This window comes from Streptomyces sp. NPDC127100 (assembly GCF_042724095.1).
Classification (GTDB): Bacteria; Actinomycetota; Actinomycetes; order Streptomycetales; family Streptomycetaceae; genus Streptomyces.
In genome coordinates this window covers 1-55310 of record NZ_JBHXFL010000005.1, presented here as the reverse complement: position 1 = coordinate 55310, position 55310 = coordinate 1, and the positions used below count along the sequence as shown (strand labels likewise).

Genomic DNA, 55310 nt, shown 5'->3' with positions numbered 1-55310 from the left:
TGTGACACGCCGACGGGACCGCAGGCCACCGCGCACGCCGGTGGCGCGGCCAGGGGCCCGGAAGAAACGGGACGGAGACGGCAATGAACAGGAAGGTACTGGTCGCCTACGGGACGACCAACGGATCGACCGCACGGATCGCGGAGACCGTGGCCGCCGTCCTCCGCAAGGAGGGCACGACCGTGGACACCGCGCCCGCCGCATCGGTCGACGACGTGACTCCCTACGACGCTGTCGTCATCGGCGGCGCCCTGTACGCGGGGCGCTGGCACAAGGACGCCCGTCGATTCGTCCGGCGGCACCGGCGCGCGCTGTCGGAGCGTCCGGTGTGGCTGTTCAGCAGCGGGCCGCTGGATCCGTCGGCCTCGGAACGGGACATCCCCCCGGTGCCGGGGGTACGGCGCGTCATGGCGTGGATCGACGCTCAGGAGCACGTCACCTTCGGTGGCTGCCTGGAGGAGGGGGCCGACGGGTTCGTCGCCCGGATGATCCTGCGGAACGGGAAGGGAGGCGACTTCCGTGACTTCCCCGCGATCGAGCGGTGGGCGGCGCGGGTCGCCCGGGAGATCGGGACCCCGGTGAAGACCTGACCCACCCCCGGCGAACGGCCTCCGCGCCGCGGCCCGCCCCCGCCGTCGGCGCGGCCCCGCCGGACACAGGGCCGAACGTCCCTGGCGCGGGCCCGGCGGCCCATGGTGAGGCGCCGTCGTGGCGCACGAGACTGGAAACCGGGCCGCACCGACGATCCCGCGGCCCGCCATGCGCGTTGCCGCACGGGCGTCGCCTCCGACGAGCGAGGGCCGATCGCATGACCACTCCCACGAAGTACGTGTACACCTTCGCCGAGGGCAGCCGGGACATGGCCGCGCTGCTCGGCGGCAAGGGAGCCGGACTGGCCGAGATGACCCGCCTGGGACTTCCCGTGCCGCCCGGCTTCACCGTGACCGCCGATGCCTGCCGCGTCTATCTGGCCACCGGTCAGGAGCCTGCCGACATGGGCGTGCAGGCCGCGCACGCCCTGGCCGAGCTGGAGAGGGCCATGGGACGGTCCCTGGGCAGCCCCGACGACCCCCTGCTGGTGTCCGTTCGTTCCGGCGCCCGGTTCAGCATGCCCGGGATGATGGAGACGATCCTCGACATCGGCCTCGGCGACCGCTCGGTCACCGGGCTCGCCAAGGTGTCCGGCGACGAGCGGTTCGCCTGGGACTCCTACCGGCGGCTCGTGCAGATGTTCGGTCACACGGTGATGGGCGTGGACGGCGAGTTGTTCGACCGGGCCCTGGCGGCACACAAGGCACGCAGGGGAGTGTCCGACGACCCGGACCTCGACGCCGGCGAACTGATGCTGCTCACCGACGAGTACAAGGACATCGTCCGCGCGCGGACCGGCCAGGAGTTCCCGCAGGACCCTGCCGAGCAGCTGGCCCGGGCGGTCCGCGCCGTCTTCGACTCCTGGAACGTCGAGCGGGCCCGGATCTACCGTCGGCGCGAACACATCCCGGACGATCTCGGCACCGCCGTCACCGTCCAGGCCATGGTGTTCGGCAACCTGGGCCACGACTCCGGTACCGGCGTGGCGTTCACCCGCGATCCCGCCACCGGCGAACGGGGTGTGTACGGCGACTACCTGCCCGACGCGCAGGGCGAGGACGTCGTCGCCGGCGTCCGCGACGCCCTGCCGCTCACCGAGCTCGGGCGGCTCGCCCCCCGCGTGTACACCGAACTCGGTGATCACATGCGCACCCTCGAGGATCATTACCGCGACCTCTGCGACATCGAGTTCACCGTGGAGCGCGGGAAACTGTGGATCCTGCAGACCAGGGTCGGCAAGCGCACCGCCGAGGCGGCCTTCCGCATCGCCCACGACCTGCGCCGGGAGGGCGCCATCACCGCGGACGACGCCCTGCACCGGGTCGGCGGCACCGCACTGACCCGGTTGATGTTCCCCCGCTTCGACACCGGTCCCACCGACATCCCGCTCGCCCGCGGTGTGCCCGCCTCCCCGGGAGCGGCGGTCGGCGTGGCCGTGTTCGACTCCGCGGAGGCGGTACGCCGTGCCGCGGCGGGCGACCGGACGGTGCTGGTGCGCCGGGAGACCACCCCCGACGACCTGCCCGGAATGATCGCCGCGCAGGCGGTGCTCACCAGCCGGGGAGGCAAGACCAGCCACGCGGCCGTCGTGGCCCGCGGCATGGGCAAGGTGTGCGTCTGCGGTGCCGAGGAACTCACCGTGGACACCGAGGCGCGGCTCTTCACCACCTCCTCCGGCGTCACCGTCCACGAGGGCGACACCGTCTCCGTCGACGGCACCGCCGGCACGGTGCACCGCGGCGCCCTGCCGCTCACGGCCTCGGACGTCGGCCGTGCCCTGCACTCCGGCATCGCGACCGACCCGCTCACCGAAGCGGTCCTGACGACGCTGACCCACGCCGACGGAGTGCGCCGCCTCCAGGTGCGCGCCAACGCCGACACCCCCGAGGACGCCGCCCGGGCGCGGGCGTTCGGCGCCCAGGGCATCGGTCTGTGCCGCACCGAGCACATGTTCCTCGGCGAACGCCGGGCACTGGTCGAAAGCATGATCCTTGCACCCGACGACACCGCGCAGGACGCCGCCCTGGCCGCCCTGCTGCCCCTGCAGCGGGCCGACTTCACCGGCATCCTCGCGGCGATGGACGGCCTGCCGGTCACCATCCGGCTGATCGACCCGCCGCTCCACGAGTTCCTGCCGGACCGCGTCGACCTCGCCGTCCGCCTCGCCCGTGCCGCGCACCCGGACCCACGCGACCGGGCCCTGCTCGACGCCGTCGAGCGCATGCACGAAGAGAACCCGATGCTGGGCCTGCGCGGGGTGCGGCTCGCCCTGACCGTGCCGGGACTGATGGCCATGCAGGTGCGGGCGATCGCAGAGGCGGTGGTGGACCGGCTGCGCGACGGCGGACGGCCGTACGCCGAGATCATGATCCCGCTCGTCGGAGCCGTCGAGGAACTGCGCCTGGCGCGGACCGAGACCGAGCGGGTGCTCGCCGAGGTGGCCACGGAGACCGGGACACCGCTCACCTGCCCGATCGGCACGATGATCGAGCTGCCCCGCGCCGCCCTCACCGCCGGGCGGATCGCCGAGGCGGCCGACTTCTTCTCCTTCGGGACCAACGACCTCACGCAGACCACCTGGGGACTGTCCCGCGACGACGCCGAGGCGTCCTTCTTCCCGCGCTACCTGGAGAAGGGCGTCTTCCCTGTGTCGCCGTTCGAGACGATCGACCGGGACGGCGTCGGCCGGCTCGTGGAACTGGCCGTGACCGAGGGGCGTGCGGCCCGCCCCGGCCTGGGGACGGGGATCTGTGGCGAGCACGGGGGAGACCCGGACTCGATCCACTTCTTCCACCGCGCCGGCCTGGACTACGTCTCCTGCTCGCCCTTCCGCATCCCGGCGGCCCGACTGGAGGCCGGGCGGGCCGCTCTGCCGGATTCCGCGGACTCGAGCGACACCCGGTGACCGGCGAGGTACCGGGGCGGGCACCGGCACCGGCCCGTGACATCGGCGACGGCTCCGCGCTGGCGGAACGGCGGACCGTCTGCTCCCCTGAGAACAAGCCGGACGAAGTGGGGTGAACCGTCGTGCAGGGCGATCGGGACCGGACCGGACCTGCGGCCGCCGCCTCCTCCCGGGGCGACGGGGGCGACAGCATCGCCACCCGCATCGCGCTGCGGCGGGAACAGCTGGGGATGTCCCGCGAGGAGGTGGCCGTGCGGGCCGGGATGTCGACGGCGTATCTGCGCCAGGTCGAGGAGCTGGCGACCGGCTTCGACCCGGGCGCGCTGAGGAGGCTCGCCGCCGTGCTGGACATGCCGTACGAGGAGCTGACGACCGGCCGCCGCGACGCACCGCACGGGCGGGGCGGGCCGACAGCCCACCCGGTCCTGATGCGGCTTTCCGAGCAGGAGTGCTGGCAGCGGCTGGGCACGCACGGCATCGGCCGCATCGCCCGCACGACCGACACGGCCGGCGGGGCCCCGCTGGTCATGCCGGTCAACTTCCTGGTGGACGCACGAAGTGTCGTCTACCGCACGGACCCGGCCGGTGCGGCGGCGGTCCGGGCCGGGACGCAGGTCGCCTTCGAGGCCGACCACGTCGACGAGGCGACCGGCCTGGGCTGGAGTGTCCTGGTGACGGGCACCGCGGAGCACCCCGCCGATCCCGACGCCCTCGAAGCCCTGTCCCGGCGTCACAGGTCGACGCCGTGGGCCGGGGGCCGGCGCGACCTGTGGATCCGCGTCCTGCCGCACAAGGTGAGCGGCCGCGTCATCCGGCCGCTGGAGGAGCGCTAGGGCCTGTCGTTTGGATCATGCCGGCGTCGCGGGGTGTGGCACGCACATCTGCCGCGTTGTCGTCGGTTGCCAGGGCTCCGCCCTGGCGCCCTCCTCCGCCTTGCAGCTGCACGCACCACACCCCGCTCGGGCCGGCCGGGACGCGCCGTCCGTCACAGCCGGCCTGATCCAAACGACAGACCCTAGGGCCGCCGGTCCGGAAGGCGTAGAACACGGTCCGCCGAACACCCGCACGACCGGTGACACTCCGGAACGAACGCGCCGGTGAGACCGCCCTCGGTGGGTATAGGGAAGGCCTGCGGACCCGACCCGTCTCCCTGTGAGGAACCGAGAATGACCGACGACGCCTACCTCGTCCTGCTGAACGGCCCGGCCCAGGCCCTTGGGACACCGCCCACGGCTCTGGGGGAGCTGGCCTGCATGCAGACTCCCGCCGTACGCGCCTGGCTCGACGCGCAGGGCGTCACCGCCACGTCCCCCGCTCTGCGGCTGCTGCCGCCGGAGGAGACGCAGTCCATCCCCGAGGGCGCCGAGCGGCTGCCCGTTCCCCTCGGTGAGGAGGAGCTGAGCCTTCTGCGCCACCATGCCGCTCCGGAGAGCGTCGCCCGGCTGGAGGAGGAACTGCTGGCCTACCGGTCGCAGACGGACGGCCGCGAAGCGCTGCTCACCCGGGCGCTGGCAGCAGGCGTGCCGGCGCACCGCATCGCGGAACTGACCGGCGAGGACCTGGCCGCCGTCAAGGCGGTCGCCCACTGACGCCGCCGCGACACCGGCGACTCCCCGGCCCATGGAATGGCACGTTGTGGCGAATTGTCCGTTTCGGTGCTGCCCGGGGTTGACTGCTGTGGGAGGATGGCGGGACGAGAGTCTGACCGGTGCCCTGCTGGACCTGCGGGAGCCGACTCACGGACCCGGGCGTTGCCCCCTTCACGGGCAGCCGGGCCCGCCATTTCCGCCGAACGGCCCGACAGGCCACCCTCGGCGTTTGCGGACTCGTCCGACCCCCGAAGGGGGGCGCACGATGCTCGTTACCGTCGCGATCGACGACACCGCCGCTGTTCTCACTCCTCCTGGGGACATCGACGCCGATGCCCTGCCCGGCCTGCTCGCCGCCGCCCGCGAACTCCCGGCGTCCGTCACCACGGTGACCTGGGACCTGCGGCACGTCGGCTTCATGGACGCCGCCGGGCTGCGTCTGCTCACCGGTCAGCGCCAGGACTGCCGCACCGCGGGCCGCGCTCTGACCGTCACCGGCCTGGGATGGCAGCCCCGGCGCCTGCTGGATCTGGCGGCCCAGTGCGTCCCGGACGGGTTGTGGGAGGACTTCCTGCGGCCCGCCGCGCCGACGAACGCCGCCTGAGGGTCCCGCGCCGCCCTGCGACGCCACCGCGACCGGTCCCGGCGCCCCGACGGGCGCCGGGACCGGTCGTCCTCCCACCGTCCCCGCCCCTGCCTTGCGGCACGGCGATCCCGGGCCGGTCCGAAAATCACGGCGGTCCCCGGACCCTGCCGCGTACCCTCGGCCCTGTGCCCCGCCATCCGAAGAAGCCCCGCCGGCTCGTCGCCGACGGCCGGACCTACCTGTGGACCCTGCGCCACAGCCACCGTGCCCTGGACGACAGCGGTCGCCCCCGATGCCGGCAGATCCTCACGCTGTACCGGGACGACGCGGACGCCGGCGGCGCGCTGCGCATCGTGTTCGCCGAGGGGCCGAGCCGGTACGTGCCGGGCGGTTACCCCCTGGGGTCCGGGGACGTGGGGTTCACCAGGGGCGGCTCGATGAACCTCCATGAACCCGGAGCCGTCCGGGCCCTGCTCGACGCGGCGGTCGCACAAGGCCGGCAGCCGGAGGGCCGACGGACGCTGGAGATCGACGGTTGGTCCCTGCTGGAGGCGGCGGTAGCAGCGCAGGCTGCCGCGAGGACCGGCCCCGCGGACGGGTGAGGCGCGCGACGAGGGCTCACGGGCCGCGTCGACGGACTCGATGCCGACGTGGAAGCGTCGGGGATAGCCTCTGGCCATGCCGAGCTTCGAGATCACACCCATAGGTACGGTCCGGAACGAACGGACGGACGTCCAGCACACGGACAACTGGGGTGCCGTCCGCAGCACCATCACCGTCGACGAGCGCTTCGGCGACGCCTGCCTCCAGGGCCTGGAGGGCTTCTCGCACGTGGACGTCCTCTTCGTCTTCGACCAGTTCCCGGACCGCGACGACCACCGTGAACCCCGGCCCTCCCGCGGCCGCCCCGACCTCCCTCCCGTCGGCATCTTCGCGGGCCGCGGTCCCCGCAGGCCGAACCGCATCGGGGTGACGTCCTGCGCCATCGAATCCGTCCGAGGCCGCGAACTCACGGTGGTGGGCCTCGACGCCGTCTCGGGCACCCCGGTCATCGACCTGAAGCCGACGATGGAGGAGTTCCTTCCGGTGAATGTCAGACAGCCGGAATGGGTCGGCCGCCTCATGTCGGAGTACTTCCGGCCGTAGGACGCCGAACCGGTCGCCCCGTTCCTCCGCACCGAGCGACCGGGCCCGGCGGGAGAATACTGGTAGTGAGCGGCGCGGGAGCGGGCGTTGTCCGACGCTCTTGCGGGGGGCGCGCCGGACAGGCGTTCTCGCGAGGAGGTCGAGGTGGAGCAACGCACCGCTGACCTGGCAGATACCCGGACGGGCCGGGAGACGGGCGGAGTGCCGGCGCTCCTGCTCAAGGCGTACGACGCCCTGCGCGAAGCGACTCGCCTCGTCACCGTGCCGGAAGGCGCCGAGACCGAGACCCGGGTGACGTCGTACGCCAGGAGCCTGTCCGCCCTGTGGAGAGATGCCGAGGACATCACGTCCCTGGCGCTGGGGGGCCCGTCCCGCGAGGCGGACCGACGCTCCGTCCTGGCCGCGCTGTACGTGCGGGGCGACACGGGACGCATGGCCCTCCTGATCGAGCAGGTCGGCGACATCGCCGTGGGGCGAAGGGCACAGCCGCTCGCCGAGCCCGTCAGGGCGCCGGTGCGAGAACTCGGCGATGCCTGTCTGCACCTCATGGCCCAGGCCCACGACGTCCTTCGGCTGTCCGGCCCCCCGGCTGTGCTGGACCAGGGCCTGGCAGACATCACCGCACGTCAACGTCGCCTGAGCCGAGCGCTGCTGACGGACGACCTGGCCTGCTCCGTGCGGGATGCCGCGGATGCGGCGGTTCTGGGCCGATGCCACGAGGAGTGCGCCTGGCGGACCGTGGCCCTGGCCCGCACCGACCTGCAGGTGCGCGAGGCCGTCGCCCGCCGCTGATCCGACGACGAGCCCGGTCCGCGCATGATCATCTGGCGTCCCGGGGTGAATCGCTCATGCTGGGACGCAGGGAACGCGATGGCACCGGCGGCTCGGGAGGAGGACGCGGACATGCCCACCAGCGGTGCCCTTTCCGGCTGGCGGTTCTGGATCGACAGAGGCGGCACCTTCACCGACGTCGTGGCCCAGGCGCCCGACGGCCGCATCCGGGCGCTCAAGCTGCTGTCCGAGGATCCCGGCCGCTATCGCGACGCAGCCGTCGAGGGCGTCCGGCGCCTGCTCGGGCTGGCCCCGGGCGCACCGATTCCGGGCGATGCCGTCCACAGCGTCCGCATGGGCACGACCGTGGCGACCAACGCCCTGCTGGAACGCGCCGGGGAACGCACGGCACTGGTGATCACGCGCGGTTTCCGCGACGCCCTGCGCATCGGCTACCAGAACCGCCCCCATCTCTTCGCAAGGGAGATCCAGCAGCCGGAAGCCCTCTACGAACGCGTCATCGAGGTCGACGAGCGCGTCACGGCCGAGGGGGAGGTGCTGCGGCCGCCCGACGTGGACGCTCTCGCGGGCGAACTCGAGCGTGCGCACGCGGACGGGATCCGCGCGGTGGCCGTCGTCTGTCTGCACAGCGCGCTGCACCCCGCGCACGAGCGCGCCATCGGCCGGCTGGCCGCCTCCGTCGGCTTCGACCAGGTCTCCCTCTCCTCCTCGGTGGGGCCGCTCACCCGTCTCGTCCTGCGCGGCGACACCGCCGTCGTCGACGCCTACCTATCCCCGGGGCTGCGCAGGTACGTGCACGACGTCTCCCGTGAGCTGGCCGGTGTCCGGCTCATGTTCATGCAGTCGAACGGCGGTCTCGCGGCGGCGGACCACTTCCGCGGCACCAACGCGGTGCTCTCCGGCCCGGCCGGCGGCATCGTCGGCATGGCCGGCCTGTCGCGGCAGGCCGGACACGACCGCGTCGTCGGCTTCGACATGGGCGGCACCTCGACCGACGTGTCCCACTTCGCCGGTGAGTTCGACCGGGTACCCGTCACCCGTATCGCCGGGGTCCGTCTGCAGGTACCGATGCTGGACATCCACACGGTCGCCGCGGGGGGCGGTTCGGTCGTGCGCTTCGACCACGGACGCTACCAAGTGGGCCCGGACTCCGCCGGGGCGCGCCCGGGCCCGGCCTGTTACCGCGCGGGCGGGCCCCTGACGGTGACCGACGCCAACGTGATGCTCGGACGCATCCCGCCCGCCCACTTCCCGCACGTCTTCGGCCCAGACGGCGACCAGCCGCTCGACGAGAGCGTCGTGCGGCGGCGGTTCACCGAGCTCGCGGCCCGGATACGCGGGGCCACCGGTGACCGGAGGACCCCCGAGCAGGTGGCCGAGGGCTTCCTCCGGGTGGCGGTCGCCAACGTCGCCGCCGCCGTCAAGCGCATCTCCGTGCACCGCGGCCACGACGTGCGCGCATACGCTCTGACGTCCTTCGGCGGGGCCGGCGGCCAGCACGCGTGCGCCGTCGCCGACGCGCTCGGTATCCGCACCGTTCTCGTGCCGCCGCTCGCCGGCGTGCTGTCCGCCCTCGGCATCGGGCTGGCCGACGTCACGACCGTGCGCGAGCAGTCGTCGGAACTGGTCCTGGACGACGCCCACATGGACGAGATCCGCGCGGCCGCGGACCGGCTCGAGGCCGGCGCCCGGAGGGAGCTGGCCGACCAGGGCACGCCGGACGAGCAGGTGCGCATCACCCGGACGGCGCGCCTGCGCTACGACGGGACCGACACGTCCGTCACCGTACCGTTCGGTGGGGCCGGCGAGATGGCGCGGACGTTCACCGAACGCCACCGTGCGCTCTACTCGTTCCTGCTGGACCGGCCGGTCGTGGTCGAGGCCCTCTCCGTCGAGGCCCGGGGACTGACCTCCCGGCCCGACCTCGGCCGCCTCGGCGGCGAGGGTACGCCGTACGACGAGGCGACCGCACCCACGACCCGCCTCCACTTCGCGGGCGAGTGGCGGACCGTGCCGCTCAGGGAGCGTGAGCGGCTGCGCCCCGGAACGGTGGTGCGAGGGCCCGCCGTGATCGCCGAGGACAACGCGACCACCGTCGTCGACCCCGGCTGGCAGGCCGCTGTCACGGAAGGCGGCCACCTCCGCCTGACCCGGACGGCCGCCGTGACCCGGGACAGGGTCCGGACCGGAGCCGACCCGGTCCTGCTCGAGATCTTCAACAGCCAGTTCGTCTCCGTAGCCGAGCAGATGGGCGCCAGGCTCGCGGCCACGGCCCAGTCCGTCAACATCAAGGAACGGCTGGACTTCTCCTGCGCCCTCTTCGACCCCGAGGGCCGCCTCGTCGCCAACGCACCGCACATCCCGGTCCATCTGGGTTCCATGGGGACCGCCGTCCGTGAGATCGTCCGACGCCGCGCCGGAACCATGCGGCCGGGAGACGCGTACGCCGTGAACGACCCGTACCACGGGGGAACCCACCTGCCGGACGTCACCGTGATCACGCCCGTCTTCGGGGAGGCCGGCACTCCGCACGCCGACCGGGTCCTGTTCCACGTCGCCTCCCGCGGGCACCACGCGGAGATCGGCGGTCTGACCCCCGGCTCGATGCCGGCCGGCAGCCGGCGCATCGAGGAGGAGGGCGTCCTGTTCGACAACTGGCTGCTGGTCCAGGACGGCCGTCTGCGTGAGGCCGAGACCCTGGACCTGCTCACCGGTGCGCCGTATCCCTCGCGCAGTCCGGCGACCAACCTGGCCGACCTGCGCGCCCAGGTGGCCGCCAACGCCAAGGGCGTCGACGAGGTCGGCCGGATGATCCGGCACTTCGGCCTCGACGTGGTGCAGGCGTACATGCGGCACGTGCAGGACAACGCCGAGGAGGCCGTCCGGCAGGCTCTCGGTGCTCTCACCGGCGGGGCGTACCGGTACGAGACCGACTCCGGGGCCGTGATCGCCGTACGCGTCACCGTGGACCACGAGCGGCGCGACGCGACCGTCGACTTCACCGGGACCTCCCCGCAGCTCGACTCCAATTTCAACGCGCCGACGTCCGTGGTCACGGCCGCCGTGCTGTACGTCTTCCGCACCCTCATCGCCCAGGACATCCCGCTGAACGACGGTTGTCTGCGGCCACTGAGCATCGTCGTCCCGCGGGGGTCGATGCTCGCTCCCGTTCCGCCGGCCGCCATCGTGGCCGGCAACGTCGAGACCTCACAGGCCGTGACCGGGGCGCTCTACGCCGCGCTGGGCGCCCAGGCGGAGGGCAGCGGCACCATGAACAACGTCACCTTCGGCAACGAACGCCACCAGTACTACGAGACGGTCGCCTCGGGTGCCGGTGCCGGCCCGGGATTCCACGGTGCCTCCGCGGTCCAGACGCACATGACCAACTCCTCCCTGACCGACCCGGAGATCCTGGAGATGCGCCTGCCGGTGCTCGTCGAGGAGTTCTCCGTGCGCGGCGGCAGCGGGGGCGCGGGCCGTTGGCACGGGGGCGACGGTGTGGTGCGCAGGATCCGCTTCCGCGAGGCGATGACCATCAGCGTGCTGTCGGGGCACCGGCGGATCCCTCCCTACGGCATGGCCGGAGGGGAGCCGGGGGACCTCGGGCGTCACCACGTGGAGCGGCGGGGTGCCGTCCTGCCCATGACGGGCTGCGGCTCCATGGCCGTACGGCAGGGTGACGTGTTCGTGCTGCTCACTCCCGGTGGCGGTGGCTACGGGCGCCCGGACCCGTCCGGCTCGTAACGTGCCCGTGGGCCGATCCCGGCTCGATCACGGCGCGCGCAGGACACCGGTGTCCGAGGTGCTGAGACCCGTGGGTGGTGCCCCGGCCGGGCATCACCCACGGTCGGCGGCGGACACGTCGGCCGTTCGTCAGGCGTCCACCGGACCCGTCAGCATGACGATGTCCTCGGTGGCCACGTCGTGCAGACGGACGGCCAGGTCCTCCAGAGCCCGGCAGGTGGCCAGCTCGTCGCCTATCTCCGGCACGGACCTGTCCAGGGGGTTGCGTCGTGCGACACCGTGACCGGTCAGCCGCGCCGTGTCCCGGGTGGCGAGCACCGCGCGAGCCCGTGTGTCGTCTCCGTCCTCGGTGATGTAGACCTGCACGGTCCACTGCTTCGCGTCCACGACCATCACTCCTCGCAGAATCGCTTCCTGCGTCCATCCTCCGCGCGATCCGGCCGCCGTCCCAGTGCCGGAAGGCCCCGTTCCGGGCACCGGAGGTCCCGGCACGGGCGTACCGGACACCGTGAGGTCGGTCCCAGGTGCGTTCGCGCATTCGCCGCCCTCTCCCCAGAATGGTGCTGTGCCCAACGGCGGCCACGACCCGGACGGGAGAGCTGACATGCAGCACCGAACGGTGGCGGAACTCATGACCCGGAACGTCGTCAAGGCGCGGCGCGACCTGCCGTTCAAGGAGGTCGTCAGGCTGCTGGCGGAGAACGACGTCACCGCCGTGCCCGTGGTCGACGACATGGACCGCCCCATGGGTGTGGTGTCCGAGGCGGACCTGTTGCGCAAGAGCGCCGACCAGGCCGACCCGTCGGGCAGGGTCCCCCTTCCTCATCTGGAGGCATGGGAGCGGGCCAAGGCCGAAGGCTCCCGCGCCGAGGAACTGATGTCGGCTCCCGCCGTGTGCGCGCGTCCGGAGTGGACCGTGGTGGAGGCCGCGCGCCTGATGGAGGCGCAGCAGGTCAAGCGGCTGCCCGTCGTGGACGAGACTGACCGGCTCCTCGGCATCGTCAGCCGGGGCGACCTGCTACGGGTCTTCCTGCGCCGTGACGACGCCATCCGCGACGAGATCACCGGGGACGTGCTGCGGCGCACGATGCGGCTCGCTCCCTCCGAGGTGACCGCCGAGGTGCGGGACGGGCGGGTCGACCTCAGGGGCTCGGTCGAGCGGAGAAGCCTGATCCCCGTCATCGAGCGGCTGTGCCGGAGCGTCGACGGCGTGGTCTCGGTCGCCGAGCACCTCGAGTACCGGACGGACGACGCGCGACCGTCCCCCAGCACCGCCTGAGCCCAGGGGTGAGCCCTACGACTCGGACGTCGCCTCCGCGGAGGACTCCGTCGCCGAGGACCCCGTCGCCGACTCGTCCGGGTACGAAGTCGTCAGGTGCTCGTAGGTCCCGGTGATGTCGAGCAGGCGCCTCAGCGCCGGGCCGATGTTGTCCAGGTGGAAGCCGATGCGGTCATGGCACGCCAGGCGGTGTATCAGCAGCAGGATGGACAGCCCCGTGGAGTCGATCGCCCCCAGTTCCCCGCAGTCCAGCCGCAGTTCCCGCGCGTCCGGGTGCTCACTTATGGCCTGCTGGGCAATGTGGAGCGCCCAGTCGCCGTTGTCGTAGTCGAGGTCGCCGAGCAGGGCGAGGCGCACGGTGTGCGGGTGCGTGGTCGGCTGAACCACAACGGGCGTGTCGGGCGAGGCGGTCACGGTGTTCTTCCAGCGTTTCGAGGGTCAGTGGCGGGTGGTGAGGGCGGTCCGTCCGGCGTCGAGGAGGCGTCGGGTGCGGGGGAAGTCGTGCAGTTGCTCCTCAAGAAGGTCCAGCACCGGCACCAGGGTGTGCGCCGGTACACCGCGGGCGGCGAGGATGTCGCCGGTCCAGGTGAGGAAGCTGGTGAAGAGGTCGGGGTCGTCCACGTACAGGGCGGCGGTGAGGAAGTCGACGATGTGGGAGATGTCCTCGGCGGTGCGTTCGCGCTGCTCGTCGTCGTAGTCGGCCATGGCGGGGACGCGCTCTTCGAGGCGACGGAAGGTCTCGCGCACCAGGTTGCGGGCGGACTGGGTGACCAAGGTGTATTCCTGGTCGGCCAGGTGCGGCAGGTCGTCGAGCGCCTGGTGGGGCGGTCGAGGCCGGGGCAGGGGGCCGGCGGCCAGCCGGTCGGCGGCGGCGCGCGCCTCGGGTTCCCAGGCGTCGGCGCCCAGCAGGCGGGCGTAACGCCCGTCGGGTCCGAAGGCGAGACCGCCGACCATGACCGGTATGCCGACCGCCTGTACGGCGGTGATCGCGGCGTGGGCCAGAGGCAGCCGGGTGGACAGGGCGGCGGACAGGCAGACGGCGTCCGCTCCGGTGCGGTGGATCTGGCTGATCAGGTGGGCGGTGGGGACCTGGGCACCGAGGTAGCCGACCCGCCATCCGCGCAGCCGCAGCGTCTCGGCGAGCAGGCGTGCGGGCAGGGCGTGCCACTCCTTGTCCACGCAGGCGACCGTCACCTTGCCGAGGAACGTCTGGGGGCGCTGCACGGGCAGGGCGGCGACGACACGGTCGCTGATGGCCGTCGCGGCGTGTTCCTCGGCGACGCTCATGCGGTTGGCGGCCCACTCGATGCCCACCTTGTGCTGGACGGCGCCGATCACCTCCAGCAGGACCGTCTCCGCTTCCAGCCCGGCGTCCAGGGCCCCGGTGACGACGTCGAGCGCCGCGTACTCGTCCGCCGTCCGGACGGCCGTCCAGAGTTTGTCAGCCCAGGCCCCGGCACGCTCGTCGCCGAGGGCGGGAGCGAACCGGACGCCGACGCGATGCCTGGGGGGCCCGTTGCCGAGTCCGGGAGCAGGGATGTCCGTCATGCTGTGTATCTGCCCGGAGTCGTCCCGTTCACGGCACTGAGATGCGCGCCGCGGGGGGCGGTGATGGCCAGCACGGCGATGTCGTCGTGGCGTCCGTCCCCGATCCACTCGTCGACGAGCATCTGCACACGCTCGACGACGGCCTGGGCGGGCATCCCGGCGCACTCCAGCAGGGCACGCCGCAGGCGTCCCTCCCCGAACATGGTGTCGCCCAAGGGGCCGCCCTTGGCCTCGGTGACGCCGTCGGTGTAGAGCAGACACGTTTCGCCCGGCGCGAGCCGCACCTCGGCGGTGCGGGTGGTGATGCGCGGCAGGACACCGATCAGGGAGCCACCGGTGTCGGCCGCCTCCACGGTGCCGCCCTGCCGCACGATCAGGGGCGGGAAATGACCGGCGGAGGTCAGGCGCAGCACCACGTCGCGGTCCTCGCGGCGGGCGGAAGCCAGGACGAGGGTCACGAAGCGCGTGGAGTGACTGCTGCGCAGGGCGTTGTTCAGCAGTCGCAGCATCTGGCCGTGGTCGCCGGCCATGGGCAGCAGGGCCTGCAGGGTGTTGCGGATCTTGCCGGTGAGGACCGCCGCCTCCAGGCCCTTGCCGGCCACGTCGCCCAGCACGGTCAGGGACTCCGGGCAGTCCTCGCTCGCGGGGTGGACGTCGTAGAAGTCACCGCCGATGCGCTCGGCGTCGACACTGGCCCGGTAACCGCCCGCGAACTCGACTCCTTCGACCTGCTGCAGAGTCGGCGGCAGCAGGTCGCGCATCAGGGTGTCGGTGATCGTGTTCTGCTCCGCGTACAGCCGTGCGGCGGACATCGCCGCGCCGGCCCGGGCGGCGAACAGACCGGCGAACGCCTCGTCCGACTTGCTGAACGCGGCCTGCTGCGCCCGGCGCAGCAGGATCAGGGCTCCGGCCGGCACGCCGTGGCCGGGAAGAGGCGTGATCGCCAGTGAGCCGACCTCACCGAAGCCTTCGGGGACCAGCCAGTCGGGAGCGGTGGCGGGGTCGATCCAGCGCGAGGGCACCGGCGGGAAGCCCCGCAGTGCCTCCGGCAGCCCCGGCAGCTCCTGCACGGCACCGGAGACAGTGCTGTGGACCAGACGTCCGTGCTGGTCGCAGAGGACCATCGGCAGCTTCCTGGCGGAGGTCGGGGAGATGACCAGGGCCGCGTCGGCCAGGTGGTCGGCCGCCAGGCGGGCGGTGACCTCCATGCACCGCTCCAGGTTCAGCGACGCCAGCAGGGCGCTGGAGGCCTCGGCCAGGAAGCCCGTACGTTCGCGTTCCGCCGCAAGTTCCTCGACGGCCGTCCGGTGGGCGGTCTCCTCGACCAGCCACCACGCGGTGCCCCCGCCGGACAGGACGGACGGGTGGGCCGAGAAGAACGCCTCTCCCACCGTGCCGCTGACCGGGCCGGTGCCCGGGGCGCGGTGCGCGGCGGCGAGCCAGTCCGGTGACGGCAGGGCCTCGCCGACGCGGGCGTGGGGCAGCAGGGCGCCCGCGGCGCCGTTGAGCTCCGCCACGTGCCCGGCCGCGTCCATGACGACCACCGGAAACGGGGAGGGGACGGCACCGACCACACCAGTGGTGCCGGTATGGGAACTTTCCGGGGACGCTGACATCTGAGGGACACCTCCGAGGAGAACCCTCAAATTTCCTTAAGGGCGACACGGTCGACACGATTGCTATCCGACAACCGTCTCTCATCGGGTGCCACGAATGCAACCCACGGCCCGTGGACTTGTTCCGCCACCCGGGGAGGGGTTCCCGCAGCGCACCGTGCCATGCCCCCCTCTTTCCGGAGCCCCGCCGGCCGCTGAATCTTCACGGTGCGTCCATACGAGCACGCGGTAGCGGAATCGGCGCGTCCGTGTCGGCCGTGCCATCCGCGCGGCTCAGCCGGCCGGCTGAGCGTCCTCGGTGTACACGACCAGCGTCCGCGCGGCCCTCCGTCACGCGCGTGCGGGCCGCCTGCGGGTCAGCGCAGACGGCGCGTTGCGCCGGGCGCGGGCACCTCGCGGCAACGACCCATTCGTCACGCCGCGCGCCCTGCCGGGGCCCGCCGACCGCGGAAATGATGTGCGGACCGCATGTGAGCCAGGCGAATCCGCGCATCTGCTGTCGGCAGGTGGGCCTGCTGGGGAAGGATTCCACCTTGTTGCTTCTCATCTCTCCGGACGGTGTCGACGAAGCCCTCGAATGCGCCAAGGCGGCCGAGTACCTCGACATCGTCGACGTCAAGAAGCCCGACGAGGGCTCGCTCGGCGCCAACTTCCCGTGGGTCATCCGGGAGATCCGCGACGCGGTCCCGGCGGACAAGCCCGTCTCCGCCACCGTGGGAGACGTCCCGTACAAGCCCGGCACGGTGGCCCAGGCGGCGCTCGGCGCGGTCGTGTCCGGCGCCACCTACATCAAGGTCGGCCTCTACGGCTGCACGACACCCGAACAGGCCGTCGAGGTCATGCGCGGGGTCGTCCGGGCCGTGAAGGACCACCGGGCGGACGCCCTCGTCGTCGCGTCCGGCTATGCCGACGCCCACCGCATCGGCTGCGTCAACCCGCTCGCGCTGCCCGACATCGCCGCGCGCTCCGGCGCCGACGCCGCCATGCTCGACACGGCGGTCAAGGACGGGACGCGGCTCTTCGACCACGTTCCGCCCGACGTGTGCGCCCAGTTCGTACGGCGGGCCCACGAGTCCGGCCTCCTCGCAGCCCTGGCGGGCAGTGTGAAGGCCGGCGACCTGGGCGAGCTGGCCCGCATCGGGACGGACATCGTCGGGGTGCGCGGGGCCGTGTGCGAAGGAGGGGACCGCAACGCGGGCCGGATCCGGCCGCACCTGGTGGCCGCCTTCCGGGCGGAGATGGACCGGCACGTCCGGGACCACGCGGACGCCGCCGCGGCGAGCTGACCGGCACCGTGACGACCGGACATCCCCGTCCCGGGCCAGGACGACGGGGCGGGCACCTAGCCGTCGTCGATCCGGCGACGGGCGAGAGCTTCGACGAGGCTCCCGACCAGCGCCCGGAGGAACTGGACGCGGCCGTCGAACGGGCCCACGAGGCCTGGCGCGGCTGGCGTGCCGACCCGGACGCCCGCCGGGACGCGCTGCTCGCGGCGGCGGACGCCGTCGAGGAGGCCGCCCCCGGTCTCGCCCCGCTGCTCACCCGGGAGCAGGGCAAGCCGGTGACCGAGGCGTACGCGGAGGTGGCCCGTACGGCCGCCCGGCTGCGCTACTTCGCCGAACTGGACGCCGGGACCCAGCCGATCACGGACGGCCGCCCCGTGCGCAGTGAGCTCCGATGGCGACCGCTCGGGCCCGTCGCCGCGATCGTCCCGTGGAACTTCCCGCTGCAACTCGCGTCGGCGAAGTTCGCGCCGGCCCTCGCCGCGGGCAACACGATGGTGCTCAAGCCCTCTCCGCACACGCCCCTCGCCACCCGGTTACTGGGGTCCGTCCTGTCCGGAGCGCTGCCCGAGGGCGTACTGACGATCGTCACCGGTCGGGAGCCGCTCGGCGCCCGTCTCGTGTCGCATCCGGGGATCCGCCACGTGACCTTCACCGGTTCGGTGGCCACGGGACGGGAGGTCGCCGCGGGCGCGGCGGCCTCGCTCGCGCGGGTCACCCTGGAGCTGGGCGGCAACGACGCCGCCGTCCTGCTGGACGACGCCGACGTGGAGGAGATCGCGGACCGGCTGTACTGGGCGGCGTTCCGCAACTGCGGGCAGGTCTGCATGGCGGTCAAACGCGTCTACGCCCCGGTCCGTCACTACACACGGGTGGTGGAGGCGCTCGCGGACCGGGCGAGGACGACCGTCGTCGGACCCGGGCTCGCCCCGGACACCCGGCTGGGACCGGTCGGCAACGCCTCTCAGCTGGCCCGCGTCGAGCGGTACACGGCCCGGGCCCTGGCGGACGGTGCCCGAGCCGTCGCCGGCGGGCACCGCCTGGACCGGCCGGGGTACTTCTTCGCGCCGACGGTCCTGGCCGACGTGCCTCCCGACAGCCCGGTGGTCACGGAGGAGCAGTTCGGCCCCGTCCTGCCGGTGCTGCCGTACAGGACCCTCGACGAAGCCGTAGGGGCGGCCAACGGGACCGGCTTCGGCCTGGGCGGCTCGGTCTGGGGTACCGACGTCGACCGGGCCGCCGCCGTGGCCGACCGCCTGGAGTGCGGAACCGCCTGGATCAACCACCACGCCGAACTGTCCCTCGCCCAGCCCTTCACGGGTGTCAAGGACAGCGGCGTGGGCGTCGCGGGCGGACCGTGGGGGCTCTACGGGAACCTCGCACCGTTCGTCGTGCACCGACCCGAGGAGGCCTGACGTGCGGTTCGGCGCGGCGGTACTGCGCTCGTACGGGGACCCCTTCACGATCGAGGAGGTGACGCTGACCGACGGGCCGGCCGAGGGCGAGATCCTGGTCCGGATCGCGGGATGCGGCATGTGCCGGACCGATCTCGCGGTCCGGCGATCGGCGGGCCGCTCGCCCCTGCCGGCCGTCCTCGGGCACGAGGGGTCCGGAGTCGTGGTGGAGACGGGCGGCGCGGGCACAGGCATGGACACCGGCGACCACGTCGTACTGAGCTTCGACTCCTGCGGACACTGCCAAAGCTGCCGGGCCGCGGCCCCCGCCTACTGCGACTCCTTCGCCTCGCTGAACCTCTTCGGCGGGCGCACGGAGCACGCCGCACGCCTCACCGACACGACCGGTGCCGCCCTGGCTCCTCGCTGGTTCGGCCAGTCCTCCTTCGCCGAGTACGCGGTGGTCCCGGCCCGCAACGCCGTCCGGGTCGACCCCTCACTGCCGCTGCACCTGCTCGGACCGCTCGGCTGCGGCTTCCTCACGGGTGCCGGAGCGGTCCTCAACTCCTTCGGCGCAGGCCCCGGTGACACCCTCGCCGTCTTCGGCGCGGGAGCGGTGGGACTGGCCGCGGTGATGGCCGCACACGCCGCCGGGGCGGTGACCGTGGCCGTCGACCGGCATCCCGGACGGCTGGCCCTCGCCGAGAGGCTCGGCGCCCTTCCGCTCCCCGTCGCGCCGGCCGGCCTGCCCGACCGGATCCGGCGGCTGACCGGAGGCGGAGTGATGTACGCGCTGGACACCACCGGGTCCGCCGGGCTGATCAACGACGCGCTCCGGTCGCTGCGGCCGACCGGCCACCTCGGTCTCGTGGCCCGGCTCCGCGCCGCCCTGCCGCTGGAGGCGGGAACGCTGGACCGCGGGCGCAGGATCTCCCACATCTGCGAGGGCGACGCCGTCCCCGGACTGCTGGTCCCGCGGCTGATCTCGCTGTGGCGGGCCGGGCGGTTCCCCTTCGACCAGCTGATCCGTACCTATCCGCTCGCCGACATCAACAAGGCCGAACACGACTGCGACACGGGCCGCGTCGTCAAACCCGTCCTGATCCCGGACCCCACGCGGCGGTGACCGCGGCGCTCCACGACACCACCCACCCGAGCCGCCGTCGCCGAGCGACGCCGGCCTCCGAACCAGGGAGAACGCATGGTCGACACGGCACCGCGCGGCACCGGTGCGAACGGCGTGGAGGGAGGAGTCGGCCTGACCGCCCTCCTGGTCGCCGCGGCACGGGCGATCGAGACCCACCGCCCCGACAGCCTCGCCCAGGACGTCTACGCGGAGCACTTCGTGCGCTCCGCCCCGGCGTCCGCGCACTGGCCGGTCCACCTGGACCAGGCCCCGGACGGGGACGCGAGCCCGCTGTGGGGACGCTTCGCCCGCTACTTCGGTCTGCGCACCCGCGTCCTCGACGACTTCCTGCTCCGGTCGGTCCGGAGCGGCGGTGCCCGCCAGGTGGTGCTGCTCGGGGCGGGCCTGGACGCGCGGGCGTTCCGGCTCGACTGGCCGCCCGACTGCGTGATCTTCGAGATCGACAGGGACGGTGTCCTCGCGTTCAAGCACGAAGTGCTCGGGGCGCTGTCGGCAGCGCCGAGGGCGACCCGTGTGCCTGTCGCGGCCGACCTGCGCACCGACTGGGCCGGGGCGCTGAGAGCGGCCGGTTTCGACCCGGCGGTCCCCACCGCCTGGCTGGCCGAGGGGCTGTTGTTCTACCTGCCCGGCGCGGCCGAGACCGACCTGATCGGCACGGTGGACCGGCTGAGCGCGGCGGGCAGCGCCCTGGCGTACGAGGTCAAGCTAGAGAAGGACCTGATGGAATACCGCGCCAGCCCGCTCTACACGTCGACGCGCGAGCAGCTGGGCATCGACCTGCTGAGCCTGTTCAGCAGGGAGCAGCGGCCCGACTCCGCGGCTCGGCTGGCGAGCAGCGGCTGGTCCGCCTCGGTCCACACCCCCTTCGAGTTCACACACCGGCACGGACGCGGTCCGCTGCCCGACAACAGGAACGACGCACTGGCGGGCAACCGCTGGGTGTTCGCGTCCAGGCCGGGCCCGGAGCGGCAGCGGCCCCGTCGTCCTGGTCCGTGGTGCTAGTCGCCGGTTCCGGGCGGTCCGTCGAGGACGGTGGGCACGTACTCGAGCAACTGGAGCCGCCCGTCGAAGGTGCGGCTCTCGACCAGATCGAGAGCGACATCGGGGTACTCGTCGAAGATGCGCTCCTTGCCGGTGGCACCGGTGATGACCGGGAAGACGACCACGCGGAAACGGTCGGCCAGACCGGCGGCCAGCAGCGACCGGCAGAGGGTCAGGCTGCCCAGGGTGCGCAGGTGTCCCGCGTCCCGCCGCTTCATGTCCCGCACGGCCCGGACGGGGTCCTCGCGGACCAGTTCGCTGTTCTTCCAGGACAGCGGTGAATCCAGCGTCGAGGAGAACACCACCTTGGGCATCGCGGTCAGCCCGGCGAAACCGGGATCGTCGGGCATCTCCTCGGCGAACCCGGACATCAGCCGGTACGTCGTGGCGCCCATGAGGGTGGTGTGCCGCTTCTCGCCCTCCTGGTCGAGCCAGGCGAGGTACTCCGGTCCCCCCATGCCCCAGAGACCGGGCCAGCCGTCCGCGGACGCGTAACCGTCGAGCGAGATGATGAAGTCCACCATGAGGTTTGACATCGAGCCGTCCCTCCTGTGCGCAAGGCGTGTCTACCCGATATGACCGGGGCCGCACCGGAAAGTCATCGCGGCCGGGCCCGAACGGGCGTGACCTGCCCGCGACGCGTGACCGTGACCGCGACGCGTGAGCGGTCCGCGCCGGGGGAGCGGCATCGCGTTCGGGTACGGGCCGCCGGCTCGCCCGACCCGCGTGGCGTCGCGTCCGCGGACGAGGCGCGGGTGAGCATAGGGCGACCCCGTTCTCCTCCCGCACCGAGGCGATGAGATGCCCGACCGCGCCCACAACATCCGCCCCGGGGGCCACGCGCCGAGGGGAGGCCTTCGGCCCGAGCTGGCGGACCGGTGGCTGTTCCGTGGCATCTACGGCCTGGTGCTGGCCAGCGCCATGGTGTCCGCGCTGGACGTACCGGGCGAGGCCGCCGACCCCGGTCAGGACGCGCTGTGGGTGCTTCTCACGGCGCTGGCCTCGGGCGCCGCCCACGGGTACGCGCACGTCGTCGCCCGGCGTGCGGCCGCCGAAGGGGCGGCCGGCCCCGGCAGACTGCGGGCGGTGGCCGCCGAGTGGCCGTTGCCCGTCGCCGTGCTGCCCACCGTGCTGCTCCTGGTCGTGGCGGTCGCCGGGTGGTGGTCGGAGGACACCGCGGTCGAGGTGGCTCTGGTGTTCAACACCGCTGCCCTGTTCTGCCTGGGAGCCTCGGCAGCCCGCACCGCGGGCCTCGGCTGGCTGTCCTCCTGCCGGGCAGGAGTGGTGGACATGCTCATCGGACTCGTCGTCGTCGCCGCGGACTCACTGATCCAGTAGCGCGGCCGCCGGGTGTGAATGTCCCAGGAGCGGCAAGGCGGCTGGAATGAGCAGCTTTACCGGAAGCACCACGGCGAGCGAGGGCGGTTTCCCCGCCGTGGCCCCTGGACGTGAGCCGTCGGCTCGCACGGTGCCGGCGGTGAGCGCGGCCCCCATGCAACCCCGCCGGGACGGCGAGGGCAGCCTCGCGCACGTGGTGGAGACCCTGCTGGACAAGGGCCTGGTGCTGAACGCCGACATCATGGTCTCGGTCGCCGGGGTCGAGCTGTTGGGCATCCGGCTGCGGGCGGCGCTCGCCTCCTTCGAGACGGCGGCCCGATACGGCCTGGAGTTCCCCTCCGGAACGGACACCGAGACCGCCGCGTGGCGCGAGGCCCGCGAGGAGAAGGAGACCTGCCCGGCCTGCGGCAAGCGCGCTGCCGTCGAGCAACTGCTGAACCAGTGGTGCCCGTGGTGCGGGTGGCGCAGTGCCCAGGCGCAGATGCGGGACGGCGCCGGGCAGGCCGCGCTGACGGGTGGTCAGGAAGAGGACGGCCGCGGGGACGACGAGGCCGACGGAGCACGCGACCGGGCCGAGGCCGGACGGAAGGCCGGCAGCGGTGACTGAACGACCCCCGATGCGGCCCACCCGGGAACCGCGAGTCACCCTGGACGACCTCGTCGAAGTCCTGCTCAACAAGGGCGCGGTCCTGCACCTGGACCTCATCGTCGCCGTCGCCGACGTCCCGTTGATCGGCGTCTCGGTGCGGGCGGCCATCGCCGGCATGGAGACGATGCTGGAGTACGGCATGATGCGCCACTGGGACGAGGCCACCCGCGCATGGGCCGAGCGCTCCGTCGCCCGCCGCGCCCTCGACCTGCGCGAGGGCGAGAACGTCGTCCGCCGGATGAGCGGCGGCCACCTGCTGACCGAGGGCGTGTACCACGGCTGGCGGCCGGGCACGGTGTACCTCACCGACCAGCGCCTCGTCGTCCTGCGCGAGGAGCCCCGGGAAGTGCTCTGGCAGACGGGCCTGGACGCCGTACGCGGTGTGCGGCTGAAGCCGGAGCGGACGGTCGGCGGGGAGGAACGACTGCGCCTGGAGGTGTCGCTGGCCGACGGGCGGCGGGAACTGCTCTCCGCCAGGGAGCCGGAGTCACTGCACGACCTCCTCGTCCGCTCCCGCGCCGGAAGCCTCGCGCCCGTCCTGCCGTCCGGGGCCGCCGCCGAGGAGGAGCCGCCGATCGCCGAGGGGCATCTGTGGTACGAGGAACCGCGCAGGTCCGGCCCGTTGTGGCGCGGTGGCCGGGCACGGCTCACGGCTGGCCGGCTCACCTGGAAGTCGCCCGTCGACGCACGGCCCGCGCTGGTGCTGCCCACGAGCGAACTGGCCGGGGTGAGGCGGGTGCCCGGATACGGGCCCGGCGGCGAGGGGAGCGTCCTGCTGCTCCTCACCACCGGGGGCGACGAGATCCGGCTCGCCGCCGACGACCCGGACCGCTGGGCGCGGTGGCTCGCGTCCGCCGGCCCGGTGGCGGCCGCCGCGTGAGCGGCGTGGACGGAGGACGAGCGGTGCTGTGGACAGAGGGGAAGACGACATGCCGTTGACCGTCGACGAGAAGAGCCTCAAGCACGGGGTGCTGTCCCTCGTCGTGACGCTGGTCGAGGTGATCCAGGAGGCGCTGGACCGCCAGGCCATGCGCCGCATCGACGGCGGCGACCTCGACCCGGAGGAGGCCGAACGCCTGGCCGACGCCCTGCTGGAACTGGACGAGGCGATGGAACAGATCAAGGAGGACCACGGCATCGTCACCTCGGTCGCCGACCTGCACCGCGGGCTGGACGACGTGGTGGACGACGTCGTGGACAAGCTGATCAACCCGCAGCGCTGGGCGGAGGAGGCCGGACGATGACGGAGAACACCGCCCTGTACGTGTACGCCCTGCTCCCGGACCGGCAGGGCGTCGCCGGCGGCGTCACCGGACTCGACGGGCGTCCGTTGCGACTGGTGGCAGTCGAGGGCACCGGCGTCGCCGCGCTGGTGCACGACGCCGATCCGGCCCCCTTCCAGGGCGCCGACGACCAGGTGCGGCGATGGGTGGCGGAACAGAGCGAAGCGGTCACCACGGTCTGGGAGCGCGCCGGCAGCCTGCTGCCGATGACCTTCAACGTCCTGGTCGACGGCGACGCCGCGTCCGGCCGGAGCGCCGAGCAGCGGCTGGGGGACTGGATCAGGGAACAGCGGGAGGACGTCACCGGTCAGCTGAGGGCGCTCTCCGGCCGGTGCGAACTCCGCGTGGAGATCACCCTGGACAGGGCGGCCGCCGCCACGGCCGACGGCCCGGCCGCCGACCCGGGCGGGACGGAGGGCGACACCCGGTCGCCCGGCCTGCGCCGGCTGCTCGCCAAACAGCGGGAGCAGCGCGAGAAGAACGCGGCCGGACAGCTCGCGGACACCTTGCACGCGGGCATCCGGCGCCGCCTGCTGGCGGTCGCCGAGGACCTCCGCGACCGCGCACCGGCCCACCGGACCCCGGGCGAGACGGACGTGCTGTGCGCGGCTCTGCTCGTCCGGCACGAGGACATCGACGCCGTCGGCGCCGTCCTCGGCGACGCGCAGGCCGACCGGCCCGGGCTGCGCATCCGATTCCTCGGTCCCTGGCCGCCGTACTCGTTCACCGAGACGCGGCCGCACGAGCCGGCGGAGCACGCGGCGCACTGACTCCGGGCGCGCCCGCCGGTCCCGCCGACGGCCCCCTCCGCAGGACCGGGAATGCCGGCGCGGCCGGCCGTGTTGTGGCCACCGTGAGCGTGGAGGGGACAGTGTCCCCGGGCCTCACTTCAAGCCTGCGGGGACGATCGTCCGGCTGAAGCCCCGCGGAGCCTGCCGCCGCGAAGGCGACCGCCCTCCACGCCACCCCTCGTCGGGAATGCGGAACCCGATGCGGGCGTTGCACCGCATGTATGACATGTCCGAGTCAAATCGACTCGGTGGCGACAGGAGCACCCCATGGCACGCAGCACCACGCGTCCGGTCGTCCGGCTCACCTCCACGGCCGGCACCGGCGTCACCTACGTGACCCGCAAAAACCGTCTCAACGACCCCGACCGACTGGTCCTGCGCAAGTACGACCCGGTCGTCGGCGGGCACGTGCTCTTCCGCGAGTCGCGCTAACCGGGCGACCGCGGTTCCCGCTCGACCCGCCCGCCGCCCCGCGGTGGGCGGCCTCCAGGAAGGACAGCACCCATGAGGCACGGAATCCACCCTGTCTCCCGTCCGGTCGTCTTCCGCGACCGCGCGGCGGGCTTCCGCATGCTCACCCGCTCCACACTCGACGCGCGTCGGACGGTCGAGTGGGAGGACGGCGTGACCTACCCGGTCGTCGACGTGGAGATCTCGTCGGCGAGCCACCCGTTCTACACCGGCACCTCGCGCGTGGTCGACACCGCGGGCCGTGTGGAGCGCTTCGAGCGGCGCTACGGCACCGCCGCCCCCGCCCGCCGCTGACGGCGGGTCCCGCCCGGCTCCCCGGAGGTGCACCACGATGAAGGTACGCAAGTCCCTGCGCTCGATGAAGACCAAGCCCGGCGCCCAGGTGGTGCGCCGGCGCGGGGTGACCTACGTGATCAACAAGAACGACCCGCGTTTCAAGGCCCGGCAGGGCTGACGGGGCGACACGACGGACCGACGGCCCGGCACCGCACACCCGCGGTGCCGGGCCGTCCGCGTCGGGGCGGTCGCCCGGCCGGGCGGAGCGGCGCCGACGGCGGGCCCCGCGGTGACCGCGTGACCGCCCGTCAGGCGGTGCGGAAGTGCTGCCGCAGCGCCGCGGCGACGGTGTCGGCGGCGGCCGTGGGGCCACGGCGCCGATGCCGGGCGAGGAGGACCGGGACGTCCGGGAGGGCGGGGCCCGCCACGGCGGCGAGCGTGCCGTCGCGGAGCGAAGGGGCCGCGTTGGCCAGGGGGAGCACGGTCAGTCCCAGCCCGGCCGCGACGCAGGACCGGACCGCCTCGATGCTGCCGAACCGGGTCAGGCGGGGCTGTGCTCCCGCGACGGCCCGCAGCCGGCCGGCGAGCCGGTCGCTGTAGGAGCAGCCCTGCTCGTGCAGGAAGAAGTCCGCCCCGGCGAGCTCCGGCCAGCCCACCGGGGCCTCACGTCCGGCGAGGGGGTGCTGGGGCGCGGCCAGCAGCACCAGGGGTTGGTCCGAGATCCGCTCCTCGACGACGTCCGGGTGGTCGACGCGGTCCTCCAGCAGGAGCGCGCAGTCGATCACGCCCGCCCTCAGCCCGTCCACCGCGGTGTCCGTACCGCAGGCCCGCAGGTGCACCTCGATCCCCGGATGCGAGCGGCGCAGCGAGGCGATGACCTGGGGGAGGTGGGCGGAACACAGGGTCTCACCGGCGCCCACCGTCACGCCGCCCGTGACCGGGCCCTCGCCGCCGGCCGCGGTGAGCAGGCGCGACTCGGCCTCCAGGACGTCCTCGGCCAGCGGCACGAGACGGCGTCCCGCTTCGGTGAGCAGCGCGCCGCGCGGCATGCGGTCGAACAGCCGGGCGCCCAGCGCCTTTTCCAGCGACTTGATCTGCACGGTGACCGTGGACTGGGAGAGGCGCAGCTCGACGGCGGCGCCGGTGAAGCTGCCCGTCCGGGCGAGCGTCGCGAAGGTCTGGAGCAGTCGGGTGTCCATCACGGCACCCTACCCGTGCCATCGAAACACCTAATGGCAGTGATGAAAAACCATCGTTGGATTTCATGAGCGCGGAGCGGAATGATGGGGGCATGACCACTTCATCGCCTGTCGTCGACGTGCTGCGCTACACGGCCTTCACCTCCCGCCCCGACGGGGGCAACCCGGCCGGTGTCGTCCTGGACGCCGAGCTGCTCGGCCCCGACCGCATGGGGGCCATCGCCGCCGAGGTCGGATACTCCGAGACGGCGTTCGTCACCTCCCGGGACGAGGAGCGGCGCCGGTTCACGCTCCGGTACTTCAGCCCGCTCGCCGAGGTCGCCTTCTGCGGCCACGTCACCGTGGCGACGGCGGTGGCGCTCGCCGAACGTCTGGGTGTCGGGGACTTCGTCTTCGACACCCCTGCCGGGGAGATCCCGGTGACGACGGAGGCGGACGCCGACGGCGCGGTGCGGGCGACGCTCACCAGCGTGCCCACCCGGTCGCGGCCGGCGCGGACCGACGAGGTCGAGGAGGCCCTGTCGGCCCTGCACTGGGACAGTGCCGACCTCGACCCCGAACTGCCGCCGCACGTGGCCTTCGGGGGCAACGAGCACCTGGTGCTCGCCGCCGGCTCCCGGGACCGGCTGGCCGATCTCGACTACGACTTCGAGGCGCTCGCCGCCCTCATGCGGAAGAACGGCTGGACGACGGTGCACCTGGTCCGGCGCGAGGACGAGCACCTGTACCACGCGCGCGACCCGTTCCCGGTAGGCGGTGTGGTGGAGGACCCGGCCACCGGAGCGGCCGCGGCCGCGTTCGGCGGCTACCTGCGCACGATCGGCGCGCTGCCCGCCTCCGGCGTGTTCACCGTCCGGCAGGGTGAGGACATGGGCCGGCCCAGCGAGCTCACCGTTCGTGCGGACCTGCACGATCACCGCGTCCGCGTCACCGGTCACGCCGTGCCGATCGCCGGATGACGGACGCCGCGGGCGGCGTGGCGAGCTCCGCGCCGTGGGCGGGCGTCCGGCAGGGACGTCGCCCGCGGCGTCCGTGGAGCGGGGTGCTGTCCCGTCGGACCCCGCTTCATGCACGGACGGACCGATTCCCTCCGATCGTGTGTGAAGTACCGGGCTTCCCCGTCGCGGTGGTCGGAACGTCTTGATAGTGGGGCAACCGCCGGGCACCGTCCCCGGCGCGTTCCGACGGTGACGTTCCACCAGGAAGGCAGGGATGCCGCATGACGCCCACCACCGAGGCGACCGACCGCGTCGAGTTGGTCTTCTCCCTCTTCGACGCGGACGGGAACGGATACCTGGAGCAGTCCGACTTCGACCTGATGAGCGCCCGCGTCGTGGCCGCCGTACCAGCAGCCGGCGAGGCCGCGAAGACGAGGCTGTCCGGTGCCTTCCGCCGCTACGGTGAGACCCTCCTGACCGAACTGGACGCCAACGGCGACGGCCGCGTCAGCCCCGCGGAGTTCACTTCCGTCGTCCTGAATCCGCAGCGCTTCGACGCCACCGTGGACGAGTTCGCCGACGCGCTGGCCGAGATGGGCGATCCGGACGGCGACGGTTTCGTCGCCCGCCCCGAGTTCGTCGCGCTGATGCTCGCGATCGGCTTCGCGCGGCCCAACATCGAGGCGCTGTTCCAGGCCTTCGGCCCGGACGCGGAGGACCGCATCCGCGTGTCCACCTGGGCGGACGGGATCAGGGACTACTACCGCCCCGAGAAGTCCGGTATCCCCGGCGATCACCTGGTCCCGGCCGGGACCGGCTGACGGCCACCCGGCCGCGGTACGGGCGCAGGAGCCCCGAGGCGCGGGGGGACCGGAGAGCCGGACGACTGTGACCACTCATGCCGCCCGGCGCACGGTGACGACAGGGCAGTGGGCGTGCGTCATCAGGGCCTGGCTCACCGAGCCCAGGAGCAGCCCGGCGATGCCGCCGCGTCCGCGGGAGCCGACGACCAGCAGCTGGGCCGTCGTGCTCGCTTCGAGCAGCACGTCACGCGCCTTGCCCTGCACCAGGTCGCGCCGGACGGTGATGTCCGGGCGGCCGTCCGGGCGGCCGTCCAGGGCCCGGGTCAGCCTCCGCGCCGCGGGCCCGGGGTCCGCGCCGGCCGCCCCGTCCGGCTGCCATGCGTGCACCACCACCAGCCCGGTCCGGCGCTGCGCGGCTTCGGCGAGGGCGACGTCGACGGCCCTGTCGCTGTCCGGGGAGCCGTCGACCCCCAGTACGACGGGCCCCGCGTCGGCGGTGGGGCGGTGCTCTTCGCGGACCGTCATCACCGGGCAGTGGCTGTGGGCGGCCAAGGCCGTCGGGGTGGAGCCCAGCAGCAGGCCCGTGACGCCCCCCTTGCCCCGGGAGCCGACGACGATCAGGTCGGCGGACCGTGACTCGGCTTCCAGTACGTGCACCGGATCACCCGTGACCACGGCCTTGGTCACCACGACCTCGGACGCCACGCGATAGGCGTGGGCCGCCGCTTCGTGGACGAGAACCCCGAGAGCCGGGTCCGGCACCATGTATCTGGGCTTGACCGGTCTGTCGGCATGCACCACACGCAGCTGCGCACCGCGCCGTACCGCCGCCGCGGCCGCTGCTTCCACGGCGGTGAGACTCGTCGCCGAGCCGTCCACCCCGACCACGACCGGATTGCCCATAGCTGGCTGCTCCACTTCGGGCTGTGCCTTCCCAGCGTCGCCCCATCGGCAGGCCGCTGCAATTCTTGGAGTGGGCGGTGCTCACGTGATCCGACGGACGGCGTGAGCGTTGTCCGTCACCATGGGGCATACGGACAAGCAGACCGGCAGGCGCCGCCGGACAGCCGCGCAGCAGGAGCGGAACCGAGGCGGCGCGGCCACGAGGAGGACCGGACATGGCAGGCGCGAAAGAAGCGGACACCGGCAACGAGCAGTTCCGGGAAGCGCCTCATGCGCAGGTCGTCGAGGCCCTCGAAGTCATCAGGGCCGGAGCGTACGTGGTCGACGAGCAGGGCCGGATCGTCGCCGTCAACAAACGCACCGAAGAGCTGCTGGGCCGCCGGGCCGCGGACATGGCCGGCCACGACGCCCACGAACTGCTGCACCGGGGACCTCGCGGCGAGGAACTGCCGGCCACCCGGTGCGCCATGCGGCTGGCCTTTCACGCCGGACATCCGGCACAGGGCGAGAGCGACTACTTCGCCCGTTCCGACGGCTCCGTCCTGCCCATCTCCTGGTTCATCGCCCCCTACGTCGTGGACGGCCACGACACCTGCACGCTCGTCATCTTTCATGTGCGTGAGGAGGCGCACTCCACCGGGCCGCGCCCGGAGCCCTCCGCGGAGCCCATGAGCGAACTCGAACGCCTGGCCCTGCTGGCCGAGACCACCACGCAGGTGGCCTCCACCCTCAACGTCGACGAGACCCTGCGCCGACTGGTGGCCCTGGTCCTGCCCCGGCTGGCGGACTGGGCCGTGATCGACCTGATCACCGAACACGAGGAAGTGTGGCGGACCGCCGTGGTCCACGTCGACGGGGACCGCCTGGTGCACCGGGAGGAGCTCGAAGGACCCATGCCGCCCGTGCCCGAGGAATCACCCATGCCCCTGTCCCGCGCCCTGCGCGGCGTCGCCTCCGCCCTGGCCGGACCCGACACCTATCAGCGAGCCCCGGACTCCGGCATCGCCGTCGAACAGCGTCACCTGTTCGACGCCACCGGCATCCGCTCCGCCGCCATCGTTCCCCTCCGGGGGACCCGGGAGGTCCTGGGAGCTCTCACCCTGGGCCGAGCCGACAAGCCGGGTGACTTCTCCACCTTCGACCTGCCCCTGATCGAGGACATCGCTCGCCGCGCCAGCCTGGCCCTCGAGAACGCGCGCCTCTACCAGCGCCAGCGAGCGGTCGCCGAGACCATGCAGAACCACCTGCTGCCCCAGATGCCGCGTGTACCGGGACTGCAGATGGCCGTCCGCTACCTGCCCGCTCCCGACGCCTCGCAGGTCGGAGGGGACTGGTACGACGCCTTCTCCCTGTCCGACGGTGCGACCGCGCTGGCCGTGGGGGACGTCGTCGGCCACGACCTGGAGGCCGCGGCCGGAATGGCCCAGCTGCGCAACATGCTCCGTGCCTACGCCTGGTCCCAGCAGGAGCCCGCCAGCCGCATCGTGGAGCGCCTCGACGAGGCGATCATGCCCATCACGGACGTCTCCATGGCCACGCTCGTCTTCGCCCGCGTCGTCAAGACGGACGACGGGACCTGGAAACTGTCCTGGACCAACGCAGGCCACCCCCCGCCCCTGCTCGTCAGCCGCGACGGCCTGACCGAGTACCTCACCGACGGGCACAGCCTCCTGCTCGGCACCGGGCTCAGGACGTCCCGTCCCGACGCTTCGGTCCTGCTGCCGCCGGGCAGCACCCTCCTGCTGTACACCGACGGGCTCATCGAAGTCCCCGGCCGTACCCTCGACCAGGGCCTGGACCGGCTGCGCCAGCACGCCGCGGCACTCGCCCACCGGCCGCTGCCGTCCTTCGCCGACCAACTCCTGCGCCGGGTCCAGCCGCCGGGCCTGGACGACGTCGCCCTCCTCGCGCTGCGCACACCGACGCGGGCGAACGGCCGCATCGCGAAAGCCGCCGACCCCGTTCCAGGAGCCCGGTGAGGCAGGCCGGGCATCGGCGACGCCGTTGCGGGAACTCGTCTGCCGTTCTGTCCCGACGCGCGGAAGAGATCATGACGAAGACACCAGAGGACCGGAGCCACAACCGCTTCTGCAAGGCCTGCGGCACTCCCGCCGGAGACGGGAAGCTGTGCGAGCACTGCGGAGCCGTCCTGGAACTCCCGGACGACGCCGGACTGACGGAGGACCAGGGGGCCGCGGTCCGCCGGGACTTCGAGGGACGCGCGTAGCGGTACGTGACGGCGGCGGGGGCTCCCGTCCCCGCCGCGTCCCGCGTCGCACCCGCTGACTCGGCCCGGCCCCGGCAACACGAGCCGCCCCGTCCGCGCCCGCCGCGTGGACGGGGCTTCGCATGCCGCGAGCAGCCTTGCACGCAATTACATAATTACGTAATCTCATCATCATGGATCTCGAGGAGCGCGTTGCCGCGCTCGAACGACGCGTGACGGAACTGGAGAGCACGGGCCCGGCCGCGCCCCCGGTCGAAGAGGGCGACTTCTGGGCTCTCGACGCCCTGAAGGCGCGGCACCCGGTGACGCAGGAGGCGGACGGCGCGGTGCTGTTCACCGGGGCGGTGCGCGTGCCGACGGGACACCGGTACGAGTGGCAGTACGGCCTCCTCACGGAGACGCTGTTCGCGGACGACTGGCCGCAGGCAGCCGAGTCGTTCGCCGCCCTCGGCAACCCCGTACGGCTGCGGTTGCTGCGGGAGATCCTGGGCGGTCTGCGCACCGCGGCGGAGCTGGCCGCGCTCGAGGACGTCGGCACGACCGGCCAGATCTACCACCACCTGCGCCAGCTGACCGGCGCGGGCTGGCTGCACACGCCGGAGCGCGGCCGGTACGAGGTCCCCGCGGGGCGAGTGGTTCCGCTGCTCGTCGTGCTCACGGCCGCGCGCCCCGTCACCTGACCATTGTCCGCATCAAGGGGGGAAGTATGTCCGAGGGTCGACGCAAGCTCGCTGCGAGGTTCCGGTACGGGCTGTGGCTGATCTTCTTCGTCCAGATCGTCGTCAGATCGTTCGTGGACCTGCCGTACGGCTACTGGGTGAGCTGGTTGCCCGCGCTCGGCGCGATCGCCGTCGGGCTGGTGGTCTCCCGCTCCGCCCATCGGCGGGCCGTGACACGGCCTCCGGCGCCGGTCGAGGTCGCGCCCCCGGTCACCGGCCGCTGGTCCGCCCTCAACAGTCCCGCCGACAAGGTGCCGAGCCACGGAACGCACCACCTCGGGCAGACCTACGCCATCGACATCGTCGCCGAGCCGGAGGGCGGGCCCGTCCGCCCGGCCCCCGTCTGGTTCTGGCCCGTCGCCCAACGCAACCAGGCATACCCCGCATTCGGGGCGCCCCTGCACGCGGTGGCCGACGCCATAGTCGCCCACGCCGAGGACGGCCAACGCGACCACCTCAGCCGCAGCTCGCTCGTCGGCGTCCTGTACTTCTGGCTGATCGAGGGCGCCTGCAGGATGATCGGCGGACCCCGCCGTGTCGTGGGCAACCACATCGTCCTCGACCTGGGTGAAGGGACGTACGCCCTCTACGCGCACGTCCAGCGCGGCTCGCTCGGGGTCCGGGCGGGCGACCGGGTGGTCGCCGGACAGGTGCTCGGCCGCTGCGGCAACTCCGGCAACTCCACCCAGCCGCATGTGCACTTCCAGCTGATGGACGGGCCGGACCTGGACACGGCGCGCGGTGTGCCGTTCCGCTGGCGCGGCGTCGGGGTGCCCTCCGGTGGCGAGGTGTTCACGGCCGGCGAGGACGCCGGGGCGCCCGCACCGTCACGCGGGGCGTGACCCCGGACGGCGTCCGTCACCCGGCGCCGTCCCGTCGCCCTCGCCCGGGCTGTGCAACAGCAGCAGGGCGATGTCGTCGGTGTACGTGTGCCGGGGAACGGCGTGGTGCACCAGGTCGTCGGCCAGTTCGTCGACCGGCCGGTCACCCGCCGCGGTGAGGTGCTGGGCGAGGGCGGTGATCGACTCCGTGATGTCGCAGTCGGGAGTCTCCACGAGGCCGTCGGTGTACAGGGCGAGGGTCGCCCCGGCCGGCAGCGGGGCGGTGGTGACCGGGTAGTCGGCCGCCGCGCCGATGCCGAGCAGAGGGCCGGGCTCCACGTCGAGCACGGCGGTCGACGCTGCTGGCACCGAGGTGCGCAGGAGCGGAGGGAGGTGCCCCGCGCTGGCCAGGTGCAGGCGTCGCTCGGCGAGGTCGATGTGGATGTACAGGCAGGACACGAAAAGGTCCGTCTCCAGGTCCGCCAGGACACGATCGGTGCGGGACAGCACGTCGCCGGGGCGCGCGCCCGCGGTGGCGTGGACGGCGGTGCGGACCTGCCCCATCAGGGCGGCGGCGTTGATGTTGTGCCCCTGCACGTCCCCGATGACCGCTGCGGCAGTCGTGTCGCCGAGCCGGATGAGGTCGTAGAAGTCACCGCCGATGTCCATGCCGTGGGCACTCGGCAGGTAGCGGGCGGCGACGTCGAGCCCGGGGACGTGCGGCAGCGTCGTCGGCAGCAGGGCCTGTTGCAGGCCGTGGGCCAGATCGTGCTTGGCGTCGTACAGCAGGGCGCGGTCCATGGCCTGGGCGATCAGACCGCCCAGGGAGACGAGGACGGCGCGGTCTCCGGCGCCGAAGGAGCGCGGGTGGTCGTAGGACAGGACGCAGCAGCCGACCCGGCGGTCGGACACCACGAGCGGGAGGAAGGCCCAGGCCTGCTTGTCGCTGAGGGTGGAGGCCTTCGGGTACTCGCGGGCCATCTCCTCGGGATCGGAGAAGAAGACCGGGGAACCGTTGCGCAGCACATGACCGGCCGGCGTGAGTTCGGTGTCCAGCGGCAGGCCGTCGAGGCGGGTGAGGGCGCGCGGGTCGTACCCCCGGTGCCCGGTGATCCTCAGGCGTCCCGAGTCGTTCGTGGAGAGGACCATGCCCTGGGCGCCGAAGGCGGGCAGGATCTGGTCCGCCACCACGTTGATCACGTCGGAGGCGGTGACGGTCTGGCTCAGCGCGGCCGACAGGTGGATCAGTTGGTGGATCCGCCCCGTGCCGGCCCCCCTCGGCGTCGCGAGGGGGGCGGTGATCCGGGGCGGCGGAGCGTCGGCCGGGTGCTGGTCCTGGTTGGGGGCCACGAGGACGCTGATGCCGCTCTCGTCGGGGTAGAGCCGGAAGTCGAGCCATCGGTCGGGAGGCCGGAGCGCGGTGAAGGCGACCGGCTCACGGCTGAAGACCGCCGCGCGGTAGTGCTCCTCGTGGACCGGGGCGTCGAGCCAGGACACCGCCTGCCACGGCGCATTGCCCAGGAGACGGTCGGTGCTGCGGCCGAGCAGGCGGGCGGCGGCTTCGTTGAGGTAGGTGATGCGTCCCTCCAGATCGAGGCCGAGGACGCCGAGGGGCAGGCGCTGGACGAGGTCGACGGCCGCGAGGCCGGCCTGGTCCGGAGCCAGGCCGGGCCGGCGCAGGGGCACGGCACGCGGCTGGTCCGGAATGGTCCAGGAGCCGGGCCCCTGGTCCAGGACCTGGGTGAGGCGCCCCGCGCTGGACTGGATGTGCCCGCGTTCGCGCAGCGTCAGGGAGGGCGGGTGGCTCTTCGACCACACCAGTGCCATGACCCCGTAGCGGCGGACACCGTGCAGGGGAGCGAAGGCCACCGCGAACTGGTAGGGCATCCCGGCCGCGGCGTTCGGATACAGCCGGGCCATGTCCTCCTGGCGGCCCACCCAGACCAGGTGGTCCTCCCGCAACGCCTCCGACAGGGGTCCAGCGGCCGAGACCGCCACCCGCGCCCACGGCGCCACGGTCGTCACCGGCATGCCGCAGACCGCGGTCAGGACGAGCACCGGCTCCCGCGCCGACAGCATGTACACACCACCGGCGAGAGCCCCCGTTCTGCGCACCGTGGCGCTGAGCGCCTCGTCCAGGGACGCCACGTCACCGCCACTGCCCGGGGCATGCGTACTCATATGTCCGACGGTATTCCGTCGATCGCCGACAAGCGAAGGCGCGCCGCGACACCCGGGCACCGTCCTCCGGGGGAGCGGTCAGGGCGCCGCGTGGGGGAGGCGGGGTGCGGCGGTGACGACGGCGTTCCCGTCGCACTCTCCGCGGCCGGCGGCTCCGGCGACGACTCCGCCGCGCGGGTCTCGCTCGCCGCCACCGTCGGCTACGTCGCCTTCCTCGTCGGACCGCCCTCGCTCGGCCACCTCGGCCAGCACTTCGGGCTCCGCAACGCCCTGCTCCTGGTCCTCGCGCTCGTGGTGGCCGCGACCTTCACCACACCGGCCGCCCGCGGTCCCCGCACCGCGCGGTGAGCACTCGGCGGACCGAGCGCAACCGCCACCTCGGCGCCGGACCGGTAACGGCTGTTACCATGCTGGGTATGGCGAAGACGCAACTGGGTGCCCGTGTGGACGAGGACATCGCTGACCTCGCGAAGAAGCGTGCCGCCGACCTGGGACTGAGCGTCGGCGATTACCTCGCCCGCCTGGTGCAGGACGACGCCGGCGGCCTGCGCGCGCGAGCGGTGGACGCCGCCGCCCGCTTCCTGGCCGAACACCAGGCCGTCTTCGACGACGCCGAGGACACCCGGCAGGCGGAAAAGGCTCGGGGAGCGCACGCGGCCTGATGGACCTGAACATCGACGTCCCCTGGATCCTGCAGGTCGCCGAAGCCGCCGGAGCGGACGATCCGGCCCCCGACGACTACGGCGTTCCCCTCGCGGCGGTCGCCCGGCACCGGGCCGAGCTGTTCGAGCAGCCCGTCTACGACGGCCCGTACGCCAAGGCCGCCGCGCTGGTGCACACGCTGGGGCGCTGCCGCTGGCTGGAGCGGTCCAACCTGGCGGTCGCCGCCGCCACCGGCGTCATGTACCTGGAAGCCGCCGGGATCACCGTCAAACCCGCCCGGGAGGACGCCGTCGCCCTCAAGGACGTGCTCCTGGACCCCGCCTGCACGGCCGGGAGGATCGCCGCTGTGCTCCGCGGCTGGCCCACCGTCACCTGACCGGCATACGTATCGCGCAGAACCGGTGAGGGCTCGTCCAACCGCACGGGTTTCGGCAGCGGAAGTTCCTCCCGCGGGTCGGCCGGCACCGGCGGATCCAATGGCAGGCTCGGTGGGGCTATAACTCTGGGTAACACCGCACGCCCGTCAGGAGGGCATGGCCAGGGCCAGGCAGACGACTGCGCCCTTGTAGAGCAGGACGAGACCACGGGCCGAAGCGACACCGAGGAGGCGCAGTGCGGCGTCGAAGAGGCCGAGGAGGAGGCCCGCCGCGCCAGCCAGCTTGAGGGCGGCCAACCAGGGGAGCCAGGATCGGGGGACCCCCACCTGCGCTGAGTCGGCGAGCGTGGATGCCGCAGCGGTGCGTTTGCCGTTTCCGGGGCAGGAAAGCTTCGCGGTGCACGCGTTGTTCGCTGAGGACCGTGGAGTGTTTCTGCCGGCCCGGCATCCGCACCCGTGGTCAGACTGATGGCAGCGCGCGAGCGTGCGCGGCGGCCAGGGCGACGTGCACTGCCCGGTCTGCGGTCGCCTCGTCGACTGGTCCGCCAGTGAACACGAGCCGGAAGTAGATGGGCGCGGCGAGGTTTTCGAGGAGTACGGCTGGGTCGGTGTCGGCAGGCAGTTCGCCGCGCTCGATGGCTCGGGTGACAACGGGTTCCGCCCGCCGGAACCGGTCGTCGAAGAGCGCATCCTTGACTTCGGCGAGCCGGGGGATGCGCACGGCGTCCGACAGGACTGTGGTCAGCAGGGCCCGGCCTGCTTGCGTTGTCATGGTGGCAACGAGGGAACGGGCCAGTATGAGCAGGTCACCCTCCACCGTCCCGGTGTCGGGGATCGGGATGTCTGTGGCGAAGTGGCTGGTCAGTGCGTCGGCGACGAGGCCGTCAGAGTCTTTCCAGTTTCGGTAGATCGTCGTCTTGTGCACGCCGGCCCGTTGGGCGACGCCCTCGACGGTCAACGCTGCATACCCGGTCGTAGTGAGCTCGGTGATGGTCGCCTCCAGCACGGCGGCGCGCATCTTCTCGCCTCGCCCGACAGCAGGGGCGCGCCTTGAGGACGACTCGACAGACTCCATTGCAACTCCAAGTTGCGTTGACGGTCCAGCATGCGACAGGATCAGAATATCGCAACTTCGAGTTGCAATGCGGCTCGGCTCTTCGGGTCGCAGGCACTCCTGAGGCATGGATCGAGGTCCCCATGGCCCGTGACAGTTGGACGCTGGACTCCATCCCTGACCAGTCGGGGCGGGTGGCTGTCGTGACCGGCGCCAACAGTGGCATCGGGTACGTCACAGCTCGTGAACTCGCCCGGCGAGGCGCCCACATCGTCCTGGCCTGCCGCAACCGCGAGCGAGGGCAGGACGCAGTGGGGCGGCTGCGAACCGACGTACCCGGCGTCCACGCCGAATTGCGCATGCTCGACCTCGCAGACTTGAAATCTGTCCGCAGTTTCACCAAGGGCTGGAGTCACGACCGGCTTGATCTACTGGTCAACAATGCCGGCGTGGCGATGGTGCCCTTCTCACGGACCGCCGACGGCTTCGAGTCCCAGTTCGGCATCAACCACCTCGGCACATTCGCGCTCACCGGCCTCCTCATGCCCCACCTGCTCGCCGCCGCCGACCCGCGCGTGGTCACAGTCAGCAGCGAGGGCCAGCGCTTCGCCCGCTTCGATATGACCAATCTCAATGCCGAGCACCGCTACCGAGCGGCGTTTGCCTACGTGCAGTCCAAGCGAGCCAATCTCTACTTCGCCATGGAACTGCAGCGGAGGGCCTACGCCGCCGGGCTGAAGCTCCGCAGTATGGCTGTCGCACCCGGACTCACGCGCTCCAACGTCCTCACTGGCGGCGCCAACAGCACCCGGGGCCCCGTCTACGGAGTTCTCACGCGCCTGCTCTTGCGCATCGCTTTCCGCCCCACACCCGAGGGCGCTAAGACCTCCCTGTACGCCTCGACCGTGCCCGATCTGCCCGGGGGGAGCTACGTCGTGCCCGATGGGCCGTTCCAGCTCCGAGGCCAGCCCGTCCTCTACGGCCGGGAACCCGCCACCCTGGACGTCTCCACCGCTCACCGGCTGTGGGAACTCTCGGAACAGCTCACCGGCGTGCGCTACCCGTTACCCGCGAAACCACAGTGACGCGAGAGGCCAAGCCCCGGCGCGGAAAGGACAGCCTCGCAGCCTGGGGCACCCTCCAACCGGCCGCGGCCGCCGCAGACGCCCACCAGGGAGAGAATGTTCCTGTCAGTCAACGTGATCATGGCCGCACCGTACGGGCAGACCCAGGCGTCAAATCGGGGACAGCACCCGGCAGGTTCGGTACGAGGCGTATGGCGGCCTGGATGGACGAGTGCACGTTCAATGCCTTTCACACTTGTCCCGAACCGCTGAGGTCAGCCGTACCGGTTCGAAAGATGCCGGGTGACGTGATGTGCGCTTAGATGGGAGCGATGGGTCCGCCGGTGTGGTGCGTGTTCCCAACCGGCGCGCGAAGCCCTCTTCAGGTGGTCGCAGTAGATCAGTCGACCCCAGGCCCAAGCCCTCCTTCATAGGGAACGAGGAATTGGTATGAAGTCCGTGCGCGTCCGTAGCACCGCTGTCACAGCGGCAGCAGTGCTGAGCCTCCCGCTGTCGTTGGGCGTACTGACGTCCCAGGCTTCGGCCTCCGATTCGTCGCAGAGTGCCACCGACACAGCGTCGCCGGCACCGAGCGAGCAACCATTCGGCGCAGGCTGTTCCATGCTGCCGCAGAGCGGCAACGGAAGTGCCGCACAGATGGCGCACGAGAACATCACAACCGCGGTGGCCAACAACCCGAACCTGTCCATGCTGGCCGATGCAATCAAGAAGACCGACCTGGCGAACACTCTGCATGGTCTCAAGGACAGCACCGTCTTCGTGCCCACCAACGACGCGTTCAACAAACTCGGCGCCGCCAAGAGGGACGCGCTTCTCAACGACAGCGCTCAGCTGAAAAGGGTGCTGACCTACCATGTGGTCGAGCACAAGAAGATCACCAAGGCGCAACTGCCTCACGGCACGTTCACCACGCTTGAGGGCAGCACCCTCACCACCACTGGCTCCGGTGACTCTTTCAAGGTGAACGGCAGCGTACCGATCGCCTGCGGCAACATCCCCACGAAGAACGCGACGGTATACATCGTCGACGGTGTGCTCGTCCCGCCGACTGCCACCCCAACGACACCGTCACCCTCCTACTAGGACTCCGTTAGGTCCGTCTGGCAGAGGGTGAGCCCGGTGCGGGTGCAGGGGCCGGACGCCGCTCGGTGACCGGCCGAGGCGGCGGCCGAGGCCGGCGGCCAGGGCTGCCACCGAGGGTGCGGGCTGGGCGGTAGCGGGGCTGGGGCCAGCACCCGACGGGCTCCCGCGTGGTACGGCCACGTGGCTGTCAGCTGGGCAGGCCCAGTGCGTCCAGGGAGGTCCCGGCGGCCCATTTCTGCAACAAGTGACCGTCGATCAGGTGGACGCCGCCCTGGCGGGCGGCCGAAAGTATCTCCGTGCGGCTGTACGAGCCCTGGTTGATCATCACGCGGATCAGGCTGTTGACCCCGGGGCGGCCGGGCTCGCGCAGGGTGGGGGCAGGGCCGGCGAGCGTGTCCCGGTCCACTGGCGTCTCGTCTGCCGGGCGGAACCCAACATCGAGCTGGCGGCCGCTGCGATCGCGTGCGTAGAGCCGAGGGCGACCTGCGTCCGGCATGGAGATGACGTGCCAGCCGTCACGCCGCAGCATCCGTTCGGCAGCTACCGCCAGGCCGCGCTCATCCTGTGCCATCAGTTCCGCCGGCGTGTAGATGCCACCGCGCCGCCGAACTGCCGTACGGCGCCCGCGCCACCCCACAACTGTGGCGGCCGTGAGCAGGGCTACGCCTAGCACCAGGCCCCCCGCGCCCAGCGCACGGTACAGCCAGGCCAGGGTCGTGACCAGGACGGTGACGGCGAGAACGAGGCCAGTGAACGCGGGCAGTACGTCGCGCAGTTCCGGACCGTAGCGGCCCTGCGCCCGCAGCTCAGCGACCGCGCGTTGTCTCTTGGAGCGGCGTGACTCGAGCACGGGAGGTTGCCGCCGCCAGACAGGCATTGCCGGAAGGCGCCGCCTCGTGACAGGTGACGTCGGTTTACTCATCAGCCCTTCCCCCTTCGTACTGCGCAGAGATACCCGCTCACGAAAGCGTTCCGCCTGCCGGAACAGACGCCGGGCAGGCTTGGCCGGAGGAGGCGGGGACAAGCCACGTCCACGACCGTAGTGTGTGCACTGGAGAGCTTGACTGTCGGAAGCAACGGCGGTCACGCCGATGTCATCGCGCTGATGGCCACAGGCCGCCGTGGGCAGGGATCGGCCCCTGGTTGAGACAACCGCAGGCAGTGTAGGAGTTTCTGACGCCGGCTATGACACGGCCGCCTGCGCTCCTCAGGCGTGCAGGCTCTGGCCTCCCGTGGCTCGAGCGGATCGCGGTGTCGTCTGTCCCCGCGTTGTCTGGAGAAAGCTGGCCGGACTGCTCCCTGTGCTGGCACAGCACGCCGAGCGCGGTCAGCGCCACTTGGGCGTCGGCGGCGCGGGTCTCCAGGGGCGCGATGTCGTTGATGGGCACGTCTGCCGCCGGTGATTGGGGCCCAGCGGGCGGCCAGGGCAGGTGTGTACGCAGATGCGCGCCTGCGCGGCGACGCTCGCCCCGGCGAGATCTTGGTCGACCACCACCTCCGGCAGTACGACGAACACCGTGCCCAGAACGACCAGCCCCACACCGGCCGGCAGAACTGCAGCTACACGCCGCCTGACCAGCCCGCCGTACCAAGCCCGTCGCCCGCGCTCTGGTTCCCCCACTCCATGGGCATGGGCATGGGAGCCAAGGCGCCGCTCAGAAGACGATCAGGAGTGGGTAGTGGAACTGATCACGGCCGGGGCGGAGCTGTGGAACTCCTGCCCAGTGATCGTAAAGCCCTGCTCGAGCAGCGTCGTCGACAGTGGACGGGGCGCCCCCCCCGGGTTCGTCTTCGGTTCCGCGCGGGTGTCGCGCCAGCGGACGTAGGCGGCGATGGCGGCGTTCTGTTCATGGTGGCTGCGGTGATCAGTGCCGTTGAGCGCGAAGTAGCGCGAGGCCGCAAACTCGGCCTCGATCCAGTTCAGCCCACGAACCGTGGGTCCCGCCTACGGCCGCAACTGGGCCGCGAGTGCCTCGGCGACCTTCCTGAGCGACTCGCCGGCCAGGGCCGGGTCCGCCTTGGTGACGGTCGATCCCTGGGAGACCAGGAGCACCAAGTCGCCCTTGCCCGCCACCGCCACCCGTGCGACGGCGACCGTGCCCCGGCCCGGGGTGACCCTGGTCTGGCCGATCCCGGGCTCGTCCTTGGAGAACGCCATCACCTCGTCGGCGCCGAGGTTGCCGAGGGCGGCGATCTGCGGCAGCGCCAGGTTCACCGCCACCCCGCCCTCGGACACGGCCACGAGGTCGATCTGCACCGGGGCTTGCGAAGCCGTGAAGTTGCAGACGACGGACGCGTTCGGCGGGACGGCGGGGATGGAGGGGACCCCGGACGGCGTGGGCTGCCCGCTGGGCCAGGCCTGGGCCGGCCGGCCCGGGTCGACGGTCCCCTGAACCGCGGGGTCGCCGCCGGTCGCCGCCGGGGTGACGGTCCGTTCGGCCCCGGCAGCCTTCAGCGCCGCCGCTGGGTCGAGGGCGAACGGGCAGGCGGACGTATCCGTCAGCCGCTTCGCCGTCGAGGCGACCCGGTCGTAGGACAGCCTCTCACCGCCCGAGGCGGCCCCGCCGGAACTCCCGGACGAAGAACAGGCGTTGCAGGCAACGGCGAGGCCGGCCGCGCCGACCAGGGCGAGGACGCGGCGGTACTTGGCTGCTGTGCGATCAGCGGTCATCCGGTCAGCCTAATGCTGCCACCGCATGTGTGTGACGGATGTGGTACGGGGCTCGTTGGTGCAACTGTGTGCCGAAGATCGACATCGACCTACGGCGCCCCCGTCAGTCGGCAAGGCTCTTCCGCCTCCCTTCGCCGGCGCTGTGCGGCGACGTTCGCCACGGGCGCGGAGAGCATCAGTGCCCGGGTGTAGGCGTGCCGGGGAGCCCGGGTGACATCGGCGGCGTCACCCGTCTCCACGATCTCCCCGCGGTGGATCACCGCCACCCGGTGGCTCATGAAGCGCACCACGGACAGGTCGTGCGTCACGAGGAGATACGCCGTCCCGGTCTCTTCCTGGATGTCCAGCAGCAGGTCGAGCACGGCCCGCTGTGTCGTCAGGTCGAGTGCGGATACCGGCTCGTCGCAAATGATGAGCCGGGGACGCAGCGCCAGCGCCCGGGCGATGGCGACGCGCTGCCGCTGGCCCCCGGAGAACTCGCGGGGCAGCCGGTGGGCAGCGTCCGCGGGCAGGTGGACGCGGTCGAGGAGGTCACGGACCCGGTCCCGGGCCTCCCGCGGACCCGTACCGTGCGCGACGAGCGGCTCGGCGAGGGTGTCCCCGACGGTGAGCGAGGGGTTCAAGGAGGTGTACGGGTCCTGGAAGACGACCTGGATGTCCCGGCTCAGTGCGCGGCGGCGGGCGCGGCCGGCCGCGTGGACGAGCTCTCCGTCGAAGCTGATCGAGCCGGACCGCACCGGCACCAGGCCGAGCACGGCGCGTCCGATGGTGGTCTTGCCCGACCCGGACTCCCCGACCAGGCCGAGCGTCTCACCCGGCCGGATGTCGAGGGACACTCCCTTGAGCACCTCGGTCCGCGGGGCGCGCCGGCCGCGGCCGGGAAAGGACACCCGCAGGTCCCGCACCTGGAGCAGGGCGTCCGCCGCGACGGCGGGATCGGCGGTCTCGGTGACGTCGGCGGCGGTCATACGGCGGTGCTCCTCGCCTCTCGGGGCTGCCAGGGACCACGTGCCGGAGCCTCGTCGAGGACGGCATCGAGCAGAGTGCGGGTATAGGGGTCCTCGGGTGAGTGCAGGACCTGTTCGACGGTGCCTGTCTCCACGATCCGGCCGCCGTTCATCACGGCGACGCGGTCGCACAGATCCGCGACGACCCCGAAGTCGTGGGTGACCAGGAGGACGCCGAGTCCGCGGTCCCGCTGCAGCCGGCGCAACAGGTCGAGGACCTCCGCCTGGACCCGTACGTCGAGTGCCGTCGTGGGTTCGTCGGCGATGAGGAGTTCGGGATCGCAGGACATCGCGCCGGCGATGAGGACCCGTTGGGCCATGCCGCCGGAGATCTGGTGCGGGTACAGCCGCACCGTGCGTTCGGGCTGCGGGATCTCCACCAGCCGCAGCAGCTCGACCGCGCGCCGCGCCGCCTCCCGCCGTGAGAGGCCGAGGGTGTGGCACATGGGCTCCATGAGCTGGCTGCCGATGGTGAACGCCGGGTCGAGATTGCTCATCGGTTCCTGCGGGACGTAGGCGACGGTGCGGCCCCGCAGTGTGCGGCGGTCGCGTTCGCGCAGCCCGGTCACCTCCCGTCCGCCGACCAGGACACTGCCCTCACCGATCCGTCCGCCGTCGGGCAGGAGCCCGAGCACGGCGAAGGCGGTCTGCGTCTTGCCGGAGCCGGACTCGCCGACGAGGCCCACGATCTCCCCGGCGCGCACATCGAGGTCGACGCCGTGCACCACCTCCTTCTCGGTGCCGTCCGGCTGCGCGTACGCCACGGTCAGCCCGCGCACGGACAGCAGTCCGGCCCGTTCGCCCGGCGTACCCCCGGCGACGTCCCGGTCCTTGTCGACGGGTACCGGCGAGGTGCGGCGGCGCGCGGCCCGCGGGCGGGTGGCGGCCGGCCGGCCGGCGCGGTCCTCCAAGCCGTCGCGCAGGGCCGAGGCGAACAGGACGAGGGCACCGTTGGTCAGCCCCAGGGCAAGGCCCGGCCACAGCATCAGCAGGGGCGCGCGCTGGATGTTCTGGAACGCCTCGTTGAGCATCGCGCCCCAGGTCGCCGTCGACCCGCTGCCGATGCCGAGGAACTCCAGGCCCGCCTGCAGGCCGATCGCGACACCGGCGACGAGCGCCACCTGGATGATGACCGGTCCGCGTACGACGATCAGGACGTGACGGGCCACGATGCGGGTGTCGGACAGGCCCGAGACCTTCGCGGCGTCGATGTACAACTCCTTGCGCACGCCCGTGACGATGCCCCGCACCAGGCGGTAGAAGCTCGGTGCGGCGAGCACGCCCAGCACGACCATCAGCGCCCACACACGGGGACCGAGAATGGCGCGGGAGGCGAGGAGCACCACCATCGCGGGCAGCGCCATGACGAGGTCGACCGTCCAGTTGGCGGCGGAGTCGAACCGGCCGCCGCGGTAACCGGCGTACAGCCCGGCCGGCACGCCGACGGCGAGGGCGATGCCGAGGGCGATCAGCGCTCCGCCGAGGGTGTTGCGCCCGCCGTACAGGATGCGGGAGAGGATGTCCCGGCCCGCGGAGTCCATGCCCAGCGGGTGCGCTCCGCCGGGGTCGGCGAAGGCCTGGCCGAGCGAGGCGGCCGAGGGATCCTGCGGTGCGAGCCAGGGCGCCAGGAGGACCGCGGCGACGAGCAGCAGGAGCACGGCGGCGGACCCCGCGCCGAGGGGGTTGCGCAGCAGGCGTCGCAGCACGCGGCGACCGGACGCCGCCCCGGGGCCCGCGGCTCGCGCAGCGCTGTCGGGAGGGCTCGCCACAGGAGTGGGCACGTCGGCCGGAAGGTTTTCGCTCATGCGGCCCTCGCCTTGGGGTTGAGCCAGCCGATCATGATGTCGACCAGAAGGTTGATCAGGACGACCCCGACCACGGTGAGCATGACCAGCGCCATGATCACGGGGATGTCGCCGCGGGTCGTGTAGGTGACGGTCATGCTGCCGATGCCGGGCAGCCCGAAGATCTGCTCCACGACGACGGCACCGCCGAGCAGGCCCACGAACTGCATGCCGAGAACCGACAGCGCGGGCGCGGAGGCGTTGCGCAGGACGTGCCGGAAGACGACCCGGGAGGCGGGCAGACCACGGGCGCGCAGCGTACGGACGTAGTCCTGGCGCAGGACGTCGATCACCGCGCCGCGGACCTGCTGGGAGACGCCGGCCACGGAGGCGACCGACAGGGACAGTACCGGCAGCGTGACCGTGGACAGCCAGCCGCCGGGGGAGTCGGCGAACGGGATGTAGCCGATGGCCGGGAACCAGTTCAGGCGGACCGCGAAGACCAGCACGAGGACGAGCGTCACCAGGAAACCGGGCAGTGCGTAGCCCACGACGCCCAGCACCTGGACGAAGCGGTCGACGGCGCCGCGCCGCACTCCCGCCAGGATGCCGAGCAGGAAGGAGACCACCGTGGTGACCAGCGTGACGCCGGTCATCAGGCTGAGGGTGACCGGCAGCCGGCCCAGCACCGCCTGTGTGACGTCCTCGCTGGTGAACCACGAGGTGCCGAGGTCGCCGCGGACGGCGTGGACCAGCCAGTCGGCGTACTGGCGGAGCACCGGCCGGTCCAGGCCGAGGGCGGCGTTCTTCGCGTCGACGGCGGCCTGATCGGCGCCTTGGCCGAGGAGCTGCCGGCCGACGTCGGTGCCGGGGATCGACAGCAGCAAGTAACTGAGCAGGGAGATGACGACCAGGAGCAGGACGCCGGAGGCGATCCGGCGGGCGATGAAGTTCAGCATGGCACTCGGTATCCGTGACGGGCCGCCAGGGACGGTGCGGGCGTCGGCTGCCCGCACCGCTCCGGGCACTCCCGGGTCACTTGGCGGGGGAGTAGTTGTAGATCGACGGGACGGCCATGCCGGACTGCGGGCGGATGGTCACCGATCCGTCCGAGACGTGCAGGTAGCTCATCCGGTAGAAGGGCACGAACCACGCCTCCTTCACCAGGTGCTCGCCCAGCTCGCGCACCGCCGTTCCGGCTTGTCCGGCCGTTCCGGACTGGATCCGCGGGAGCAGTTCCCGCACGGTGGCGTCGGTGGTGCCGAACATGTTGAAGGCACCCGGGTTGACCAGTTCGTCGACCACGACCCAGTCCGACGAGGACTGGCCCATGTTCATCACCATCCCGGAGTACGCGCGGTCGGTGAACACCTTCTGCACCGCCGAGGCACCGTCGAGGTCGTCCCAGACCAGCTTCACCCCGACGGCCGCGAAGTCGCCGGCCAGCGAGGCGGCGAGCGCGTCGTTGACGATGGCCGCGATGCGGGGGAGCTTGAGCGTGAAACCGTCGGCGTACCCGGCCGCCCGCAGCAACTCCTTGGCGTTGGCCGGGTCGTGGGCGTAATAGGTGTCGAGCGTCTTGTCGTACCCGTGCGTGTCGGGGCCGAAGACCTGGGAGGTGGCCTCGCCCCGGTTCTGGCGGATGGCCTCGAGCATCGTCTTCCGGTCGATGGCGAGGTTGAGTGCCTGGCGGACGCGGGGGTCCTTCAGCGCCGGGGTGAGCTTCCCGCCCCGGTCGAAGAGCAGCAGTCCCTGGAAGTCGAACTCCTGCTTCGTCGTCTTCATGCGGGGATCGGACTCGATGCTGATCTGCTGGTCGGCGCTCTGCAGGAGAGCGGCGTTCACCTGGCCGGTCTTCAGGCCGTTGACGATGGCCGTCTCGTTGTCGAAGAAGCTCATCGTCAGCGTCTCGTAGGGGAGGTGACCGCCCCAGTAGTCGGGGTTGCGCCGGTAGACCCATTTGGTGCCGACCGTTGTCTTCGCCTTGTCGAGACGGTAGGGGCCGGTGCCGTCGGGAGTCGTCTTGAGAGCGTCACCCCCGGCGAAGGCGGCCGGGTTTGCCATCAGGCCGGCCGCGTCGCTCAAGTAGAAGATCATCGCGGGGTTGGGCTGCTTCAGCTTCAGCGTCGCGTGCGAGGCGTCCGCGACCTCGACCGACTCCAGGTCCTTCAGCCACTTGGCGTCGGCGCCGCCGCCCTTGGCGAAGCGTTCCATGTTCGCCTTCACCGCCGCCGCGTCGAAGGGGGTGCCGTCCGCGAACTTCACGTCCTTGCGCAGGGTGAGGGCGAGTTCGGTGCGATCGGCGTTGTACTTCCACGCGGTGGCCAGCATGGGGCGGAACTCGCCGTCGGGCTCACGCTTGACGAGGGTGTCGTACGTGGCCTGGAAGAACGGCAGGGCACTGCCGACCGCCTGGGCGGGGTCGAGGCTCTGCGGAAACGTCATGGTCGCGATGTTCAGGGCCGACGAGCCGGTGGCGGCGGTGCCGGAGTCGGTGCATCCCGCGAGGGCGAGCGATGCCGCAACGCAGGCGGCCACGGCCCCGGTTCGGATGGTTCTGGTCATGAGGTTCACTCCGTGTGGAGGGCCGGGGGTGGGTCGTCCCGGACGAGATGGGCGGTGAGCTTAACCGCAGAACTAACCACTTGGTAGGTTTTTCTCGCGGTGAGGTCGGCCGGCTGGTAATTTCCGGGCATCCTCACGGGGCCGTGCTGCCCCGCGATCCACCGGTGACGACGAGAGGAGACCGCCGCAGTGAGCGCACGACCCGAGGACGCCCCGCGTCGCCTCTCCAAGGGCGAGCGGACGCGGGCCCGCATCCTGGAATCCGCGGCCGAGTTGTTCTCCCGCGCCGGCTTCAACGCCGTATCGCTGCGGGACATCGCCGCGCACGCGGGGCTGACCCACGCCGGAGTTCTGCACCACTTCGCCGGCAAGGAGGCCCTGCTGACCGCGGTGCTGGGCCACCGGGACCGGACGGACGCCCAGTCGGTGTTCCCCGGCATCACGCATCCGGGCGCGCCCGAGCCGGTACCGGCCGAGCGGCTGCGGATGCTGGTCGGGCTGGTCGCCCGTAACAGCGCGACCCCGGGCCTGGTCGCTCTCTACACCAAGCTGTCGGCCGAGGCCACCGACCCGGGGCACCCCGCCCACCACTACTTCAAGGAGCGCTACCGCATCCTGCGGGAGGAGCTGACCGTGCTCGTCGAGGCGCTGCGGGCGGCGGCCGACCCGCCGCCCGCCGTGGATCCGGCGGTCGTCGCACGGCAGTTGCTGGCGCTGATGGACGGGCTCCAGACGCAGTGGCTGCTGGAGCCGGAAGCCGTGGCGATGGAGGACTTGGTGCGGGACTACCTGGTCCGGCTGGGTCTCGAGCCGGACGGCGGTGTGCGGGAGGCGGACGTCAGCGGGTGAGTGCGGCGAGCACCGCATCGGCCGTACTCCGGTGCCCGGCGGCGTTGGGGTGGAACCCGGCCGCCGCGGCGGTGTCCTCGGGCTCGATCCAGCGCACGCCCGCCGGCCGGCACACGTCGTGCCCGACGGAGGGGCCGTAGGTGTCGACATACGAGGCGTCATTCAGGACGGCCTGGCGTGCGAGCGTCGTGTTGAGCTGCTTCGCCTTGTCCCGGAGCCAGGGAAAGTCGCCCTCGGCGAGCGCGACCGTCTCCCGGCAGGCCGTGCCGTCGTCGGGGAAGATCGCCGGATATCCGACCACCAGCACCCGGGCGTGCGGGGAGCGAACGTGGATCTCGTCGAGGACGGCCTCGACGCGCGGTGCCGTGGCCTCGATGCGGGAACCGATCTCGTCGGTGCCGAACAGCGTGTAACTCCCCTTGCACGGCGCCCCGTGCGGGGCGAGGTACCCCAGGAGCACGCAGCGCGTGATGACGCCGGTCAGGTCGAGGTCGTTGCCGCCGATGCCCAGCGTCACCAGGGTGGTGTCCGGGCGCAGGGCGTCGAGCTGCGGTGGCACCGTGTCCTGAGGCGCTGTCATGTGACGGGTCTCGGCGCCCGCGCAGGTCACGTCGGTGAACGTGGCGGCGCCCAGCGCCTGGGCCACCAGAGTGGGGTAGTCGGCCGAGGAGCGCCCGCAGAGGGGGTCGGTCTGTTCGGGGATGCCGAGTCCGGAGCTGAAGGAGTCGCCGAGTGCGACGTAGTGCACCTCCGCGGCGCTCCGCCCGGCCGCGGGCGCCGGCGCCGGGGCCGCCGAGGCGGCCGTGGTGGCGCCGATCAGGGCGGCGACGGCCGCGACGACGCCGGCCGCGTGCCGTGCCGTGCGCAGCGTCGCGCGTCTTGCGGGTGGCGCACCGGCCGGCTGGCTGGACCGAGACATGGCGGCTCCTCGATTCGTCGGTGGGGAGATGCGAAAACCGTACGGTGAACGGTTTCTGGTCGTCAATAGGGCGTGCGCACAAGGCCGGACGGTGTCGGCCGCCCCGACTACCGGCGGGTAGAGAACCCTTGACAGTAAAAACCGATCACTTTACGGTTTTTGCACTTTCACCCGCCCGTACTCCCCTCCACCCCGCACTCACCTGCCTCACCGGAACCAAAGAGGTGCGCGTATGACCCAGCAGCCCCCGACAGGCGCGCGGACGACCCCGCCCGGCCTGTCGGCACCGTCCCTCACGCTCGCCGACAAGGCCTCGCTGACCAGCGGCGCGGGCGACTTCGTCACGACGGACCTCTCCGCGGCCGGCCTTCCCGCCGTCACCCTGTCCGACGGCCCGCACGGTCTGCGGCTGCCGAAGGAGAGCGGTGACGGCGGCCAGCTCGACCTGCACAGCGCCGCACCTGCCACCTGTTTCCCGCCGGCCGTGGCCCTCGGCAGCTGCTGGGACCCGGACGTCACCCGCCGCGTCGCCGGCGCGATCGCCGCGGAGGCCTCGGCCCACGGCGTGCACGTGGTGCTCGGACCCGGCATCAATATCAAGCGGTCGCCCCTGTGCGGGCGCAACTTCGAGTACTTCTCGGAGGACCCCCTGCTCACGGCGGAACTGGGCGGCGCCATGGTCCGCGGACTGCAGGAGGCGGGCGTCGGCGCGGCACTCAAGCACTACGCCGCCAACAACCAGGAGACCGACCGCATGCGCGTCAGCGCCGACGTCGACGAGCGTCCACTGCGCGAGATCTACCTGCGCGCCTTCGAACGCATCGTCCGCCGCGACCGCCCCTGGTCCGTCATGGCCTCCTACAACGCGCTCAACGGCGTCCCGCTGTCGCAGAACACGCGGCTGCTCACCGACATCCTGCGCACCGAATGGGGCTTCGACGGCATCGTCATGTCCGACTGGGGCGCGGTCCGCGACCGGGTCGCCGCCCTGCGTGCCGGTCTCGACCTCCAGATGCCCGGCACGGGCGGGCGTACCGACCGCGAGGTCGTCTCCGCCGTGCACCGCGGCGACCTCGACGAGTCGGTCCTCGACGCCGCGGTCGAACGCCTTGCCCGTTTCGCCCGGCGCGCGACGCAAGGCGCCCGGCCCGGCAGCGGGTTCTCCGCCGAAGAGCACCACCGCCTGGCCGGCGAGGCAGCCGACCGGTGTGTCGTGCTCCTGAAGAACGACACCGGGATCCTGCCCCTCGACCCGGCCTCCGGCACCGTGGCCGTCATCGGCGAGCCGGCCCGCACCCCCCGCTACCAGGGCGCGGGCAGCTCCCAGGTCACACCCACCCGCCTCGACACACCGCTGGAGTGCCTGCGGCGGCTCGCCGAGGGTGCCCGCGTGGAATTCGCCCCGGGCTACGCCCTCGCCGGAGCCGAGGGCACCGGACCGGCCACGGCCGACGAGGACGAAGCGGTGCGGCTCGCCGCCGGAAGCGACACCGTCGTCCTCTTCCTCGGCCTCGCCGCGCAGGACGAGTCGGAGGGCTTTGACCGCACCCACATCGACCTGCCCGCCGATCAGTTGCGCCTGCTGGAGCGCGTGCGCGCCGTCAACGACCGGGTGTGCGTGGTGCTGTCCAACGGCGGCGCCGTGCGCACCTCGCCCTGGCACGGGACTGTGCCCGCCGTGGTGGAGGGATGGCTGCTCGGCCAGGCGGGCGGCGGCGCCCTGGCCCGGGTGCTGTTCGGCGCGGTCAACCCCTCGGGCAAACTGGCCGAGACGATCCCGCTGCGCCTGGAGGACAGCCCCAGCCACCTGTCCTTCCCCGGCGAGGAGGGCCGGGTCCGCTACGGCGAGGGCGTGTTCGTCGGCTACCGCGGCTACGACGCGGCGCGCCGCGAGGTCGCCTTCCCCTTCGGCCACGGGCTGTCCTACACCACGTTCGCCTACTCCGGCCTGCGCGTGGACCTCGGCGAGGACGGCACGGCCTTCACCGTCGCGGTGACGGTCACCAACACCGGTGACCGTGCGGGCCGCGAAGTGGTCCAGTTCTACAGCGCCGGGCCGGCCGGCTCCGAGGTCGCCCGCCCGCCGAGGGAACTGCGGGCCTTCGCCTCCGTGTTCCTGGCCCCGGGAGAGAGCCGGGAGGCGGTGGTGGAGCTGACACGCGCCGACCTGGCCCACTACAGCGAACGCGAGACCGGCTGGCGGGTCGAGGGCGGTGTCCACCGCATCGAGGCGGGTGCCTCGTCGCGGGACATCCGGCTGTCGGCCGACCTCACCCTCGACGGCGATCCCTCGCGGCTGCGCCTGACCGGGCGCAACACGCTCGCGGAGTGGCTGGGGCATCCCGTGGGCGGACCGCTGCTGGCCGAGCGGTTCGCACGCGCCCGCGCGCGAGCGGAGGCGCCCGGTAACAGCGCCATGGACGACCCGGTGATGCGGCGGTTCCTCGCCGGGATGCCGCTCGACGTGATCTCCGAGTTCCCGCAGAGCCCGGTGTCGCCCGAGGCGGTGCGGGAACTGGCCGCCGCCGTCGCCACGAGCGGCGGTGCGACCCACGGCGACGACACTCCGCGCGACGCGACCCGGTGAGCGCGGTCGCGGTGGTGCGGGGCCGGGTGCGACCGGGCTGGGAGGCCGTACGCGAGGCCTTCGCCCACGGACAGGCGGATGACCCCGGCGCCGCCCAGCTGGCCGTCCACCACCACGGCCGGCCGGTCGTCGACCTGTGGACCGAGGGCACGGCGGCGCCGCCCGGCCGTCCCTTCGGACCCCAGTCGGTCACCGTGCTGATGTCCGTGTCGAAGGGGCTGACGGCTGTCTGCGCCCATCTCCTGGCCGAACGCGGCCTGCTGGACCTCCGGGCGCCCGTGGCGCGGTACTGGCCGGAGTACGCCGCGGCCGGCAAGGCGGAGACGACCGTGGCCGACCTCCTCGCCCACCGGGCCGGGCTGCCCGCCTTCACGGACGACCCGGCCGGCATCGGCCTGCCCGGTCTCCTCGACGGGGACGGCCCCGTCCGTGCGCTCGCGGCGATGCGGCCGGTCTGGGAGCCGGGAACGGCGTACCTCTACCACGCCCTCACCTACGGCCACCTGCTGGGCGAGGTGGTGCGGCGGGTGACGGGAACGAGCATCGGAACCTTCTTCGCCCGGGAGGTGGCCGGACCTCTGCGGCTGGACCTGTGGATGGGCCTGCCGCGGTCGCAGGAGCCCAGGTTCGTCCCGCAGTTCACCGTCCGGCCCGTCCCCGGCGACGCACAGATCGACGCTGCGGTCGGCCGCCTCGGCCTCGCGCCGGGTGACCGGCTGGGTACCGCCCTGCGCGCCTCGGCCCGCGAACTGGCCGCGACGGTCGAGGCGTTGGGTACGCGCCGGGGGAGGGCAGGCGAGCTTCCCGCAGCGGGCGGCATCGGCAACGCCCGGTCGCTGTCCCGGCTGTACGCAGCGCTCATCGGCGAGATCGACGGCGTACGGCTGCTGTCCGTGCCCGCCGTCGACCGGGCCCGCGCCCCGCACACCGACCACCTGCCGCCGCCGGGGCCCCTGCGCCTCGTCGACGGACCCGACCGGTCCCGCTTCGGCCTCGGCTTCGAACTGCCCCGCCCCGGGGAACCCCTGCTCGGCGACGGCTCCTTCGGCCACGCCGGTGCGGGCGGCCGCCTCGGCATGGCGCATCCGGGAAGCGGCCTGGCCGTCGGCTATGTCTGCACGGCCATGTCCTGGGAGCCGTCAGCGGGACCCGACCCGCGGTGGACGCCGTGGACGCAGGCGGTCCGGGAGACAGCCGGCGCCTGTCGGGGCTGACTCCACTCGCGCCGGCCGGAAGGACGGGGAAGCAGGACGGGGCGGGGCCCGCACGGGCCCCGCCCCCTGGCGGTCCACCGGCCGGCCCCGGTCAGTCCTCCCGCTGCGGAGCGAGCAGCCGCATGACGTCGTCGATGGGCTGCTCCATGTCCGTCGACCGGTCGATGAGCCACTGCAACTGGATGCCGTCGGCCACCGCCAACAGGAGCACCGCCAGCCGCTCGGGCGGGACCACCGTGGTCATGCGGCCCTCGTCCATCGCCTTGCGCACGTACGCGGCCACCCGTTCGCGCAGCACCGGGTAGCGCTCGGCGAAGTGCGCGTGCGCGGGGTGCGCGGTGTCACTGGCGGCCGCCGCCATGGACACGAACAGCTCCACCAGACCGGGAGTCCTGGCGCCCTCCCGGATGATCTCCCGGTAGCTCTCGGGACTGGTGCGCTCGTCCTGCCGCATCCGGGCGGTCTCGTCGCGCATGCGCAGCACCTGGGTGAGCAGGTCCTCCTTGGAATCGAAGTAGTGCATCAGCCCGGGGAGGCTGAGATTGCACCGGGCGGCGACCTTGCGCAGCGACGTCCCCCGGTATCCCTCGGCCGCGAAGGTCTCCAGAGCCGCGTGCAGGATCTCGCTGCGCTTCGCCTCGCCCTTCTCGTACGGGCCCCGTTTCGCCATGCCGGCCAGCCTAACCCGCGCCGACGACGCCGGCCGCCGTGGCGGCGGCGGCCTCCGGCAGGCGCCCGGAACGGGCCACCGAGCCCAGCCAGCGGGCCGACTCCTTGGGGCACCGGGCGAAGGAGTGCGGATCGACCGCGATGAGGCCGAACGTCGGCCGGTAGGAACCCCACTCGTAGTTGTCCAGCGCGCTCCAGTGCAGGTAGCCGCGCACGTCCACGCCGTCGCGCATCGCGGCGGCCAGGCTCGCCAGCGCCCCGGTGGTGTAGGAGACGCGGAGCGCGTCGTCGTCGGTGGCGATGCCGTTCTCGGTGACCATGACGGGCACGTCCGGGCCGACCACGGCGGCGGTGTGCCGTACCGCCTCGCCGAGCGCCTCGGGGTACACCTCCCAGCCGGTCAGTGTGGTCGCGGCGCCCCGCGGCACGGGCAGGGGACCGTCCGGGCCGATCCGGTGCCGTGTGTAGGCCTGTACGCCGATCCAGTCGTCCTCGCGGGCGGCCTCGAGGAAGACGTCCTCGCGCGGACCGGCGTACGCGGCGGCGACCGCCTCGGCGCCCGGCTCGGCCTGGTAGACCTGGTTGGCGACGGTCCAGCCCACCCGCAGTTCGGGGTCGGCGGCCTTCAGTACGGAGAAAGCGGCCCGGTGCGCCCGGATCAGCGCCCTCGTCACGTCGGCGTCCGGTTCCAGGGAGCCGGGGTCGAAGGCCGCCGCGCCCGAGCGGCCGAGGTCCGGCGTGCGGGCGGCCTCCTGCTTCAGGGCGTGCATCAGCGCGACCATGTTGGGTTCGTTGATCGTGGCCACATGGCGGGCGCCGGCCGCGAGCACCTCGGCGGCCACGGCCGCGTAGGCCGCGAACAGGTCGGCCGACTCGGGCGACGACCATCCGCCGAGTTCGCTGAACCAGCGCGGCGAGGTGAAGTGATGCAGCGTCACCACCGGTGTGAGTCCGCGCTCCAGGGCTCCGAGGACCATGGCCCGGTAGTGCGCGACGGCGGCCCGCGAAATCCGCCCCCTCTCGGGCTCCACGCGGGCCCATTCGATCCCGAACCGGTAGGCGTTGAAGCCGAGTTCGCTCAGCAGGTCCATGTCCTGAGGCCAGCGGTGGAAGCTGTCGGCGGCATCCCCGCTGGGCTCGGCGACGAAGCTGCCCGGCCGGTTCTCGATGGCCCACCAGTCGCTGGAGACGTTGTTCCCCTCGACCTGGTGGGCGGAGGTGGAGGCTCCCATGAGGAAGCCGTGCGGCAGCACGAGACCGGGCCCGGTCGGGGGTGTCATACGGGGGCTCCTTCCGCCTCGGACCCGGCCGGCGCGGGCGCCGGACCGGACTCCGTGAAAAGCGTTCATTGATCGGTTTTCGTGTTAGCGTACAGGCCGAGCCGCTCCGGCAGGAAGGCGCGCCGGCCCACGCTCCTCCGGAACGGACCGGGGGGGGGCGGGCGCCCCCCCCCCCCCGGCGGGGGCGGGCGCGGGGCGGGGGGGGCGCGCCCCCCCCCCCCCCCCCCGGGGGCCCCGCCCCCCC

54 protein-coding genes and 2 pseudogenes (1 of these 56 running past the window's edge) are annotated in these 55310 nt (G+C 72.4%); 37 read left to right on the top strand and 19 right to left on the bottom strand.

All coding sequences use genetic code 11. The features are described from left to right. From ACFWJB_RS08030 to ACFWJB_RS07985, 10 genes are all read left to right on the top strand, one after another. Positions 1 to 5: the 3' end of a universal stress protein gene (locus tag ACFWJB_RS08030; protein WP_385466313.1), read on the top strand. The gene continues 859 nt to the left of window position 1, outside the view; 5 of the gene's 864 nt are visible here — the last part of the coding sequence; the start codon falls outside the window, past its left edge; it ends in the stop codon at positions 3 to 5. Positions 6 to 83: 78 nt separating this feature from the next. Next, positions 84 to 590 (top strand): flavodoxin domain-containing protein, encoded by a 507-nt coding sequence (locus ACFWJB_RS08025; RefSeq protein WP_386920988.1) that lies wholly within the window; start codon positions 84 to 86, stop codon positions 588 to 590. A gap of 218 nt (positions 591 to 808) precedes the next feature. Next, on the top strand, positions 809 to 3496 hold the full coding sequence (gene ppdK / locus ACFWJB_RS08020; RefSeq protein ID WP_386920986.1) for a pyruvate, phosphate dikinase: 2688 nt from the start codon (positions 809 to 811) through the stop codon (positions 3494 to 3496). Positions 3497 to 3618: 122 nt separating this feature from the next. After that, a complete protein-coding gene (locus ACFWJB_RS08015; RefSeq protein WP_386920984.1) occupies positions 3619 to 4329 on the top strand; it encodes a helix-turn-helix domain-containing protein in 711 nt (236 codons plus the stop codon). Positions 4330 to 4662: 333 nt separating this feature from the next. Beyond that, positions 4663 to 5085: a DUF6003 family protein gene (locus ACFWJB_RS08010; RefSeq protein WP_385466300.1), complete on the top strand. Its 423-nt coding sequence runs from the start codon at positions 4663 to 4665 to the stop codon at positions 5083 to 5085. 265 nt (positions 5086 to 5350) lie between these two features. Beyond that, a complete protein-coding gene (locus tag ACFWJB_RS08005) occupies positions 5351 to 5689 on the top strand; it encodes an STAS domain-containing protein (RefSeq protein WP_386920982.1) in 339 nt (112 codons plus the stop codon). Between the two features lie 167 nt (positions 5690 to 5856). Continuing rightward, positions 5857 to 6273, top strand: coding sequence for a hypothetical protein (locus ACFWJB_RS08000; protein ID WP_386920980.1), 417 nt, complete (start codon positions 5857 to 5859; stop codon positions 6271 to 6273). A gap of 76 nt (positions 6274 to 6349) precedes the next feature. Then, positions 6350 to 6817 carry an SAM-dependent methyltransferase gene (locus tag ACFWJB_RS07995; protein ID WP_385470174.1) on the top strand — a complete coding sequence of 156 codons (468 nt, stop codon included), beginning with the start codon at positions 6350 to 6352 and terminating at the stop codon, positions 6815 to 6817. 144 nt (positions 6818 to 6961) lie between these two features. Continuing rightward, positions 6962 to 7609 carry a hypothetical protein gene (locus ACFWJB_RS07990; protein WP_385470172.1) on the top strand — a complete coding sequence of 216 codons (648 nt, stop codon included), beginning with the start codon at positions 6962 to 6964 and terminating at the stop codon, positions 7607 to 7609. Positions 7610 to 7720: 111 nt separating this feature from the next. Then, complete coding sequence (locus ACFWJB_RS07985; RefSeq protein ID WP_385470170.1) at positions 7721 to 11353, top strand: hydantoinase B/oxoprolinase family protein; 3633 nt, start codon at positions 7721 to 7723, stop codon at positions 11351 to 11353. Between the two features lie 129 nt (positions 11354 to 11482). Here the strand turns inward: ACFWJB_RS07985 and ACFWJB_RS07980 are convergent, their stop codons facing one another. Beyond that, positions 11483 to 11746 carry a DUF1876 domain-containing protein gene (locus ACFWJB_RS07980; RefSeq protein ID WP_385470168.1) on the bottom strand — a complete coding sequence of 88 codons (264 nt, stop codon included), beginning with the start codon at positions 11744 to 11746 and terminating at the stop codon, positions 11483 to 11485. Positions 11747 to 11957: 211 nt separating this feature from the next. Here ACFWJB_RS07980 and ACFWJB_RS07975 point away from each other — a divergent pair, with 211 nt between their 5' ends. Next, entirely contained in the window at positions 11958 to 12632 is a 675-nt protein-coding gene (locus ACFWJB_RS07975; protein ID WP_385470166.1) for a CBS domain-containing protein, read from the top strand. A 15-nt stretch (positions 12633 to 12647) separates the two neighbouring features. On the opposite strand, the gene ACFWJB_RS07970 is transcribed toward ACFWJB_RS07975, so the two are convergent. From ACFWJB_RS07970 to ACFWJB_RS07960, 3 genes are read right to left on the bottom strand one after another with little or no spacing between them, the layout of a single operon-like run. Continuing rightward, entirely contained in the window at positions 12648 to 13019 is a 372-nt protein-coding gene (locus ACFWJB_RS07970; protein ID WP_385470164.1) for an STAS domain-containing protein, read from the bottom strand. Positions 13020 to 13070: 51 nt separating this feature from the next. After that, positions 13071 to 14180, bottom strand: a complete 1110-nt coding sequence (locus ACFWJB_RS07965; RefSeq protein ID WP_385470162.1) for a B12-binding domain-containing protein — start codon at positions 14178 to 14180, stop codon at positions 13071 to 13073. Then, a complete protein-coding gene (locus ACFWJB_RS07960; RefSeq protein ID WP_386920976.1) occupies positions 14177 to 15796 on the bottom strand; it encodes a PP2C family protein-serine/threonine phosphatase in 1620 nt (539 codons plus the stop codon). The genes ACFWJB_RS07965 and ACFWJB_RS07960 overlap by 4 nt, the downstream gene beginning before the upstream one ends. Positions 15797 to 16329: 533 nt before the next feature. Between ACFWJB_RS07960 and ACFWJB_RS07955 the strand changes: the two genes are divergently transcribed. From ACFWJB_RS07955 to ACFWJB_RS07940, 4 genes are all read left to right on the top strand, one after another. Next, positions 16330 to 17082 (top strand): (5-formylfuran-3-yl)methyl phosphate synthase, encoded by a 753-nt coding sequence (locus ACFWJB_RS07955; RefSeq protein ID WP_386920974.1) that lies wholly within the window; start codon positions 16330 to 16332, stop codon positions 17080 to 17082. A gap of 8 nt (positions 17083 to 17090) precedes the next feature. Then, positions 17091 to 18494 carry an aldehyde dehydrogenase family protein gene (locus ACFWJB_RS07950; protein ID WP_386920972.1) on the top strand — a complete coding sequence of 468 codons (1404 nt, stop codon included), beginning with the start codon at positions 17091 to 17093 and terminating at the stop codon, positions 18492 to 18494. 1 nt (position 18495) lies between these two features. After that, the gene (locus ACFWJB_RS07945; RefSeq protein ID WP_386920970.1) at positions 18496 to 19599 is read left to right on the top strand and encodes an NAD(P)-dependent alcohol dehydrogenase; all 1104 of its coding nucleotides are present in this window, start codon (positions 18496 to 18498) and stop codon (positions 19597 to 19599) included. A 75-nt stretch (positions 19600 to 19674) separates the two neighbouring features. Continuing rightward, entirely contained in the window at positions 19675 to 20622 is a 948-nt protein-coding gene (locus tag ACFWJB_RS07940) for a class I SAM-dependent methyltransferase (protein ID WP_386920968.1), read from the top strand. On the opposite strand, the gene ACFWJB_RS07935 is transcribed toward ACFWJB_RS07940, so the two are convergent. Then, positions 20619 to 21197 (bottom strand): dihydrofolate reductase family protein, encoded by a 579-nt coding sequence (locus tag ACFWJB_RS07935; RefSeq protein WP_386920966.1) that lies wholly within the window; start codon positions 21195 to 21197, stop codon positions 20619 to 20621. The genes ACFWJB_RS07940 and ACFWJB_RS07935 overlap by 4 nt on opposite strands. A gap of 265 nt (positions 21198 to 21462) precedes the next feature. Between ACFWJB_RS07935 and ACFWJB_RS07930 the strand changes: the two genes are divergently transcribed. The 8 genes from ACFWJB_RS07930 (at position 21463) to ykgO (ending at position 25647) form a co-directional block, all read left to right on the top strand. Beyond that, positions 21463 to 21999, top strand: coding sequence for a hypothetical protein (locus tag ACFWJB_RS07930; RefSeq protein ID WP_386920964.1), 537 nt, complete (start codon positions 21463 to 21465; stop codon positions 21997 to 21999). Between the two features lie 139 nt (positions 22000 to 22138). Beyond that, positions 22139 to 22606 carry a gas vesicle protein gene (locus tag ACFWJB_RS07925; protein WP_386920962.1) on the top strand — a complete coding sequence of 156 codons (468 nt, stop codon included), beginning with the start codon at positions 22139 to 22141 and terminating at the stop codon, positions 22604 to 22606. Continuing rightward, positions 22599 to 23528 (top strand): gas vesicle protein GvpJ, encoded by a 930-nt coding sequence (gene gvpJ, locus ACFWJB_RS07920; RefSeq protein ID WP_385470145.1) that lies wholly within the window; start codon positions 22599 to 22601, stop codon positions 23526 to 23528. The genes ACFWJB_RS07925 and gvpJ overlap by 8 nt, the downstream gene beginning before the upstream one ends. Before the next feature lie 49 nt (positions 23529 to 23577). Further along, positions 23578 to 23892, top strand: coding sequence for a gas vesicle protein K (locus ACFWJB_RS07915; protein WP_385470143.1), 315 nt, complete (start codon positions 23578 to 23580; stop codon positions 23890 to 23892). Continuing rightward, on the top strand, positions 23889 to 24701 hold the full coding sequence (locus ACFWJB_RS07910) for a GvpL/GvpF family gas vesicle protein (protein ID WP_385470141.1): 813 nt from the start codon (positions 23889 to 23891) through the stop codon (positions 24699 to 24701). The genes ACFWJB_RS07915 and ACFWJB_RS07910 overlap by 4 nt, the downstream gene beginning before the upstream one ends. A 288-nt stretch (positions 24702 to 24989) precedes the next feature. Further along, positions 24990 to 25154, top strand: coding sequence for a 50S ribosomal protein L33 (gene rpmG, locus ACFWJB_RS07905; RefSeq protein WP_386920959.1), 165 nt, complete (start codon positions 24990 to 24992; stop codon positions 25152 to 25154). 72 nt (positions 25155 to 25226) lie between these two features. Next, positions 25227 to 25487 carry a type B 50S ribosomal protein L31 gene (locus ACFWJB_RS07900; RefSeq protein WP_386920957.1) on the top strand — a complete coding sequence of 87 codons (261 nt, stop codon included), beginning with the start codon at positions 25227 to 25229 and terminating at the stop codon, positions 25485 to 25487. Positions 25488 to 25524: 37 nt separating this feature from the next. Next, positions 25525 to 25647, top strand: coding sequence for a type B 50S ribosomal protein L36 (gene ykgO, locus ACFWJB_RS07895; protein WP_386920955.1), 123 nt, complete (start codon positions 25525 to 25527; stop codon positions 25645 to 25647). Positions 25648 to 25777: 130 nt separating this feature from the next. On the opposite strand, the gene ACFWJB_RS07890 is transcribed toward ykgO, so the two are convergent. Further along, on the bottom strand, positions 25778 to 26668 hold the full coding sequence (locus ACFWJB_RS07890) for a LysR family transcriptional regulator (RefSeq protein ID WP_385467611.1): 891 nt from the start codon (positions 26666 to 26668) through the stop codon (positions 25778 to 25780). 92 nt (positions 26669 to 26760) lie between these two features. Between ACFWJB_RS07890 and ACFWJB_RS07885 the strand changes: the two genes are divergently transcribed. Continuing rightward, positions 26761 to 27627, top strand: coding sequence for a PhzF family phenazine biosynthesis isomerase (locus ACFWJB_RS07885; RefSeq protein WP_385467614.1), 867 nt, complete (start codon positions 26761 to 26763; stop codon positions 27625 to 27627). 260 nt (positions 27628 to 27887) lie between these two features. Beyond that, positions 27888 to 28427: an EF-hand domain-containing protein gene (locus ACFWJB_RS07880; protein ID WP_385467617.1), complete on the top strand. Its 540-nt coding sequence runs from the start codon at positions 27888 to 27890 to the stop codon at positions 28425 to 28427. A gap of 75 nt (positions 28428 to 28502) precedes the next feature. On the opposite strand, the gene ACFWJB_RS07875 is transcribed toward ACFWJB_RS07880, so the two are convergent. Then, a complete protein-coding gene (locus ACFWJB_RS07875) occupies positions 28503 to 29312 on the bottom strand; it encodes a universal stress protein (RefSeq protein ID WP_385467620.1) in 810 nt (269 codons plus the stop codon). A 215-nt stretch (positions 29313 to 29527) separates the two neighbouring features. On the opposite strand from ACFWJB_RS07875, the gene ACFWJB_RS07870 reads away from it, so the two are divergent. The 4 genes from ACFWJB_RS07870 to ACFWJB_RS07855 all read left to right on the top strand — a co-directional run bounded on the left by ACFWJB_RS07870 (position 29528) and on the right by ACFWJB_RS07855 (position 33100). Next, positions 29528 to 31291 (top strand): SpoIIE family protein phosphatase, encoded by a 1764-nt coding sequence (locus ACFWJB_RS07870; RefSeq protein WP_385467623.1) that lies wholly within the window; start codon positions 29528 to 29530, stop codon positions 31289 to 31291. A gap of 71 nt (positions 31292 to 31362) precedes the next feature. Beyond that, the gene (locus ACFWJB_RS07865) at positions 31363 to 31539 is read left to right on the top strand and encodes a hypothetical protein (RefSeq protein WP_385467626.1); all 177 of its coding nucleotides are present in this window, start codon (positions 31363 to 31365) and stop codon (positions 31537 to 31539) included. Positions 31540 to 31712: 173 nt separating this feature from the next. Next, positions 31713 to 32219 carry an ArsR/SmtB family transcription factor gene (locus tag ACFWJB_RS07860; RefSeq protein ID WP_385467629.1) on the top strand — a complete coding sequence of 169 codons (507 nt, stop codon included), beginning with the start codon at positions 31713 to 31715 and terminating at the stop codon, positions 32217 to 32219. Between the two features lie 26 nt (positions 32220 to 32245). Next, the gene (locus ACFWJB_RS07855; RefSeq protein WP_385467632.1) at positions 32246 to 33100 is read left to right on the top strand and encodes a M23 family metallopeptidase; all 855 of its coding nucleotides are present in this window, start codon (positions 32246 to 32248) and stop codon (positions 33098 to 33100) included. On the opposite strand, the gene ACFWJB_RS07850 is transcribed toward ACFWJB_RS07855, so the two are convergent. Further along, the gene (locus ACFWJB_RS07850; RefSeq protein WP_385467635.1) at positions 33086 to 35260 is read right to left on the bottom strand and encodes a SpoIIE family protein phosphatase; all 2175 of its coding nucleotides are present in this window, start codon (positions 35258 to 35260) and stop codon (positions 33086 to 33088) included. The genes ACFWJB_RS07855 and ACFWJB_RS07850 overlap by 15 nt on opposite strands. Positions 35261 to 35362: 102 nt before the next feature. Between ACFWJB_RS07850 and ACFWJB_RS07845 the strand changes: the two are divergent. The 3 genes and pseudogenes from ACFWJB_RS07845 to ACFWJB_RS07835 form a co-directional block, all read left to right on the top strand. Next, positions 35363 to 35608 (top strand): annotated as a pseudogene (locus tag ACFWJB_RS07845) (MFS transporter); the annotation flags it as partial. Positions 35609 to 35676: 68 nt separating this feature from the next. After that, complete coding sequence (locus tag ACFWJB_RS07840) at positions 35677 to 35922, top strand: hypothetical protein (protein ID WP_386920950.1); 246 nt, start codon at positions 35677 to 35679, stop codon at positions 35920 to 35922. Further along, complete coding sequence (locus ACFWJB_RS07835; protein WP_386920948.1) at positions 35922 to 36299, top strand: fic family toxin-antitoxin system, toxin component; 378 nt, start codon at positions 35922 to 35924, stop codon at positions 36297 to 36299. Before ACFWJB_RS07840 ends, ACFWJB_RS07835 begins: the two co-directional genes overlap by 1 nt. A gap of 177 nt (positions 36300 to 36476) precedes the next feature. On the opposite strand, the pseudogene ACFWJB_RS07830 reads toward ACFWJB_RS07835, so the two are convergent. Continuing rightward, positions 36477 to 36656 (bottom strand): annotated as a pseudogene (locus ACFWJB_RS07830) (DoxX family protein); the annotation flags it as partial. A gap of 103 nt (positions 36657 to 36759) precedes the next feature. Then, positions 36760 to 37317 carry a TetR/AcrR family transcriptional regulator gene (locus ACFWJB_RS07825; RefSeq protein ID WP_386920946.1) on the bottom strand — a complete coding sequence of 186 codons (558 nt, stop codon included), beginning with the start codon at positions 37315 to 37317 and terminating at the stop codon, positions 36760 to 36762. A gap of 179 nt (positions 37318 to 37496) precedes the next feature. Here ACFWJB_RS07825 and ACFWJB_RS07820 point away from each other — a divergent pair, with 179 nt between their 5' ends. Both ACFWJB_RS07820 and ACFWJB_RS07815 read left to right on the top strand, forming a co-directional pair. Further along, a complete protein-coding gene (locus ACFWJB_RS07820; RefSeq protein WP_385467646.1) occupies positions 37497 to 38438 on the top strand; it encodes an oxidoreductase in 942 nt (313 codons plus the stop codon). Between the two features lie 429 nt (positions 38439 to 38867). Then, positions 38868 to 39521: a fasciclin domain-containing protein gene (locus tag ACFWJB_RS07815; protein ID WP_385467649.1), complete on the top strand. Its 654-nt coding sequence runs from the start codon at positions 38868 to 38870 to the stop codon at positions 39519 to 39521. Between the two features lie 187 nt (positions 39522 to 39708). On the opposite strand, the gene ACFWJB_RS07810 is transcribed toward ACFWJB_RS07815, so the two are convergent. The 6 genes from ACFWJB_RS07810 to ACFWJB_RS07785 all read right to left on the bottom strand — a co-directional run bounded on the left by ACFWJB_RS07810 (position 39709) and on the right by ACFWJB_RS07785 (position 47548). Beyond that, complete coding sequence (locus ACFWJB_RS07810) at positions 39709 to 40371, bottom strand: hypothetical protein (protein WP_386920943.1); 663 nt, start codon at positions 40369 to 40371, stop codon at positions 39709 to 39711. A 1095-nt stretch (positions 40372 to 41466) separates the two neighbouring features. Continuing rightward, the gene (locus ACFWJB_RS07805) at positions 41467 to 42192 is read right to left on the bottom strand and encodes a hypothetical protein (protein ID WP_386920941.1); all 726 of its coding nucleotides are present in this window, start codon (positions 42190 to 42192) and stop codon (positions 41467 to 41469) included. An 89-nt stretch (positions 42193 to 42281) separates the two neighbouring features. Next, entirely contained in the window at positions 42282 to 43160 is an 879-nt protein-coding gene (locus ACFWJB_RS07800) for an ABC transporter ATP-binding protein (protein WP_386920939.1), read from the bottom strand. Continuing rightward, complete coding sequence (locus ACFWJB_RS07795; RefSeq protein WP_386920937.1) at positions 43157 to 45004, bottom strand: dipeptide/oligopeptide/nickel ABC transporter permease/ATP-binding protein; 1848 nt, start codon at positions 45002 to 45004, stop codon at positions 43157 to 43159. The genes ACFWJB_RS07800 and ACFWJB_RS07795 overlap by 4 nt, the downstream gene beginning before the upstream one ends. Next, positions 45001 to 45942 (bottom strand): ABC transporter permease, encoded by a 942-nt coding sequence (locus ACFWJB_RS07790; RefSeq protein WP_386920935.1) that lies wholly within the window; start codon positions 45940 to 45942, stop codon positions 45001 to 45003. The genes ACFWJB_RS07795 and ACFWJB_RS07790 overlap by 4 nt, the downstream gene beginning before the upstream one ends. A 76-nt stretch (positions 45943 to 46018) precedes the next feature. Then, positions 46019 to 47548, bottom strand: a complete 1530-nt coding sequence (locus ACFWJB_RS07785; protein ID WP_386920933.1) for an ABC transporter substrate-binding protein — start codon at positions 47546 to 47548, stop codon at positions 46019 to 46021. 189 nt (positions 47549 to 47737) lie between these two features. Here ACFWJB_RS07785 and ACFWJB_RS07780 point away from each other — a divergent pair, with 189 nt between their 5' ends. Beyond that, positions 47738 to 48397 carry a TetR/AcrR family transcriptional regulator gene (locus ACFWJB_RS07780; protein WP_386920931.1) on the top strand — a complete coding sequence of 220 codons (660 nt, stop codon included), beginning with the start codon at positions 47738 to 47740 and terminating at the stop codon, positions 48395 to 48397. On the opposite strand, the gene ACFWJB_RS07775 is transcribed toward ACFWJB_RS07780, so the two are convergent. After that, positions 48387 to 49316: an SGNH/GDSL hydrolase family protein gene (locus ACFWJB_RS07775; protein WP_386920929.1), complete on the bottom strand. Its 930-nt coding sequence runs from the start codon at positions 49314 to 49316 to the stop codon at positions 48387 to 48389. The genes ACFWJB_RS07780 and ACFWJB_RS07775 overlap by 11 nt on opposite strands. Before the next feature lie 232 nt (positions 49317 to 49548). Here ACFWJB_RS07775 and ACFWJB_RS07770 point away from each other — a divergent pair, with 232 nt between their 5' ends. Both ACFWJB_RS07770 and ACFWJB_RS07765 read left to right on the top strand, forming a co-directional pair. Further along, positions 49549 to 51903, top strand: coding sequence for a glycoside hydrolase family 3 C-terminal domain-containing protein (locus tag ACFWJB_RS07770; protein WP_386920927.1), 2355 nt, complete (start codon positions 49549 to 49551; stop codon positions 51901 to 51903). Beyond that, on the top strand, positions 51900 to 53117 hold the full coding sequence (locus tag ACFWJB_RS07765; protein ID WP_385467677.1) for a serine hydrolase domain-containing protein: 1218 nt from the start codon (positions 51900 to 51902) through the stop codon (positions 53115 to 53117). Before ACFWJB_RS07770 ends, ACFWJB_RS07765 begins: the two co-directional genes overlap by 4 nt. A 91-nt stretch (positions 53118 to 53208) precedes the next feature. Here the strand turns inward: ACFWJB_RS07765 and ACFWJB_RS07760 are convergent, their stop codons facing one another. Both ACFWJB_RS07760 and ACFWJB_RS07755 read right to left on the bottom strand, forming a co-directional pair. Continuing rightward, complete coding sequence (locus ACFWJB_RS07760; RefSeq protein WP_386920925.1) at positions 53209 to 53787, bottom strand: TetR/AcrR family transcriptional regulator; 579 nt, start codon at positions 53785 to 53787, stop codon at positions 53209 to 53211. 10 nt (positions 53788 to 53797) lie between these two features. Further along, entirely contained in the window at positions 53798 to 55066 is a 1269-nt protein-coding gene (locus ACFWJB_RS07755) for a glycoside hydrolase family 1 protein (RefSeq protein ID WP_385467680.1), read from the bottom strand. Positions 55067 to 55310 lie beyond the last annotated feature (244 nt).

Coding starts and splice junctions, on each gene's coding strand:
- ACFWJB_RS07770 (WP_386920927.1), top strand. CDS start 49,549: ATGACCCAGCAGCCCCCGACAGGCGCGCGGACGACCCCGCCCGGCCTG.
- ACFWJB_RS07935 (WP_386920966.1), bottom strand. CDS start 21,197: ATGTCAAACCTCATGGTGGACTTCATCATCTCGCTCGACGGTTACGCG.
- ACFWJB_RS08025 (WP_386920988.1), top strand. CDS start 84: ATGAACAGGAAGGTACTGGTCGCCTACGGGACGACCAACGGATCGACC.
- ACFWJB_RS07995 (WP_385470174.1), top strand. CDS start 6,350: ATGCCGAGCTTCGAGATCACACCCATAGGTACGGTCCGGAACGAACGG.
- ACFWJB_RS07975 (WP_385470166.1), top strand. CDS start 11,958: ATGCAGCACCGAACGGTGGCGGAACTCATGACCCGGAACGTCGTCAAG.
- ppdK (WP_386920986.1), top strand. CDS start 809: ATGACCACTCCCACGAAGTACGTGTACACCTTCGCCGAGGGCAGCCGG.
- ACFWJB_RS07795 (WP_386920937.1), bottom strand. CDS start 45,004: ATGAGCGAAAACCTTCCGGCCGACGTGCCCACTCCTGTGGCGAGCCCT.
- ACFWJB_RS07785 (WP_386920933.1), bottom strand. CDS start 47,548: ATGACCAGAACCATCCGAACCGGGGCCGTGGCCGCCTGCGTTGCGGCA.
- ACFWJB_RS07825 (WP_386920946.1), bottom strand. CDS start 37,317: ATGCGCGCCGCCGTGCTGGAGGCGACCATCACCGAGCTCACTACGACC.
- ykgO (WP_386920955.1), top strand. CDS start 25,525: ATGAAGGTACGCAAGTCCCTGCGCTCGATGAAGACCAAGCCCGGCGCC.
- ACFWJB_RS07835 (WP_386920948.1), top strand. CDS start 35,922: ATGGACCTGAACATCGACGTCCCCTGGATCCTGCAGGTCGCCGAAGCC.
- ACFWJB_RS07965 (WP_385470162.1), bottom strand. CDS start 14,180: ATGACGGACATCCCTGCTCCCGGACTCGGCAACGGGCCCCCCAGGCAT.
- ACFWJB_RS07850 (WP_385467635.1), bottom strand. CDS start 35,260: ATGAGTACGCATGCCCCGGGCAGTGGCGGTGACGTGGCGTCCCTGGAC.
- ACFWJB_RS07775 (WP_386920929.1), bottom strand. CDS start 49,316: ATGTCTCGGTCCAGCCAGCCGGCCGGTGCGCCACCCGCAAGACGCGCG.
- ACFWJB_RS07755 (WP_385467680.1), bottom strand. CDS start 55,066: ATGACACCCCCGACCGGGCCCGGTCTCGTGCTGCCGCACGGCTTCCTC.
- ACFWJB_RS07885 (WP_385467614.1), top strand. CDS start 26,761: ATGACCACTTCATCGCCTGTCGTCGACGTGCTGCGCTACACGGCCTTC.
- ACFWJB_RS07875 (WP_385467620.1), bottom strand. CDS start 29,312: ATGGGCAATCCGGTCGTGGTCGGGGTGGACGGCTCGGCGACGAGTCTC.
- ACFWJB_RS07980 (WP_385470168.1), bottom strand. CDS start 11,746: ATGGTCGTGGACGCGAAGCAGTGGACCGTGCAGGTCTACATCACCGAG.
- ACFWJB_RS07930 (WP_386920964.1), top strand. CDS start 21,463: ATGCCCGACCGCGCCCACAACATCCGCCCCGGGGGCCACGCGCCGAGG.
- rpmG (WP_386920959.1), top strand. CDS start 24,990: ATGGCACGCAGCACCACGCGTCCGGTCGTCCGGCTCACCTCCACGGCC.
- ACFWJB_RS07915 (WP_385470143.1), top strand. CDS start 23,578: ATGCCGTTGACCGTCGACGAGAAGAGCCTCAAGCACGGGGTGCTGTCC.
- ACFWJB_RS07840 (WP_386920950.1), top strand. CDS start 35,677: ATGGCGAAGACGCAACTGGGTGCCCGTGTGGACGAGGACATCGCTGAC.
- ACFWJB_RS07805 (WP_386920941.1), bottom strand. CDS start 42,192: ATGACCGCTGATCGCACAGCAGCCAAGTACCGCCGCGTCCTCGCCCTG.
- ACFWJB_RS07815 (WP_385467649.1), top strand. CDS start 38,868: ATGAAGTCCGTGCGCGTCCGTAGCACCGCTGTCACAGCGGCAGCAGTG.
- ACFWJB_RS08010 (WP_385466300.1), top strand. CDS start 4,663: ATGACCGACGACGCCTACCTCGTCCTGCTGAACGGCCCGGCCCAGGCC.
- ACFWJB_RS07890 (WP_385467611.1), bottom strand. CDS start 26,668: ATGGACACCCGACTGCTCCAGACCTTCGCGACGCTCGCCCGGACGGGC.
- ACFWJB_RS07800 (WP_386920939.1), bottom strand. CDS start 43,160: ATGACCGCCGCCGACGTCACCGAGACCGCCGATCCCGCCGTCGCGGCG.
- ACFWJB_RS07910 (WP_385470141.1), top strand. CDS start 23,889: ATGACGGAGAACACCGCCCTGTACGTGTACGCCCTGCTCCCGGACCGG.
- ACFWJB_RS07985 (WP_385470170.1), top strand. CDS start 7,721: ATGCCCACCAGCGGTGCCCTTTCCGGCTGGCGGTTCTGGATCGACAGA.
- ACFWJB_RS07790 (WP_386920935.1), bottom strand. CDS start 45,942: ATGCTGAACTTCATCGCCCGCCGGATCGCCTCCGGCGTCCTGCTCCTG.
- ACFWJB_RS07870 (WP_385467623.1), top strand. CDS start 29,528: ATGGCAGGCGCGAAAGAAGCGGACACCGGCAACGAGCAGTTCCGGGAA.
- ACFWJB_RS07900 (WP_386920957.1), top strand. CDS start 25,227: ATGAGGCACGGAATCCACCCTGTCTCCCGTCCGGTCGTCTTCCGCGAC.
- ACFWJB_RS07960 (WP_386920976.1), bottom strand. CDS start 15,796: ATGTCAGCGTCCCCGGAAAGTTCCCATACCGGCACCACTGGTGTGGTC.
- ACFWJB_RS07855 (WP_385467632.1), top strand. CDS start 32,246: ATGTCCGAGGGTCGACGCAAGCTCGCTGCGAGGTTCCGGTACGGGCTG.
- ACFWJB_RS07860 (WP_385467629.1), top strand. CDS start 31,713: ATGGATCTCGAGGAGCGCGTTGCCGCGCTCGAACGACGCGTGACGGAA.
- ACFWJB_RS07760 (WP_386920925.1), bottom strand. CDS start 53,787: ATGGCGAAACGGGGCCCGTACGAGAAGGGCGAGGCGAAGCGCAGCGAG.
- ACFWJB_RS07820 (WP_385467646.1), top strand. CDS start 37,497: ATGGCCCGTGACAGTTGGACGCTGGACTCCATCCCTGACCAGTCGGGG.
- ACFWJB_RS07865 (WP_385467626.1), top strand. CDS start 31,363: ATGACGAAGACACCAGAGGACCGGAGCCACAACCGCTTCTGCAAGGCC.
- ACFWJB_RS08005 (WP_386920982.1), top strand. CDS start 5,351: ATGCTCGTTACCGTCGCGATCGACGACACCGCCGCTGTTCTCACTCCT.
- ACFWJB_RS07880 (WP_385467617.1), top strand. CDS start 27,888: ATGACGCCCACCACCGAGGCGACCGACCGCGTCGAGTTGGTCTTCTCC.
- ACFWJB_RS07940 (WP_386920968.1), top strand. CDS start 19,675: ATGGTCGACACGGCACCGCGCGGCACCGGTGCGAACGGCGTGGAGGGA.